This window comes from Leucobacter sp. L43, from assembly GCF_016597785.1.
Taxonomy (GTDB): Bacteria; Actinomycetota; Actinomycetes; order Actinomycetales; family Microbacteriaceae; genus Leucobacter; species Leucobacter alluvii.
The window spans coordinates 567,121-610,080 of the sequence record NZ_JAENJG010000002.1; the positions used below are offsets into that span (position 1 = coordinate 567,121).

At 69.0% G+C, this 42,960-nt stretch carries 40 protein-coding genes, 1 tRNA gene, 1 pseudogene and 1 riboswitch (1 of these 43 only partly in view); of the genes and pseudogenes, 32 read left to right on the forward strand and 10 right to left on the reverse strand.

Annotated elements, in window-relative coordinates:
- The 7 genes from JE033_RS11820 to JE033_RS11850 form a co-directional block, all read left to right on the forward strand.
- Positions 1-243: the end of an amino acid deaminase gene (locus JE033_RS11820; RefSeq protein WP_200331799.1), read on the forward strand. The gene continues 414 nt to the left of window position 1, outside the view; 243 of the gene's 657 nt are visible here — the last part of the coding sequence; its start codon lies beyond the left edge, outside the window; the stop codon is at positions 241-243.
- An 83-nt stretch (positions 244-326) separates the two neighbouring features.
- Complete coding sequence (locus JE033_RS11825) at positions 327-1,034, forward strand: HAD family hydrolase (RefSeq protein ID WP_200331801.1); 708 nt, start codon at positions 327-329, stop codon at positions 1,032-1,034.
- Positions 1,035-1,042: 8 nt separating this feature from the next.
- Entirely contained in the window at positions 1,043-2,056 is a 1,014-nt protein-coding gene (gene phnD / locus JE033_RS11830; protein ID WP_200331803.1) for a phosphate/phosphite/phosphonate ABC transporter substrate-binding protein, read from the forward strand.
- Positions 2,057-2,070: 14 nt separating this feature from the next.
- On the forward strand, positions 2,071-2,907 hold the full coding sequence (phnC, locus tag JE033_RS11835; protein ID WP_200331806.1) for a phosphonate ABC transporter ATP-binding protein: 837 nt from the start codon (positions 2,071-2,073) through the stop codon (positions 2,905-2,907).
- On the forward strand, positions 2,904-3,713 hold the full coding sequence (gene phnE, locus JE033_RS11840) for a phosphonate ABC transporter, permease protein PhnE (RefSeq protein ID WP_200331808.1): 810 nt from the start codon (positions 2,904-2,906) through the stop codon (positions 3,711-3,713). The genes phnC and phnE (JE033_RS11840) overlap by 4 nt, the downstream gene beginning before the upstream one ends.
- Positions 3,710-4,555, forward strand: a complete 846-nt coding sequence (gene phnE, locus JE033_RS11845; protein WP_200331810.1) for a phosphonate ABC transporter, permease protein PhnE — start codon at positions 3,710-3,712, stop codon at positions 4,553-4,555. Before phnE (JE033_RS11840) ends, phnE (JE033_RS11845) begins: the two co-directional genes overlap by 4 nt.
- Positions 4,552-5,511 (forward strand): MurR/RpiR family transcriptional regulator, encoded by a 960-nt coding sequence (locus JE033_RS11850; protein WP_200331812.1) that lies wholly within the window; start codon positions 4,552-4,554, stop codon positions 5,509-5,511. The genes phnE (JE033_RS11845) and JE033_RS11850 overlap by 4 nt, the downstream gene beginning before the upstream one ends.
- A 41-nt stretch (positions 5,512-5,552) precedes the next feature.
- Here JE033_RS11850 and JE033_RS11855 read toward each other — a convergent pair whose 3' ends face one another.
- Together JE033_RS11855 and JE033_RS14955 are read right to left on the reverse strand one after the other, a co-directional pair.
- Entirely contained in the window at positions 5,553-6,860 is a 1,308-nt protein-coding gene (locus JE033_RS11855) for an NtaA/DmoA family FMN-dependent monooxygenase (RefSeq protein ID WP_234037445.1), read from the reverse strand.
- Positions 6,857-7,558, reverse strand: coding sequence for a YkoF family thiamine/hydroxymethylpyrimidine-binding protein (locus tag JE033_RS14955; protein WP_200331814.1), 702 nt, complete (start codon positions 7,556-7,558; stop codon positions 6,857-6,859). The genes JE033_RS11855 and JE033_RS14955 overlap by 4 nt, the downstream gene beginning before the upstream one ends.
- Positions 7,559-7,618: 60 nt before the next feature.
- A riboswitch (TPP riboswitch) is annotated at positions 7,619-7,728 on the forward strand.
- Between the two features lie 30 nt (positions 7,729-7,758).
- Between JE033_RS14955 and JE033_RS11865 the strand changes: the two genes are divergently transcribed.
- Genes JE033_RS11865 through JE033_RS11875 form a run of 3 tightly spaced genes read left to right on the forward strand, consistent with a single transcriptional unit; the run spans position 7,759 to position 10,405 of the window.
- Positions 7,759-8,817, forward strand: coding sequence for an ABC transporter substrate-binding protein (locus JE033_RS11865; RefSeq protein WP_200331816.1), 1,059 nt, complete (start codon positions 7,759-7,761; stop codon positions 8,815-8,817).
- An 8-nt stretch (positions 8,818-8,825) separates the two neighbouring features.
- Positions 8,826-9,662, forward strand: a complete 837-nt coding sequence (locus tag JE033_RS11870) for an ABC transporter permease (protein ID WP_200331818.1) — start codon at positions 8,826-8,828, stop codon at positions 9,660-9,662.
- Complete coding sequence (locus JE033_RS11875) at positions 9,659-10,405, forward strand: ABC transporter ATP-binding protein (RefSeq protein WP_200331821.1); 747 nt, start codon at positions 9,659-9,661, stop codon at positions 10,403-10,405. The genes JE033_RS11870 and JE033_RS11875 overlap by 4 nt, the downstream gene beginning before the upstream one ends.
- Here the strand turns inward: JE033_RS11875 and JE033_RS11880 are convergent.
- Genes JE033_RS11880 through JE033_RS11890 form a run of 3 tightly spaced genes read right to left on the reverse strand, consistent with a single transcriptional unit; the run spans position 10,402 to position 13,647 of the window.
- The gene (locus JE033_RS11880; protein ID WP_200331823.1) at positions 10,402-11,628 is read right to left on the reverse strand and encodes an NAD(P)/FAD-dependent oxidoreductase; all 1,227 of its coding nucleotides are present in this window, start codon (positions 11,626-11,628) and stop codon (positions 10,402-10,404) included. The two genes, JE033_RS11875 and JE033_RS11880, sit on opposite strands and share 4 nt — an antisense overlap.
- Positions 11,625-12,398: a methyltransferase domain-containing protein gene (locus tag JE033_RS11885; protein ID WP_370567955.1), complete on the reverse strand. Its 774-nt coding sequence runs from the start codon at positions 12,396-12,398 to the stop codon at positions 11,625-11,627. The genes JE033_RS11880 and JE033_RS11885 overlap by 4 nt, the downstream gene beginning before the upstream one ends.
- Before the next feature lie 7 nt (positions 12,399-12,405).
- Positions 12,406-13,647 (reverse strand): type III polyketide synthase, encoded by a 1,242-nt coding sequence (locus tag JE033_RS11890; RefSeq protein ID WP_200331825.1) that lies wholly within the window; start codon positions 13,645-13,647, stop codon positions 12,406-12,408.
- A gap of 231 nt (positions 13,648-13,878) precedes the next feature.
- On the opposite strand from JE033_RS11890, the gene JE033_RS11895 reads away from it, so the two are divergent.
- From JE033_RS11895 to JE033_RS11910, 4 genes are all read left to right on the forward strand, one after another.
- The gene (locus JE033_RS11895; protein WP_090149936.1) at positions 13,879-14,295 is read left to right on the forward strand and encodes a DUF4383 domain-containing protein; all 417 of its coding nucleotides are present in this window, start codon (positions 13,879-13,881) and stop codon (positions 14,293-14,295) included.
- 15 nt (positions 14,296-14,310) lie between these two features.
- The gene (locus JE033_RS11900; protein ID WP_200331827.1) at positions 14,311-14,814 is read left to right on the forward strand and encodes a hypothetical protein; all 504 of its coding nucleotides are present in this window, start codon (positions 14,311-14,313) and stop codon (positions 14,812-14,814) included.
- Positions 14,815-14,907: 93 nt separating this feature from the next.
- Positions 14,908-15,117, forward strand: coding sequence for a hypothetical protein (locus JE033_RS11905; protein WP_200331829.1), 210 nt, complete (start codon positions 14,908-14,910; stop codon positions 15,115-15,117).
- Positions 15,118-15,191: 74 nt separating this feature from the next.
- The gene (locus JE033_RS11910) at positions 15,192-15,704 is read left to right on the forward strand and encodes a DinB family protein (RefSeq protein WP_090149926.1); all 513 of its coding nucleotides are present in this window, start codon (positions 15,192-15,194) and stop codon (positions 15,702-15,704) included.
- On the opposite strand, the gene JE033_RS11915 is transcribed toward JE033_RS11910, so the two are convergent.
- Complete coding sequence (locus JE033_RS11915) at positions 15,668-16,807, reverse strand: DNA alkylation repair protein (protein ID WP_200331831.1); 1,140 nt, start codon at positions 16,805-16,807, stop codon at positions 15,668-15,670. The two genes, JE033_RS11910 and JE033_RS11915, sit on opposite strands and share 37 nt — an antisense overlap.
- 162 nt (positions 16,808-16,969) lie before the next feature.
- On the opposite strand from JE033_RS11915, the gene JE033_RS11920 reads away from it, so the two are divergent.
- Both JE033_RS11920 and JE033_RS11925 read left to right on the forward strand, forming a co-directional pair.
- Positions 16,970-18,079, forward strand: coding sequence for a YihY/virulence factor BrkB family protein (locus JE033_RS11920; protein WP_090149923.1), 1,110 nt, complete (start codon positions 16,970-16,972; stop codon positions 18,077-18,079).
- Between the two features lie 92 nt (positions 18,080-18,171).
- Positions 18,172-19,578 carry a dipeptidase gene (locus JE033_RS11925; RefSeq protein WP_346057381.1) on the forward strand — a complete coding sequence of 469 codons (1,407 nt, stop codon included), beginning with the start codon at positions 18,172-18,174 and terminating at the stop codon, positions 19,576-19,578.
- A gap of 46 nt (positions 19,579-19,624) precedes the next feature.
- Here JE033_RS11925 and mscL read toward each other — a convergent pair whose 3' ends face one another.
- Both mscL and JE033_RS11935 read right to left on the reverse strand, forming a co-directional pair.
- A complete protein-coding gene (gene mscL / locus JE033_RS11930) occupies positions 19,625-20,113 on the reverse strand; it encodes a large conductance mechanosensitive channel protein MscL (RefSeq protein ID WP_234037446.1) in 489 nt (162 codons plus the stop codon).
- A gap of 107 nt (positions 20,114-20,220) precedes the next feature.
- Positions 20,221-21,213, reverse strand: coding sequence for a DUF4190 domain-containing protein (locus JE033_RS11935; protein ID WP_200331833.1), 993 nt, complete (start codon positions 21,211-21,213; stop codon positions 20,221-20,223).
- A gap of 198 nt (positions 21,214-21,411) precedes the next feature.
- Here JE033_RS11935 and JE033_RS11940 point away from each other — a divergent pair, with 198 nt between their 5' ends.
- The 12 genes and pseudogenes from JE033_RS11940 to rlmN all read left to right on the forward strand — a co-directional run bounded on the left by JE033_RS11940 (position 21,412) and on the right by rlmN (position 35,188).
- A complete protein-coding gene (locus JE033_RS11940; RefSeq protein WP_200331835.1) occupies positions 21,412-22,932 on the forward strand; it encodes a GuaB1 family IMP dehydrogenase-related protein in 1,521 nt (506 codons plus the stop codon).
- A gap of 109 nt (positions 22,933-23,041) precedes the next feature.
- Entirely contained in the window at positions 23,042-24,472 is a 1,431-nt protein-coding gene (gene thrC, locus JE033_RS11945) for a threonine synthase (protein WP_200331837.1), read from the forward strand.
- Between the two features lie 70 nt (positions 24,473-24,542).
- A complete protein-coding gene (locus tag JE033_RS11950) occupies positions 24,543-25,709 on the forward strand; it encodes an AI-2E family transporter (RefSeq protein WP_200331935.1) in 1,167 nt (388 codons plus the stop codon).
- Between the two features lie 165 nt (positions 25,710-25,874).
- A tRNA-Glu gene (locus JE033_RS11955) sits at positions 25,875-25,947 on the forward strand.
- Between the two features lie 126 nt (positions 25,948-26,073).
- A complete protein-coding gene (locus JE033_RS11960; protein ID WP_200331839.1) occupies positions 26,074-27,138 on the forward strand; it encodes a 3-isopropylmalate dehydrogenase in 1,065 nt (354 codons plus the stop codon).
- 32 nt (positions 27,139-27,170) lie between these two features.
- On the forward strand, positions 27,171-28,280 hold the full coding sequence (locus tag JE033_RS11965) for a branched-chain amino acid aminotransferase (RefSeq protein WP_090150155.1): 1,110 nt from the start codon (positions 27,171-27,173) through the stop codon (positions 28,278-28,280).
- On the forward strand, positions 28,277-29,071 hold the full coding sequence (locus tag JE033_RS11970; RefSeq protein WP_090149904.1) for a fumarylacetoacetate hydrolase family protein: 795 nt from the start codon (positions 28,277-28,279) through the stop codon (positions 29,069-29,071). The genes JE033_RS11965 and JE033_RS11970 overlap by 4 nt, the downstream gene beginning before the upstream one ends.
- 57 nt (positions 29,072-29,128) lie before the next feature.
- Positions 29,129-30,229: a YbdK family carboxylate-amine ligase gene (locus tag JE033_RS11975; protein WP_200331842.1), complete on the forward strand. Its 1,101-nt coding sequence runs from the start codon at positions 29,129-29,131 to the stop codon at positions 30,227-30,229.
- An 85-nt stretch (positions 30,230-30,314) separates the two neighbouring features.
- The gene (locus tag JE033_RS11980) at positions 30,315-31,709 is read left to right on the forward strand and encodes a transcriptional regulator (RefSeq protein ID WP_200331844.1); all 1,395 of its coding nucleotides are present in this window, start codon (positions 30,315-30,317) and stop codon (positions 31,707-31,709) included.
- A 135-nt stretch (positions 31,710-31,844) separates the two neighbouring features.
- Positions 31,845-33,368 (forward strand): annotated as a pseudogene (locus JE033_RS11985) (aldehyde dehydrogenase family protein).
- 26 nt (positions 33,369-33,394) lie between these two features.
- A complete protein-coding gene (locus JE033_RS11990; RefSeq protein WP_200331846.1) occupies positions 33,395-33,832 on the forward strand; it encodes a DUF779 domain-containing protein in 438 nt (145 codons plus the stop codon).
- A 48-nt stretch (positions 33,833-33,880) separates the two neighbouring features.
- Entirely contained in the window at positions 33,881-35,188 is a 1,308-nt protein-coding gene (gene rlmN, locus JE033_RS11995; protein ID WP_200331848.1) for a 23S rRNA (adenine(2503)-C(2))-methyltransferase RlmN, read from the forward strand.
- Between the two features lie 33 nt (positions 35,189-35,221).
- On the opposite strand, the gene JE033_RS12000 is transcribed toward rlmN, so the two are convergent.
- Complete coding sequence (locus JE033_RS12000) at positions 35,222-36,274, reverse strand: aminotransferase class V-fold PLP-dependent enzyme (RefSeq protein WP_200331850.1); 1,053 nt, start codon at positions 36,272-36,274, stop codon at positions 35,222-35,224.
- A gap of 93 nt (positions 36,275-36,367) precedes the next feature.
- Here JE033_RS12000 and JE033_RS12005 point away from each other — a divergent pair, with 93 nt between their 5' ends.
- From JE033_RS12005 to JE033_RS12020, 4 genes are read left to right on the forward strand one after another with little or no spacing between them, the layout of a single operon-like run.
- Positions 36,368-37,327 (forward strand): LysR substrate-binding domain-containing protein, encoded by a 960-nt coding sequence (locus JE033_RS12005; RefSeq protein WP_090150148.1) that lies wholly within the window; start codon positions 36,368-36,370, stop codon positions 37,325-37,327.
- An 8-nt stretch (positions 37,328-37,335) separates the two neighbouring features.
- Positions 37,336-38,637: an MFS transporter gene (locus tag JE033_RS12010; RefSeq protein ID WP_200331852.1), complete on the forward strand. Its 1,302-nt coding sequence runs from the start codon at positions 37,336-37,338 to the stop codon at positions 38,635-38,637.
- A gap of 10 nt (positions 38,638-38,647) precedes the next feature.
- Entirely contained in the window at positions 38,648-40,168 is a 1,521-nt protein-coding gene (gltX, locus tag JE033_RS12015; protein ID WP_200331854.1) for a glutamate--tRNA ligase, read from the forward strand.
- 19 nt (positions 40,169-40,187) lie between these two features.
- On the forward strand, positions 40,188-41,174 hold the full coding sequence (locus JE033_RS12020) for an NAD(P)/FAD-dependent oxidoreductase (RefSeq protein ID WP_200331856.1): 987 nt from the start codon (positions 40,188-40,190) through the stop codon (positions 41,172-41,174).
- Positions 41,175-41,213: 39 nt separating this feature from the next.
- Here JE033_RS12020 and tgt read toward each other — a convergent pair whose 3' ends face one another.
- Positions 41,214-42,548, reverse strand: a complete 1,335-nt coding sequence (gene tgt / locus JE033_RS12025) for a tRNA guanosine(34) transglycosylase Tgt (RefSeq protein ID WP_200331858.1) — start codon at positions 42,546-42,548, stop codon at positions 41,214-41,216.
- Positions 42,549-42,960: the final 412 nt, after the last annotated feature.

A 42,960-nucleotide genomic window follows, 5' to 3' on the forward strand; every position in this document is an offset into this window, starting at 1 on the left:
GCGGGGTCTCCTGTCGGCGAGGCGCTGATCGGCGAGCGTCTGAGCCGTGTCGTGCTCGTGGAGCGTGCGGGGGCGGACGGTCCGGCGGCTCTCGTCTACGGGATCGCGGCGGCGTCGGTCACCCACGTCGACGAGCCCCTTCGGCTCATCACCGCGTTCCCCTACGAAGGCGACCGGCAGGAGCTCATCGCGGAATTCGAGGCGTATCCCGCACCGCGTTGGAATGCGGTCGCCGACTCGTAACCCGGTGTTCATCCCGCGATAGACATTTCGTCCATTTCGCACTCTAACTTTGGATGCATCGTCCAAGTCGTAAGGGAGTGCGCATGGCACCGAGCATCGTCTTCGACTTCGATGGCACCCTGGCCATCGGTCACGGGCCCGTCCGCGCGTACGCGGCGTGCGTGGCCGATGGCGCCGCAGTCGAGCCGGGCTTCATCGAGCGCGTCGACGCCGAGCTCGCGCGTTATGACGCGGGCGCGAGCTCGTATCGGGATGGATACGACATCGTCGGATCTCTCGCCGAGGCAGCGGGCGTGAGCGACGGCGATCGCGCCGCGGCCTACGAGCGCAGCCGCACACGTCTCGGCAGCGACCTCGCCGTCGTCGACACGATCGCCGACCTCGACTCGGCGCTCGAGCGGCTGGGCCGAACCGCCCGTCTCGTGCTCGCGACGAACGCGCCGGAGACCGGCGTCGCCGCCGTGCTCGACGCCTGGGGGGTGCGGGATCGCTTCGACGAACTGCACTACACCGTCGGCAAGCCGGTCGGCCTCGCGCGGCTCATCAAGCGGCTGATCGCCGAGGGACCGGTGCTCGCGATCGGCGACATCTTCGAGTTCGACCTCGCGCCGGCGGCCGCTCTCGGCGCCGACACGGCTCTCGTCGGTGCGACTGCAGCGACCGCTCCAGTTTCGGTGACGATGCGCGGGCGCTCGCTCGCCGACCTCGTCCCCGACCTTCACACCTGGGCCGCGTCTGCGGCATCCAGCACGTCCGCGCCGCTCGGCGCGGGATCCGGTATCGAAAGGTAACCCCACTCATGCGTTCATCCGTTCTCGCAGTAGGCGCTCTCACCGTCGCCGCGCTCGGTCTCGCCGGTTGCAGCGCCACCGACTCGGCGGCATCGTCAGCCGACGAAGCGCAGGCCTGGCCCGACTCCATCACGCTCTCATTGGTGCCGTCGGTCGAGGGCGAAGACCTCGCCGAGGCACTCGATCCACTGACGACGTATCTCTCCGACGGGTTGGGCATCGAGGTCGAGGGCGTCGTCGCGAGCGATTACGCCGCGACCGTCGAAGCGCTCGGCGCCGACCAGGCGCAGGTCGTCATCACCGATGCGGGATCCCTGTACAACGCCATCGAGCAGTACGACGCCGAGCTGGTGCTGCGCGACGTGCGCTTCGGCGCGACCTCGTACGCCGCGGTCGCGTACACGAACAATCCCGACAAGTACTGCGACGCCGAGCCGGTGATGGCGACCTACGCCGCGAGCGACATCGAGCTGTCGTACTGCAACGGCACCGAAGCGGCCGGCGCAGACGCGATGGGTGCCGGCCCGGCCGGCATCGACGCGCTCGAGAAGATCGACGAGGGCACCCGGGTCGCACTGCAGGCGGCGACCTCGCCCGCCGGTTACCAGTACCCGGTCGTCGCCATGCGCGACGCCGGCATCGACACCGACACCGACATCGAGCAGGTGCCGGTGGAGGGCAACAACAACGCCGTGCTCGCGGTCGCGAACGGCGACGCCGAGGTGAGCTTCGGCTACTGGGATGCTCGCACGACCGTGACGGCCGAGGCCCCCGATGTGGCGGAGAAGGTCACGGCGTTCGCCTACACCGAGATGATTCCGAACGGCGGCGTCGCGGTCGCCCCGTCGCTGCCCGCCGATCTCGTCGAGCAGCTCACCGAATTGATGGCCGAGTACGCCGACTCCTCTGAGGAAGCCGAGGCCGTGATGTTCGACCTCGTCGGACTCTCGGGATGGACCACCGAGACCGCCGAAGATGAGATCGCGCGCTACGGCGAGATCCTGGGCGAGTTCTCCAACTGACCAGAACCAGGTACATGTCACACTCACTCGATGAGCGCCGCGGGGCGAGCGGCCGGTGCACGCCGGACGCCGCCTCGTGGCGCATCGCCCTCGACCGCGTCTCGGTCACCTATCCCACCGGCACACGCGCTCTGCGCGATGTCTCGCTGAGCATCGACCCCGGCGAGATGGTGTCGATCGTCGGGCTCTCCGGATCCGGCAAGTCCACCCTCATCCGCACCATCAACGGTCTCGTCGGCGCCACCGAGGGAAGCGTCACGGTCGGCCCGCACCGCATCTCAGAGCTGCGGGGTCGCGGGCTCCGGGAGGCACGCGGGCACATCGGAATGATCTTCCAGGCCTTCAACCTCGCGGAGCGGGCGAGCGTCTACCGCAACACTCTGGTCGGCCGCTTCGCGCACTCCCCGGCGTACCGCACGCTGCTCGGCATTCCAAGCGCTGAGGATCGCGAGCTCGCGCTGCGCGCGCTCGACTCCGTCGGCATCCTCGACAAGGTGTGGCACCGCGCCGGTGCGCTCTCCGGCGGCCAGAAACAACGCGTCGCGATCGCCCGCGCACTGTCGCAGGAGCCGAGTGTGATGCTCGCCGACGAGCCGGTCGCGAGCCTCGACCCGCCCACGGCGCACGCGGTGATGGCCGACCTGGAGCGCATCAACGCGGAGCGCGGTCTCACCGTGCTCGTGAACATCCACCTCATGGACCTCGCGCGGCAGTACACGAACCGCATGATCGGTTTGCGCGACGGCCGGGTCGTGTACGACGGATCAGCCGCCGCTGCGACCGACGCCGACTTCGAGCAGATCTACGGGCGTCCGATCCAGCCGCGCGATCGCCTCGGAGAACGGGCGTGACCGCGATTCTGCGCGAACTCGAGGTGCCGCCGAAACCGCGGCACACCCTGCGCACGGTGCTGATCGTCTCCGCCATCGCGGCGTTCACGATCGCCACCTGCCTGCCGGCGATCGGCGGCATCGAGCTCGATCTCGCGGTGATCGCGAAGCACTGGCGCAACGGCGTGACGAAGCTCGTGCAGCTCGCGCAACCGAACTTCGCCTTCGTGCCGCGCACCCTGGCGCCGCTGCTCGAGACGCTGCAGATGGCGCTCGTCGGCGCGGCCGCCGCGGCGCTGTGCTCGATCCCGCTCACGCTGTGGGCAGCGGCTCCGACGAACCCGAACCGCGTCGCTCGGGGCGTCGTGCGCACGCTCAACAATGTGAACCGCGCCGTGCCCGACCTGGTGTTCGCCACCGTGCTCGTGGCGATGGTGGGCGTCGGCGCACTGCCGGGCGTCATCACGCTCTTCCTCTTCAACATCGGCATCGTGGTGAAGCTGGTCTCCGAGGCGATCGATGCCGCCGATCACCGCTACATGGAGGCGGGACGTGCGGCTGGAGGCACGCAGTTCCAGATCAACCGGGCGACGGCGCTGCCGCAGGCCTGGCCGCTGTTCGCGAATCAATGGCTCTACGCGCTCGAACTCAACGTGCGCGTATCGGCGATTCTCGGCATCGTTGGCGCGGGCGGCATCGGGCGTCTGCTCGATGAGCGGCGGGGGTTCTACGCCTACTCCGATGTCTCCGTCATCATCCTCGAGATCCTCGTCGTGGTCATCGCCATCGAGGTCCTCTCCAATCTGCTGCGCCGGAGGCTCGTATGACCGTGATGCTGAACGCCCCGGTGCCAGGCGCACCCACTGCGCCCCGCCCGGGCTCGCGCGACCTTCCGCCGCGGCCTTCGCGCGTCGCGGCGACGGCGTGGGCGATCGCGGCGGCGCTCGTCGTGCTTGCGGCGGCAGGCACGCTGCAGATCTCGTGGAACGACCTTCCGTCGGTTCCCGGCCAGGTCGCCCACTATCTCCGGCTGATGTTCGAGGCTCCGAACTGGGAGAAGCTGCCGCGCGCGCTGTTCGAGACGTGGCGGTCGATCTCGATGGCGTGGATCGGCGCCATGCTCTGCGTCGCCGTGTCGATTCCGCTCGGGATGCTCGCCGCGAACGGCGTCGGGCCCCTCTGGGTGCGAGCGCTGCTGCGCGGCATCTTCGCGGTGCTGCGCGCCGTTCCCGAGGTGATCATCGCGCTCGTGCTGCTCACCGTCACCGGGTTGACGCCGCTGACGGGAGCGCTCGCACTCGCGATCGCGGGGATCGGCACCCAGGGCAAATGGGTGTACGAGACCGTCGAGTCAGCGCAGGACGGTGCGGTCGAGGCCGTGCGCGCAGCGGGCGGCACCACCGCGGACGTGACCAGGTGGGCGATCTGGCCGGCCGTCGCCCCCGCGCTCCTCTCGTTCGCGCTGTATCGATTCGAGATCAACATCCGCACCTCCGCGGTACTCGGACTCGTGGGCGCCGGCGGTATCGGAAGTATGCTGTCGAACTACACGAACTACCGGCAGTGGGACACCGTCGGCATGCTGCTCATCGTCGTCATCGCGGCGACGATGCTCATGGACGCCGTCTCGGGAGCCATTCGTCGCCGCATCATGAACGGAAGCAGATGACCACCACGTGGCAGGGTTCACCCGACGCCCGTCCGAGTGCGCGCATCGCCTCGCTCGCTCCCGCGCTGCAGCGCACCGAGCGCCGCGTCGTCGAAGCCATCGCGGCCGACCGGGAGCGCGCGGTCGAGTGCACGGCGCAGGCGCTCGCCGAGCGGGTCGGGGTGGGGCGCACCACGGTGATTCGCGCGGCCCAGTCCCTCGGCTACGACGGGTACCCGCAGCTGCGCGTCGCCCTCGTGCAGGAGCTCGCCCTCGAGGGCGCTGCGGTCGCCGGCACTGCGGCGGGCCGGGGCACGACGGGCGCGGCAGGCGCGGCAGGCTCGGGTGGCGCCGCAGGAAGAGCGGGAAGCGGCGCTCGTGGCGATGCGATCGACCCCACGATCCTCGGCGCACTGCGGGGGAGGATCGCGCAGCTCGCCGCCCGTCTCGATGACTCGATGGCGGCGCTCACGCCGGAAGCGGTGGACGCATTCGTGCAGGCGCTCGACTCGGCCGACCGGCTGCTCGTCGTCGCCAACGGCCTCTCGAGCCCGATCGGCCTCGACTTCGCCATGCGGCTCAACTCGGCCGGGCGCTCTGTGGAGCAGTTCGCAGATCCGATGGCGCAGCAGATCGCCGCTCGGCAGCTCGGGGCCGGGTCGGTGTGCGCGGTGTTCTCCGGCTCGGGAGCGAACCGGGCGACCCTTGACGTGATGGGAGCTGCGCGCTTGAGCGGCGCGCGAGTCATCGCGATCACATCATTCGCGCGATCAGCTGTCGAGAAGCTGTCGGATGTCACGCTGGTGGTGCCGCCCGTGGGCGGGAGCTTCCACGACGAGCTCATCCACACCTCGCGTGCGGCGCTGATGCTGCTGACCGAGCATCTCGTCGACGCATTCGTCGAGATGCGCGGCGACCGCGGCCGCGACGCGCGCTCCGCAGTGCTCACCGTGCTCGCCGACGCGCTGGAGGAGTAGGCGAAGCGCCCGACCGGCGGGCGAGGGCGGCCGCGCAGCTCTCAGCCGACGAGATGCTCGCGCAGCGTCGAGCCCGTGTAGGCGCTGCGGAAGACGCCGCGTCGCTGCAGCTCGGGCACGACGCCGTTCACGAAATCCTCGAACGACGAATGGTAGAGGGCGGGCATGATGATGAAGCCGTCGGCGGCCTCGCTCTCGAAGAGGTGCTGCAGCTCGTCGGCGATCGTCGCGGGCGACCCCACCAGCTGCGGGTGCAGCTGGTTGAGGGCCTGCTCGATCGCGAGCTCGGCGACCGTCAAGCGACGCCGCTCGCTCACCGCTGCCAGCATGTCTTCGAACCCGGCGCTGCCGGTGGCGCCGCGGTGCGCGGCGAGTATCCCGGTCGCGGGAGCCGCGGGGTCGAGGGACTCGGCGTGCAGCAGCCGCTCGAGCTTCGCGAGCGCGCTCGGCAGGTCGATCTGCGCGACCAGCGCGGCGAGCTTCGCGTCAGCCTCCGCGTCGGTCCACCCCACGATCGGTTGCACGCCCTGCAGTACGCGAATGGCATCGGGATCACGACCGTGATCTACGCGGGCCCGGTCGCGGATCTCGGTGCGCAGCTCCCGCATGGCCTCGGGGGAGTCGCCGATCGCGAAGACGACCTCGGCCCAGCGCGCCGCGAAGGCCCTGCCGCGGGTCGAGGAGCCGGCCTGCATGAGCACCGGGTGGCCCTGCTGGCTCTGCGGCAGGGTGAGCGGACCCCGCGAGAGCCCTCCGCCGACCCGATGCACGCGCGACGGGTCGGCGAAGAGGCCTGCCGTCTGGTCGTGCACGAGCGCATCGGGCTCCCACGAGTGCCACAGCTCGACGACGGTCTGCACGACTTCGTCGGCGTGGTCGTAGCGCTGGCCGGGCGCCGCGATGCCAGCATGACCGAGATTGCGCGCCTCGGCATCGGTCGTCGACGTCACGATATTCCATGCGGCTCGTCCGCCCGACAGGTGGTCGACGGAGAGCAGCTGACGGGCGATGGAGTACGCGGGCACGAAGCTCGTCGACACGGTCGCGCCGATGCCGATGCGCGACGTCACCCCGGCGACGAGCGCCGCCTTGGCGATCGGGTCGAGGTAGATCGCCCCCTTCCCGGCGGTGCGGAGGGTCGTGGCGTAGTCGCCGGCGCCGTCCTCGGGCACCGCGAGCGCGTCCGCGAAGAAGATCATGTCGAAGCAGCCGCGCTCGAGTGTGCGTCCGAGATCCGCCGTGAACGACCCGCTCAACCAGTCGGCGCGGCTGAGCGGATTGCGCCAGTTCTCGGCGTACTGGCTCGTGGGCGGATTCACCATGCCGACGAGGTGCATGCCCCGCTTCATGAGGCGTGCGACTCGGGCTCGGTCGCCGGAGGCGCGTCGGTGCCGACCACCGACGGGCTGTTGATGGAGACGGTGAGGTGCGTCACCACGTGCTGCACCTGCGCGCCGACTCCGATCCAGGCGTTCGCGGCCGTCTCGAGCACCGCGGAGAGGCCTCCGTCGAGCCGGGTCGCGTAGTGATCGGAGCCCGAGTAGACCCCCGACGCCTTCGCCCGATCGATCGCGGCGTAGATCGGCGTCATGTGGTCGACGGGGGCGGCGGGCGCTGCGGCACTCGCGACCACCGCAGGCGATGCGGATCCTGCGTCGAGCAGCGGATACAGCGACCAGTGCGCCCGAGCGCGAACGCCGCTCTCGGGGAGCGCGATCGGAGCGGCGGCGAGCGCGTGCACGCCGGGCGGAAGCGCGCACTGCAGTTCTCCCGGGCAGCCGCGGGAGAGCAGGATCGCGGCGGACAGATGCGCGCCGCTTCGCGCGGCCGCGGCGACGACGCTCTGCACGTAGGCGAGCACGCGCTGCTCGCCGCCGGTCACGAACGTGGAGATGTCATTCGTCTCGATGGTGAGGCCGGTGGCGTCGGCCGAGCCGAGTGCCCCCAGGATGATGCGCACGTAGTCCGAGTCGTAGACCGAGAGCGTGAAGCGCGCTCCAACGCCGTACTGCTCGGGAGTGGGCGTCGGATGCGTCGCTGAAGTCACGCCCCAACCCTAGGCGACGATCGCGTGCGTCGTGGAGCGGGTGGCGGGATGTTGCTAGGGTGAACCTCACACGGGAGTCCGGTAGGCCGGGCTGAGAGGAAAGTCCACAGCTTTCGACCGTCGAACCTGATCTGGATCATGCCAGCGCAGGGAGACACTCTACGAACCCGTGCCCGAACGAAACGGAAGGGCACGCATTCATGCGCCATCACACCCATACCCGCACCCTGACCCGCGCGGCCGCGCTGCTGTCGACGGCTGCGATCGCACTCGTCGGCTGCGCGAGCACCGCGGCGGCGCCGAACGGCGCGAGCGCCGGGGAGAACGCCGGCAGCACCCGGGTCACCTTCGCCCTCGACTGGGCGCCGAACACGAACCACATCGGCGTGTACGTCGCCGACGAGCTCGGGTACTTCGACGAGGCGGGACTCGACGTCGAGATACTGCCGTACGGCTCGACCCCGGCGACCCAGCTGGTCTCCGCAGGCGAAGCCGATTTCGGGATCGGCGGCCAGTCGACCGTTCAGGTGGCGCGCACCGCCGGGCTCGACCTCGTGTCGGTGTATCGCGTCACGCAGCGGGACTCGGGACGTCTAGTCACTCTGGCGGATCGTGCTGACGTCGACCGCCCCGCCGATCTCGACGGCATGACGTTCGGCGGCTTCGGCTCACCGCTCTACAGCGCCCTCGCGCGCGCCACGATCGAGGGCGACGGCGGCGAGGGGTCGTTCGAGGAGGTGGTGCTCGACACGGGCGCCTACGAGGCGCTCTCGCAGGGGCGCATCGACTTCACGCTGTCGGTCGCGACGTGGGAGAATCTGCAGGCAGAGCTCGACGGCCACCCGTACCGCGAATTCGGGTATCAGGACTTCGGGGTGCCGGAGCAGCAGTCCACCGGCATCGTGTCGAGCGAGGCATATCTCGAAGCGCACCCGGAGGAGTCCCGCGCGTTCGTGCAGGCGGTCGCCCGCGGGTACGCGTACGCGGCCGAACAGCCCGAAGCTGCGGCCGAACTGCTCATCGCGGCGAACCCCGACACCCTCGGGGCGGCCGACGAGCTCGTCCATGCCAGCGCCCGGCTGCTCGCCGAGGACTACCTCGCCTCTCCCGAACGCGAGATCGGCGCGATCGACCCCGAGGCGTGGGACGCGTTCGGCGCGTTTCTCTTCGACGGCGGATTCCTGACCGACGCGGAGGGGCGGCCGCTCACGGAGCAACCCGACTGGAGCGAGTACGCCACCGACGCGTACCTGGGGTGAACAGCCGCATGATGCGCAGTGTCCGACGGGGGTTCTTCGCGACCGGCGGTTCGTGGTCAGAACGACTCGCCCTCATCGCGGCGCCGACGATCGCGTTCCTGCTGCTGCTCGCCGCGTGGCAGGGGGTGGCCGCTGCGGGCCTCGTGCCCGCGGAGATGCTGCCAGCTCCGACGCGCGTGGTGAGCGCCGGTGCCGCCGAGCGCACCGCGCTCCTGCGGCACGCGATCCCGACGCTGATCGCGACCGTCGCGGGATTCGCCCTGTCGGTATCGGTCGCCTGGGTGACGGCGACCGTGCTCGACTTCTCGCGGATCCTGCGCAGCGCTCTGCTCCCACTGCTCGTCGTGAGCCAGACTCTGCCGCTCATCGCGCTCGCACCGCTCGTGGTGCTCTGGTTCGGCTTCGGCCTGCTCCCGAAGCTCCTGCTCGTCGCTTTCGTCACGTTCTTCCCGATGGTGGTCGGGCTGCTGCGCGGGTTCGCGGAGGCGGACCCGGAGGCCGAACGCCTGCTCGCATCGATGGGTGCGTCGCGGGCGACGGTGTTCCGCCTGGTCAGGCTCCCGGCGTCGACGGCTTCGTTCTTCTCGGCGTTGCGCATCTCGATCACCTATGCGGTGGTCGGCGCGATCTTCGCCGAGTACGCGGGAGCCGTCGCCGGCCTCGGCGTCTACATGCAGTCGGCGAAGAACGTCTTCCGCACCGACCTGGTGCTCGCCGCAGTCGGCGTCAGCACGCTGCTCACCCTGTGCCTGTTCGGCATCGTCGTACTCGCCGAGCGCGTGGCGGCGCCGTGGCTGCGCATCGAACAGGGACGGGATCGCACGCACCGGGGGACGCGATCGTGACGCTGCTCGAGGTCCGCGGCGTCGGCAAGCGCTTCGCCGATCAGGTCGTGCTCGAAGACGTCTCCTTCGACGTCGACGACGGCGAGATCGTCGCGATCATCGGCGCGAGCGGGAGCGGGAAGTCGACGCTGCTGTCGCTCCTCACCGGCGCGTTGCATCCCGACTCCGGGGAGATCCGCTTCGCGGGTGCGCCGCTGCCGCAGCGGCGTCGGCCATTCGCCTACATGCCGCAGCGCGATGCGCTGCTGCCGTGGCGGAGAGTCGTCGAGAACGCGGCCATCGGGCTCGAAGTGCAGGGCGTGAGCAGACGGGAAGCGCGGCGTCGCGCACGTGAGCTCCTCGAGCCGTTCGGTCTCGCGGGTACCGAGTTCCGATACCCGCGGCAGCTCTCCGGCGGGATGCGCCAGCGCGTTTCGTTCCTCCGAGCCGTCGTGCAGGAGCAACCGATCCTGCTGCTCGACGAGCCGTTCGGCGCACTCGACGCCATCACCCGCGACGATCTGCAACGCTGGCTGCTCGAGATGTGGCGAGACTCCGGGTGGACGATCGTGTGCATCACGCACGATATTCGCGAAGCCGTGCGCCTGGCCGATCGCGTGCTCGTGCTTCCCAGAACCCCCGGTGCCCTGGCCGGGGAGGTGGCGGTCTCCCGAGAGATTCCGCGCGGCACCGGAATGCTGACCGATCCGAGAGTGCCGCCGCTCGAAGCGGAGCTGCACGCACTGCTGCGGTCGGCGGGCTAGGGCAGCCGGTCAGCCGCGCCGCGGGCCGCACGATCGAACCCCATCGCGTACGCTCGCTCGGGCAGTCCGGCGAGCGGAGTGCGCAGCGCTGCATCGAGTGCGGCGGCGGAGACCGATGCGAGTCGCCTCGGCCACGGTCGGCCCAATGACGTGTTGAACGCGGCGAGCCGGGCCGCAGTTCGCGCGGAGGCGAGTCTGCTGCGCTCCCACCGCGCGAGCGCGGCGCGGTGCGAACCGTCACCATCCGGCGCCGTGCGCCGTTGCCGGCAGCGGCGAGCCTGTGCGAGCACCGGAGCGAGCGTCGCGGCGTCGAGGAGCCCCAGGTTCATGCCCTGGCCGCCGATCGGGCTCACCTCATGCGCGGCATCACCGATCGCGATGACGGAACCGGCGAACACCATGCGATCGAGCAGGACGCGGCGGATGCTGAAACGACTCGCCTCGACCACGTGCGCTGCGAGAGCGGGGGCCAGCATGCGCGTCGCGATCGCCTCGGCGAGTCGTTCGCCGTCGCCGGCCGCGCGCTCGGCGTTCGGATGCTCCGGATCCGACGCGATCCTCGCCACCAGGCGGCGTCGGCCGCCGGGCAGAGGAAACGACTCCGCGACGCCGCACGCGCCGAGGGTGATCACCGCCGTGCCCTCCGGCTGCCCGGGAGCAGCGCTCAGATCGGTCATGAGATACCTGTCGGGATAGGCCCGCGAACGCCCGGTGAACAACCCGCTCAGCAGACGCCGCCCGGATGCACCAGCAGCCACGATCAGGGTGCGGGCGAACCAGGTGCGCGATGCTCCGTCAGCGTCCAACGCGTGCACGTGCACCCCCTCCGGCGTGGGGTGCACGCCCACGACGCGCACGCCACGCACAGGAATCGGCCCGTACGCGGCCACCGCAGCCTCGGTGACCGCCTGGGGGACGGAGGCGACGAACGGGAAGCGCGATGGGCGGCGGTCGAAGCGCACCTCGCCGACCGTGCGACCGGCGGCGACGGCGATACCGCGGGGAATCCGCACAGCCTCTGCGAGAATGCGCTCCGTCGCACCGCCCGCCTCCAGCGCGGCGAGCACCGGAGGATGCACGCCGATCGCGCGAGAACCGGGCGACGCATCGGCGCGCTGCTCGAGCACGACGACCTCGACCCCCAGACGATGCAGCTCGGAGGCGACGAGCGAACCACTCGGCCCGGCACCGACCACCAGGACATCGCAGGCGGTGACGCTCACCGCTCGCCCCGCAGCTCGACGCCCTCCTGATCGGGGCGGTGCACCGCGAGGAGCCGGAACCGGTTGACCTGCTCCGCCCGCCACCGCGGCGGCAGCACGTGCGACAGCTCGCTCCTGGTGTAGCTGCGACGGATACTCCGAAGCCCGTCGACGCGCAGGAGGGTGCCGGCGCTCACCGGCACCGCGCCCACGGCGAATGCAGCGTAGGCGAGTCGACCGCGAGCGATATCGGAATGCACGGCGAGCCTTGAAGCGAGAGCCTCGGAATCGGCGAGCAGCCCGCAGAACTCGGGTTCGGACAGGTGATGGAGGAGATGGTTCGAGACCACGACGTCGAATCCCTCACCCGCGGCCACCAGTTCCGAAGAGAAGCACTCGCGGTATTCGACCCCGGGAATACGCCGCGCGTTTCTCGCCACCGCGATGGCGCGCGGATCGGGGTCGATCCCGACCCCCTGCACTGCGTACCCGTCGCGGGCGGCCATCCGAACGATCCGCCGCAGCACATCTCCGCCGCCGCATCCCACGTCCAGTATCCGCAGATGAGGCGCGGATCCGCTCGTCGAGCGCGACGCAGCCTCGAGCGCGGGACGAATGTGGGTGCGGTAGACCCGGCCCCATGATGAGACAGCGCGATTGACCGCGTCGAATCCCTGCAGCGTGCGGCGCAGCCGGCCCGCGTCGCACGAGGGATCGTCCATGATCTCCGTCAGCCGGGTGTCTCGCTCGGCGAGCGAGACGAACGTCCTGCGCTCCATCGTGACAGCCACGGCCGGATCAGACCGCGTTGCGCGATGCCGTATTGGTCGCCGGGGCGCTCGCCGCAGCGCCGACGGGGATCCCCGTGGCACCCGTCACATCGGCTTCGGGGATGGTCTGGGCCTGCTCAGTGCGCGCGGCGACGCGGGTGAACCGCGCCGTTTCCACGGTCAAGCCCGGGCCGAAGCACAGCCCCGCCACGGTCGCACCGTCGGCGAGCGAATCGTCGGCGAGGATGCGCTGCAGAATGAACAGGATCGTCGCGCTCGACATATTGCCGTACTCCCGGAGCACCTCGCGGGACGGGAGCATCGCGTCGTCCGGGAGATCGAGGCCGCTCTGCACCCGGTCGAGCACGCTCCGCCCTCCGGGATGCACGGCCCACGCGTCGATGCCGGAGACGGCTCCCGTGGCGTCGCGACCGAGCATCGGTCCCACCACAGACGCAATCTCCCGCCCGATGATACGCGGGACGTTGGCGGTCAATCGCATTTCGAATCCGTGGTCTCCGATCGTCCAGTCCATGTCCTCCTCGCCCTCAGAGGTGAGCGCGGTCGAGAATGCCCCGACGTCGAGCACGGGCGTCGAGCGTCGTGCCGCCATCGGATCGGAGGCCACGATCGCCGCCCCCGATCCATCGCCGAACACCGCGGAGGCGACGATCTGCTCGGGATCGTTGGAGGAGCGGATGTGGAGCGAGCAGAGTTCGGTGCAGACGACGAGGACCACGGATCCCGGCTGCGCGTCGGCGATCCGCGTGGCGGCGCGCAGCGCGGGGAACGCTGCGGCGCATCCCATGAATCCGATGTTGGTGCGCTCGGCGCTCGTCGGGATGCCGAGCTCTCGCACGAGCAGGTAATCGGGGCCCGGCGCGAAGAATCCGGTGCACGACGCGGTGACGACGTGCGTCACGTCGGCCGCCGAGAGACCGGCTCGTTCGAGGGCGTCGCGGGCCGCGGCTGCGGAGAGGGGCGGCGCTTCTCGCCGGTACACCAGATTCCGTTCGCCGGTCGAGGGGGAGCGGAGAAGCTCGTGGTCCTCCATGAACACGTCCGAGTTCGCAGACGGGCCGTTGTCGGAGTCGAGACTGCCGATGACGGAATATCGGGTGTCGATCGCCGATTGATCGAACGCCGCTCCGATGAGTCTGGCGGTGAGCCGGTCGACTCCGGGCTGGGCGGCGAAGAAATCTCGGGTGCGCGCCTGTGCCAAGCGCGCGGACGGGATTGCGGTACCGATGGCGAGGATCTGCGTGACCATGAGGCAAACCTAGTGGTGCTGCCGGCGCGGCACTCGGGGCTTGACAGGGATCGCGGCATTCCGAGACCGCGTGGTCGCACGCCCCGACTCCGAAAGCTGGGAACTTACTGCATATCGTCTCCCAGGCGCAACCACCTAGTGGGAGGGCTCCGAAGCACTCACACTAAGACAACCCGGTGACATGCGCTGTGCCGACATCGTCACCTCCAATGAATATAGAAGGAGAACGTCGTGAAGAACTCACCTAATCGCATTCTCGGAGTGATCTTCGGCGCGGTCTACGTCCTGGTCGGCCTGCTCGGCTTCGCCGTCACCGGTGGAGTGGGCTTTGTCGCGACCGAGGGCGGTCTGCTCCTCGGTATTTTCGAGGTGAACCCGCTGCACAACATCGCCCACCTCTTGATCGGTGCGGCCCTGCTGCTCGCCGGCCTCGCGAACGTTCGCGCTGCGAAGGGCGTCAACGGCACCGTGGGTGCCGTGTACCTCCTGCTCGGCATCGTCGGCTTCTTCATCGCCGATACCGCTGCGAACATCCTGGCGCTGAACACCGCCGACCACATCCTCCACCTCGGCAGCGCGCTCGTGCTGCTCGTCGTCGCCATCGCGGCCGACAAGCACGTCGAGCCCGCGACGCGTCCGGCGATCTAACATGCGCGCGTTCTGATGATGATCAGAGCAATGTGGCCGGCCCTGGCTTCGCTCGGGGCCGGCCTCGTGCTGTTCGCGACGGCCGCCGGGGCGTCTCCGGGCGTCGCCGTTCCCGTCGGTATCATCGGGGCCCTCGAACTCGCATGGTCGTTCGCCGTTCTGCGAGCGGGGCGGCTCGTGCTGCCTCGCACCGCGGTGGCGGGCGGCGCGATCGGCATCGTGGGGTCGGGATTCCTGCTGCTGACGGGACCGCTCGCGTTGATTCCGTTTCTCGCGCTGTTCGTGTTCCACTGGTCGATCGCCATTGCCGCCGTGATCGAGTTGCGCGGCCAGCGCGCTCGGCGCGGAGCTGCTGCGGGGGAGCCGGCGCCGGAGTCTCGGCAGCGTCGGGCGGGGGTCTTCGCACTCGTGCTGGTGGTCGAGGCGATGCTCGTCGCTGCGATCGCGACGCCCGCGCTCGCTGCGAGCGAGGCCGGCGAATTCGCCGTCCCGCACGGCACATCCCACGCCGGCCACTGAACGGGCGCCGCTCGGATCGCCCCGAGCGATCGCTGCACGTCGTAGGGTGGAAGCGGAGAGCCTCGTGCTCCACGAGGTCGGAAGGAGAGTCTGATGCTGCTCAACCTGGATGCACTCGCGAACACCGGCGGGCAGAGCGTGCTCCCGTGGGTGATCGGAGCCGCGATCGTCATCGTCATCGCGGCCGCGCTCATGATCTTCGCGGCGGTGCGCAAGCGCCGCGCCGCGGCGAACCCGGACCCGAACGCGAACCCGAGTGCCGCGCCCGAGCCGGGCGACCCCGGCGACCCGACGCGCCTCTGACTGGCTGACCCGACGCCTCAGAGGCCGCGCCCATCCCTGCCGGACTGCGGAAGAACGATCACGGAGGATTCACCATGCGCGCAACGGAAGCTCTCGTCGACCTGGCTCGGCGCCCGCTGGACGCCGCCGAGGCGCTGCGTCCACAGCTCGTACCAGAACTGCTGAACGCGCACCCGCACCACGACAACTCCGTTGCGTGGTTGCTGTGGCATGCGGCGCGCGAGATCGACGAGCAAGTCGCGAGCCTCTCCGGCGAGGAGCCGATCTGGACGGCTCAGGGGTTCGACCGGCGATTCGACCTGGGCCCAGCTGCGTCGAGCATCGGATACGGCCACAGCGCGGAGGAGGCGAGGAGCATCGTCTCCGGAGACGCGGCGCTGCTGCTCGAGCACCTGCGCGCCGCGGTGGAGGCGCAGGTGGCCTATCTGATGTCGCTCGATGACCCCGCGCTCGACGACGTCATCGATGAAGCCTGGGATCCGCCGGTGACCCGTGCTTCACGACTCGTGAGCATCTCGGCAGACGCCCTGGAACACGTGGGGCAGGCGTCCTACGTCGTCGGTCTCGGGAGCGGCGCGTTCGAGTGAGGCGCCGGCTCGCCCAGCGCGAACTCGGTGCGACGGTGCACGACGCCGTTGATCTGCAGGGCGAGGGAGGCGGGTCCCGGGTAGTATCTGCGCGTCGAGATCGGGCGGAAGGACTGCGCGGCTGACACGCGCGCCGCCTCGCCGGGCGCCAGTTCGCGGCGGGCGAGCTTGAACACCTTCGTGCGCTCGCGTCCGCGGGCATCGGGAAACTCGAGCACATAGTCGATCATGATGCGCGCGGCGTCGGAGCCGCGGTTGGTGATCGTCGCCGAGAACTGCACCTCGTCGCCGATCATCACGCGCGGGCGGGAGAGCGCGAGCGGGGTGACGTCGAGCCGCGCGAGCCCGTATCCGAGCAGTGCGAGCGCATCCGCGTCACCTCGCTTCACGAGCGTTCGGAGCGCGTGTCGCGAGGTGCGGTCGACATGTGCACCGCCGGCGGCCCGCCACCCGGCGACGCACTCCACGACGAATCCGGGATGGTGCCGACTGTGGTCATTCACGTGGTTCGCCACCGATCGGCGCACCGCTTCCTCTGGGTCGTCGGAGAGCGCATCGAGGATGCCTCGTGTGGGAAGGGGATCGGCGATGAGTGCCGGGATGCGCTCTGCCCAGGGCAGGAGCGGTCGGCTGCCCTCGGAGGCGAGACGGCGGACGTGCCAGTCGCGGTCGCCGGTCCATCCCTGCATCTGCGCGAGCGCCCGGGGGAGATCGTGCCGGAGCAGCGGGCGAATCGCGAACTCCGACGTCATGCGGGGTGTCAGCTCACGCAGCAGGGCGAGGGCGTCGTCGAACGCCTCAGGCGCCCCCGCCTCGAGTGCGCTCCAGGCGACGGCGAGGCCGACTGGCCAGAGCATCCAGCCCGAGAACTCGGGATCCTGCTGCGCCGCGCGGACGATCGCGTTCAGTCGAGCCGGAGCGGTGCCGTGGTCCTCGCGCACGGCGCCGGCGAGCAGACGCGCTCGCTCGCTGAGGCCGCGGCCGGCGAGCGAGGCTGCTGCGCCCCGCAGTGCGTCGCCGTCGGCAGCCGGGTTCGCATTGAGCAGCAGTCTGGCGAGCGCTTCCGCGCGGTCCCGACCGAGCAGCTCATCGGTCATCGACATCGAGGCGCTCCGCTCGTCCAGGCTGCAGGGGCGCGCAGAAGGAATCGCGCTCCGCATGGAGTGTACGGCACCCCGCAGGACCGGAGTAAGCCAGTTGCCGTGGCGCCCGTCAGCCCATTAGCGTCGAGATGTTGCCTCGAGCGGGGCGCCGAGAGGAGCACCATGAGCGCGCACGACCGAGACCCGTCCCAGAGCGCTGCGGTCGCAGCGCCGGCGGCCGACCGAGGGTTGGTGCCCCGATTGATCGCCGGGGCCCTGCGCATGAGACTGGTTCGCGCATTCCTGAGGTACGGCGAGCATCGCGGCTCCATGCTCGCCGACAGCCTCACATACCGGGCGCTGTTCAGCGTCTTCGCCGGCATTTCGCTCGGGTTCTCCGTGGCAGCGCTCTGGTTGAGCTCCAACCCGGAGGCGATGGCGACGCTCACCGAGACACTCGATCGAGTGATCCCCGGCATCGGCGATATCGTCGATCCGAGCACGTTCGCCGCTCCCGGATTCTCCATCGTCGGAGTGATCTCCCTGCTCGGCCTGCTCGGTGCGGCGATCAGCGCGATCGGGAGTCTTCGCATCGCGTTGCGGACGCTCGCAGACGAAGTGCACGACGACGTGTTCGTGCTGTGGGTGATCCTGCGCAACCTGCTGGTAGCCGTGCTGTTCGGAGGGCTGCTCGCGGCGGCCGCCGTCGTGAGCGTGGTGGGCTCCTTCGGCATCTCGTCACTGCTCACATGGCTGGGAATGGGGAACGGGTCGTTCACGGAGTGGGCGACCCGCGTCTTCGGCATCCTCGTCGTCTTCGTGATCGATACCGTCGCTATCGCACTGGTGTTCCGCGTGCTCTCCGGCGTGCGAGCGCCGGCGAAGGCGCTGTGGGGCGGAGCCGTCGTCGGCGGCGTCGGGCTCGTCGTGCTGCAGGAGCTCTCGGGCCTCTTCGTGCGGGGAGCCACCGCGAACCCGTTGCTCGCGTCGTTCGCGACGCTGATCGCGCTGCTGCTCTGGATCAACCTCTCGTCCCAGGTGATTCTCATCGCCTGCAGCGTCATCATCACTGCAACAGCGGAATCCAAAGACCGACTGCGCGAGAAGTTCGGCGCCGAAACGCTGGTGCAGCGCCGGCGACTTCGGGCCGAGGAACTCGTCCACGCTGCGACGCGCGAGTTGCGCGCCGCGCAGGAGGCTGAGCGGAGCGAACGCGCGAAAGGGGTTGTCGATGCGACGGGGGAGCCGCACGCAGGAGCAACGGCGGAGCGAGCGTCGCGGCCGGGGCAGTAGCAGGTCGCCGTCCGCGGCTCGAGAGATAGGGTGAAGTGATCGCCCGCACCGACGGGCGCATGAGGCTTCGCGATGACGGAAGGCAGGCGCACGTGACCGACCAGCAGCACCACTTCGAGGAGGCCGTTCGCGCCTCGGCACGGACGGGGCACGAGCGCACGCTCGACGACCTGCAACGGCTCGTGCGCATTCCGTCGGTGTCGTGGCCCGCCTTCGACCCGGCGCACGTCGCCGCGAGCGCCGAGGAGATCGCGGAACTGCTCCGCGAGACCGGCGTCTTCGATGTCGTCGATGTGCGTCGCGCCCCCGTCGAGGGCGGGACCGATCTGGGGCAGCCCGCCGTGGTGGCTCGTCGTGCGGCACGCAACGGGCGACCGACGGTGCTGCTGTACGCCCACCACGACGTGCAGCCTCCCGGGAAGGACGAAGACTGGCTGTCGCCGCCCTTCGAGCCGACGTTGCGCGACGGGCGGCTGTACGGACGCGGGGCCGCCGACGACAAGGCGGGCGTCATGGCGCACATCGGAGCCATTCGTGCGCTGGCCGCGGCGGCCGAATCGGAGAAGCGCGATCTCGACCTGGGCATCGCGCTCTTCATCGAGGGTGAGGAGGAGTGGGCGTCGCAGTCCTTCGGCAACTTCCTCCGGGAGAACCGCGACATGCTCGCGGCGGACGCCATCATCGTCGCCGACTCGAGCAATTGGGATGAGGAGACGCCGGCGTTGACGGTGGCGCTGCGCGGCGCTGTGGCGTTCAACGTGCGCATCCAGACGCTCGACCGCGCCTCCCACTCCGGCATGTTCGGAGGGGCGGTGCCCGACGCCATGCTCGCGGCCGTGCGCCTGCTGGACACGCTGTGGGACGCGGACGGCGCCGTCGCCGTCGACGGGCTCGGGGCGGCGGACCTCGACGTGCCCGACTACGATGAGGCGCGGCTGCGTTCCGAGACGGGACTGCTCGACGGGGTGAGTCCGGTGGGTCGCGGCGCGATCCTCTCGCGGCTCTGGGCTCAGCCCTCGATCTCGATCACGGGCCTCGACGCTCCCGACGTCGCGAACGCTTCAAACACGCTCATACCCAGCGTTCGTGTGCGCATCAGCGCGCGCATCGCTCCGGGGCAGGACCCGAATGCCGCGTATGCGGCCCTCGTGCAGCACTTGCAGGATCGCGCGCCGTTCGGCGCGCATCTGACCTTCGAAGACCCTGGCCTGGGGCAGGCGTTCCAGGTCGACACGAGCGGCTGGGCCGTTTCCGAGGTGCGTCGTGCAATGGCCGACGCCTGGGAGCGCGACCCGGTGGATATCGGCGTCGGCGGATCGATCCCGTTCATCGCGGAGCTCGTGGACGAGTTTCCGGAAGCGCAGATCCTGGTCACGGGCGTCGAGGACCCCGACGGGCGCGCGCACAGTCCGAACGAGTCGCTGCACCTCGAATCGTTCCGCAAATCGCTGTTGTCGGAGGCGCTGTTCCTCGCTCGTCTCGATCAGCGCATCGCCTGACCCATCGGCGTCGCGCGATGGGCGTCAGCCGTCGCGCGACGCCGCGTCAATGCTTGTGCGCGGGGCCGTTCGCATCGTCGGCCGCGGTGATATCCGCCGCACGAGAGACCGGCTGAGCCGCTGGTCCCTCCGGAGCGGTCTGCGATGAGCCGGGCTCCTGTGCTGCTTGAGCTTTGAGGAGATCGCGGATCTCGCCGAGCAGGTCGACGTCGCTCGGTCCGGTCGGGGCCTCGGCGACCTTCGGGCGGAGCTTGTTCATGGGCAGGACGAACACGAAGTAGACGACCGCGGCGACGATCACGAAGTTAATGATCGCTCCGATGACGGCGCCGAACGCGATCTCTCCGCCCCGCGGCAACCCGACGATCAATGCGCCGTCGAGCGAGTCGGCATCGAACGCCTGCCCGATGATCGGGTTGATCAGCGAATCGACGACTCGCTGCACGACGGTGTTGAACGCGGCGCCGATGACGACGGCGACCGCGAGCTCGATCACGTTTCCTCGCAGAATGAACGCTTTGAATCCACTCAACATGTGTTCCCCTCCCTAGTCACGACTGCGGTTCCACGTTAGCGGTTCCCGCACACGAGTCGGGGCCCGGTGCGAAACAATCCGCACCGGGCCCCGAAGGTCGAGACGTGTCAGACGCAGGCCATCGCGTCGTCGGTGACGGCGTCGAAGTAGTCGCTGATCAGGGTGCTGCTGTCGTCCACGCTCGTCGGGTCCTTGGCGTACTCGTAGAAGCGCTCGTAGACCGACTGATTCGGGCTCGAGATGTCGGCGAGCGGCTTCAGGGAGTCGAGCACCTCCGGCGTCAGCTCTCCGGAGGCGCCGAGCGTCGAGAACGCGGTCAGCGCATCGCAGAACTCTGCGGAGCGTTCACCGACATCCTCACCGGTGCCGCTCGAGCTATCAGCCGCTGCATCGGCGGCGCCCTCGGCGGCACCTTCCGCTGCGTCGTCGAGCTCGCTCTCGCTCGGAGCGGGAGAAGCGGTCTCGAGCTCTTCCGTCATCTGCTCGTAGTCGTCGACGGCCGCACCGGTGGCGTTCATCACGGAACCGAGGATGAACAGGGAGAAGATCAGTGCCCCGATGCCCGCGAGGACGGCGACGCCGCCGGTGATGACGCCCGTGAGCGACATGCCCTTCGACTGGCGCTTCCTCAGCGCGAGAATACCGAGGATCACGGCGGCGATGCCGCCGAGGATTCCGATGAACCACGCCCAGAAGAAGACGAGGCTGGCGATACCGATGATGAGCGACGCGATGGCGAGGCCCTTCGGCGCCGCCGGAGGGTAGCCGCCTGAGCCGTACCCGCCCTGGGGCGACTGCGGGCCCTGCGGTGGGACGCCGCCGTAGGGCGCCTGGCCCGGCTGCGAAGCGCCGGGCTGCGAAGCGCCGGGCTGCTGCGGTGCTGGCGGCGTCACGCCGGGAGGCGGAGGCGTCGCACCCGGCGGGGGAGGCACCGATGCGCCCGCGGGAAGCGGCGTCGTCGCAGGCGGAGGCACCGCGGGCCCTGGCTGGAAATCGGAGGGGAGCTGAGAGGTGAGCTCCGGCTCGGACACGGACGGCGGCTGCAGCGGCGTGGTGGGCTGCTTCGGCTGCTCGCCGTTCGGAAGATTCGGGTCGGACATGAGCGGTCTGGCTCCTTCAGCTGGATCGGCTTCCCCGGGCCGATTCGCGTCGCCCGACGACGAGCGCGACCCCGGTGGTGCGACACGGGTCCCCGTCGCACCATGCCATCCTATGCGCGAACCGCGTACGCCGTCCGATTTCGCTCGGTGTCTGCAATCACCAGCGTCCAGGAGGCTGGATGGCTTAGCGTTAGACGCATGGAGTTCCTCGGCGCGACCCCCACAGTCGATCTCACGTATTCAGATGTCTTCCTGGTGCCGCGGCATTCGGAGGTGCGCAGCCGGCTCGACGTGGCTCTTGCGCCCGACGATGGCACGCCGGCGACGATCCCGCTCGTCGCGGCGAACATGAACTCGGTGACCGGCCCGCGGTTGGCGGCAGTGCTCGCGCGCCGCGGGGGATTGGCGGTGCTCCCGCAGGACCTGTCGCCGGAGGCGACCTCAGAGGCCATTCGGCGCGTGAAGCACGAACCCGTTGCGGTTGACGGCGCGATCGTGCTTCCACCCGATGCCACGGCCGCCGACGCGCTCCGCTGGATTCCGAACGCCGACGGTCAACTCGTGGTGGTGGCCGATGATGACCGGTCGAGTTCGCGCGCGACGGCGACGAACTCCGATGCGCCCGCTTCGCTGGTGCCGATCACCGCGGTGCGCGGAACGCTCGGGGCGCATCGGCTCTCATCGGTCCCGTCAGATGCGCGGCTCGGCGATCTCCTCCACGCGCAGACCGTCGTGATCGAGGAATCCGATCTCGGAGATGCTCGCGCCGCGTTCGACGCGGTCGACGCCGCGCTGCGAGCGAACCCCGGCGGCTCGGCCGACGCCGTGTGCGTGGTCCGCGACGGCATGCTGCTCGGGACGCTCTCGCGGCGCTCCGCGCTTCGCGCGTCGATCTACCGGCCGGCGCTCGACGCGCAGGGACGGCTCGCCGTGGCGGCAGCCGTCGGCATCAACGGGGACGTCGCCGCGAAGGCGCGCGCCCTCGCCGAGTCGGGTGCCGATGTGCTCGTGGTCGATACCGCGCACGGCCATCAGGGCGGGATGCTCCGCGCGCTCGAGTCGGTGGCCCGGCTCGATCTCGGAGTGCCGATCGTCGCGGGAAACGTCGTGACGGCGGAGGGGGTGCAGGATCTCGTCTCGGCGGGCGCCTCGATCCTAAAGGTGGGCGTCGGGCCCGGGGCGATGTGCACGACCCGCATGATGACCGCAGTGGGGCGCCCGCAGTTCTCGGCGGTGCTCGAAACCGCGCATGCGGCGCGCGAACTCGGCGCACATGTCTGGGCAGACGGCGGCGTGCGGTATCCGCGGGACGTCGCCCTCGCGCTCGCGGCGGGAGCGTCGTCGGTGATGATCGGCTCCTGGTTCGCGGGCACCGCGGAGTCGCCGGGAGAACTCCTGGCGGATGCCGATGGGCGGCAGTACAAGGAGTCGTGGGGCATGGCCTCCGCGAAAGCCGTGCAGGGTCGGTTCGGGGGGCTCGACGCGTTCGATCTCGCTCGCAAGCAGCTCTTCGCCGAGGGCATCTCGTCGTCGAAGATCTATCTCGACCCGCAGCGACCGGGTGTCGAGGATCTGATCGACATGATCACGTCGGGGGTGCGGTCGTCGTTCACCTACGCGGGAGCGGAGAGCGTTGCCGCCTTCCACGACCGGGCGCGCGTCGGACTGCAGTCGGCCGCGGGATACGAGGAGGGCAAGGCGCTGCCCGTCTCCTGGTAGCCGAGCGCGTTCGAGCGGCAGTCGATTTCATCCTCGATTCCGTCCATCGGCCGCTTCGCGAGAGGGTGCTCCCCATAGACTGGTGCATCTACGACCGTAAGGAGCATCGGTGAAGTACATCTCGACCCGTGGCGGCATGGAGCCGGCCCCCTACAGCGCGATCCTGCTCGAAGGGCTCGCGACCGACGGCGGACTCGTGGTGCCGGAGACGCTGCCCCGGGTGACGGCCGATGAGATCGAGTCGTGGCGGTCGTTCAGCTATCCCGAGCTCGCCGCGGAGGTGCTGAGCCGGTTCGCCACGGATATTCCCCGTGACGACCTGGATCGCATGTGCCGGGACGCGTACAGTTCGGAACTCTTCGTCACGGAGGAGATCGTTCCGCTCACCCCGATCGACGATGAGATCACGCTCGTCGGGCTGTCGGAGGGGCCGACCCTCGCCTTCAAAGACATGGCCATGCAGTTCCTCGGGCAGGCGCTCGAGTACGTGCTCGCCCGCAGCGATCGCGCGCTCAACATTCTCGGAGCGACCTCGGGAGACACGGGTTCTGCGGCCGAATACGCGTTGCGCGGCAAAGACGGCATCGCGGTGTTCATGCTCTCCCCGCAGGGTCGGATGAGCGCGTTCCAGCGCGCGCAGATGTACTCACTCGAAGACGAGAACATCCACAACATCGCGGTCGCAGGCGTCTTCGACGACTGCCAGAACCTCGTGAAGTCCCTCTCGAGCGATCTCGAGTTCAAACGCGCCCATCACCTCGGCACCGTGAATTCGATCAACCTGGGCCGCATCAGCGCTCAGATCGTCTACTACTTCTGGGCGTGGCTCCGCGCGAGCGACGGCGTGCCAGCGGACGAGCGCGCCGGCTACGAGGTGTCGGTGACCGTTCCGTCGGGCAACTTCGGCAACATTCTCTCCGGACATCTCGCGAAGACGATGGGGCTGCCGCTGCGCAAACTGGTGCTGGCCGCGAACGAGAACAATGTGCTCGATCATTTCTTCCGCACCGGCGTCTACGCGCCGCGCACTGCGGCCGAGACGCATGCGACCTCCAGCCCGTCCATGGACATCTCGAAGGCGTCCAACCTCGAGCGGTTCGTCTACGACCTCGTCGGATGCGACTCCGAGCGACTCGGCGAGGCCTGGCGCGAGCTCGATGAGACCGGGCGCATCGATCTCACCGCCGAACTGGTGCGCTTCGAAGCGGAGTACGGTCTGCGCAGCGGCTCGAGCACGCACGCGGATCGCGTGGCGACCATCCGTTCCGTGCACGAGCGCAGCGGCATCCTGATCGACCCGCACACCGCGGATGGCGTGAAGGTCGCCCGCGAGTACGTGGAGCCCGGAGTGCCGATGCTCGTGCTGGAGACCGCGAAGCCCGAGAAGTTCCCGGACATCGTGTTCGAAGCGACAGGCGTGCAGCTCGGGATTCCCGAGCAGCTCGCCGGCCTGCTGGAGCGCGCGCAGCGCGTCACCGAGATGGCTGACGACGCCGATGAGCTGCGAGCGTTCATCTCGGCTCACGCCGTGCATCGGTAGGCAGCAGAAGCAGAAGCAGCCGCCGCCGCGGCGGCCCGAAGAGTGGTGATCGAACGATAGGGGAGTGCGAATGTTCGGATGGGGCGCCAAGCGCGAGATCGATGAGCGACTCACGCGGATCGAGCTCGGCATCGATGGAAGATCGGAGCGGCCGAGAAGCATGCGCTCAGCGTGGAGCGACGGCTTCGGGCTGACCGCCACGCGGTCGCTCCAGGTGATCATCGTCCTGATCCTGACCGCCGCGATCATCTGGGGCATGCGCTCCCTCACCACCGTCGTGATCCCGATCCTGCTGGCGCTGATCTTCGCGAGCACGTTCTCTCCCGTCACGAGTTGGCTGCGTCGCCGCAATGTGCCGGCCGCGCTCTCTGCAGTCATCGTGCTCCTCGGCATCGTCGTGATCCTCTCCGGAATCGGTTGGTTGATCGTCTGGGCCGTGCGGGACCAGTGGGATGATCTCTCGTCCCAGGCGCAGGACGGGTTCGAGCAGGTGGTCGAGTGGTCTCGCACCCTGCCGTTCCTGGCCGATGACTCGCAGCTGCACGAGTGGGGCGATCAGATCCTCGACTTCATCACGAGCGCGCAGTTCGGGTCGGGGGCGCTCGCCGGTGTCGGTGCGCTGACGAGCTTCATCACGGGGCTCGTGCTCATGGTCGTCGTGCTCTTCTTCTTCCTCAAGGACGGCCCGACCATCTGGCGCTTCCTGCTGCGTCCGTTCCAGGGCGAGTCGCTCCGCCGGGCGGAGCGCGCCGGAGCGAAGACCGTGGCGACGCTCGGCTCGTACGTTCGCGGCACCGCTGGCGTCGCAGCGGTGGACGCCATCGGCATCGGTCTCGGCCTCGTGATCCTGCAGGTGCCGCTCGCCCTGCCCCTCGCCGTGCTCGTGTTCGTGCTCGCGTTCATCCCGATCGTCGGCGCGACGGTAGCCGGCATTCTCGCCGCGCTCGTCGCGCTCGTGTCCAACGGACTCGTCAACGCGCTCATCGTCGTCGGCGTGGTGATCCTCGTCAACCAACTCGAGGGCAACTTCTTGCAGCCGGTGCTCATGGGGCGCGCGCTCAAGCTGCACTCGCTCGTGATCCTGCTCGCATTGACGATCGGTACCGTTCTGAGCGGCATCCTCGGCGCGGTGCTCGCTGTGCCGATCGCCGCTGTGGCCTGGGGAGTCATCCAGGTATGGGACGGCGCGAACACTCCTGCGAAGTGGGCGCGGCCCCACCGAACCGCGGACTTCTGAGTCGCCCGCCCGGGAGGGTCCCGCGCGATGGCTGCCCAGGAGCGCAGAATCACGCGGGACACACCCGGGCTGCGCGGCCCGATTTGGCTTGCGGTGCGCTGATGTGTTTATATATATGAGTTGCCAGCGCAGCCGGGGAAGCCCGGGAAGCGGGTAACGCCATTCGGCCCCATCGTATAGCGGCCTAGTACGCTGCCCTCTCACGGCGGTAACGCGGGTTCGAATCCCGCTGGGGTCACCGAATGCAGAAGCCTCACCTTCGGGTGGGGCTTCTGGCGTTTTCGGGCCCGCTCCCGACCAGCGACGAGGCGCGTATCGGCCGCAGTATGCTGGAAGGGTTGTCCAGCATACGAAGGAGCGTCACGTGACCCGTATCATCAAGCTCGCCGTCATTCCGGGCGACGGGATCGGACCCGAGGTCATCGAGCAGGCGAATCGTGTGCTCGACGCCGTGCTGGAGGGCGGCGATGTGGTGCTCGACCGCACCGAGTTCGCCCTCGGCGCGCAGCGTTTCCTCGAGACGGGCGAGACGTTTCCCGAGTCCGAGCAGGCGGCGATCGCCGGGCACGACGCGATTCTCTTCGGCGCCGTAGGCGGAGTGCCCGGCGACCCGCGACTGCAGCACGCGAACATCGAGCGAGGTCTCCTGCTGAAGCTCCGCTTCGACTTCGAGCACTACGCCAACGTGCGCCCGTGCACCCTGTTTCCCGGGGTCGTCTCCTCGCTCGCCGAGCCGGGCGACGTCGACTTCGTCGTGGTGCGCGAGGGCACCGAGGGGCCGTACGCGGGCAACGGCGGGCGCCTCCGGCCCGGCACGCACGCCGAGGTCGCCACCGAGGTGTCGGTGAACACGGCGTTCGGCATCGAACGCGTGGTCCGCTACGCCTTCGAGACCGCACTCACGCGTCAACGCAAGAAGCTCACCTGGGTGCACAAGACGAATGTGCTCGTGCACGCGGGCGCGACCTGGCAGCGCATCGTGCAGACGGTCGCCGCGGAGTACCCGGAGATCGCCGTCGACTACATGCACGTCGACGCCGCCACCATCTTCATGGTGCAGGATCCGTCGCGCTTCGATGTGATCGTCACCGACAATCTGTTCGGAGACATCCTCACCGACCTGGCCGGCGCGATCGGAGGCGGCATCGGGCTCGCGGCCTCCGGCAACATCAATCCCGACGGCACGTTCCCGAGCATGTTCGAACCCGTGCACGGCTCCGCTCCCGACATCGCGGGGAAGCAGCTGGCCGATCCGACCGCGGCGATCCTCTCCGCCGGTCTCATGCTCGATCACCTGGGACTCGTCTCCGACGGCGAACGCCTGCGTTCCGCTGTCCGAGCCGACCTCGCCTCGCGCGGCGCCGCGACGAGGAGCACGGGTGCGATCGGCGACGCCGTGATCGCCCAGCTGATGCCGCGCGGAGCCTGACCGCGCACTCCACCACGCGAGAGAGAATGTTGATGACCGACTTGCAGTTCACCCACACCGAGGCAGAGCGCCTCTCCGACACCGAGCGCGACGCGATCCTCCGCGATCCCGGCTTCGGCAACCACTTCACCGATCACATGATCTCCATCGTGTGGACGAAGGAAGCCGGCTGGCACGACGCGGAGGTCGTGCCGTACGGGCCGATCCCGATGGACCCGGCGTCTTCGGTACTCCACTACGGGCAGGAGATCTTCGAGGGCCTGAAGGCGTACCGCCGCCCCGACGGCTCGATCGTCACGTTCCGTCCGGACGCGAACGCGCGCCGGCTCAATGAATCCGCACGCCGCCTCGCGCTGCCCGAGATCCCCGAGGACCTGTTCGTCGCCGCGATTCAGGAGCTCGTCGCCGCCGACGCCGACTGGGTGCCGAGTGGCGATGATCAGAGCCTGTACTTGCGACCGTTCCTGATCGCCGACGAGAGCTTCCTGGGGGTGCGCGCCGCCGAGCGCGCGCGCTTCCTGATCATCGCGAGCCCCGCTGGCCCCTATTTCACCGGAGGCGTCAAGCCGGTGTCCATCTGGCTCTCCGAGGAGCACTCGCGAGCCGGTCGGGGCGGCACGGGTGCTGCGAAGTGCGGCGGCAATTACGCGGCTTCGCTCCTGCCGCAGCAGGTGGCAGCCGAGAACGGCTGCCAGCAGGTGCTCTTCACCGATTCTTCGACGGACGACACGATCGACGAGCTCGGCGGCATGAACCTCTTCCTGGTGCGCTCCGACGGCACGCTCGTGACGCCGCAACTGAACGGCAACATTCTCGACGGCATCACCCGGCGGAGCCTGATCCAGCTGGCGAGGGATCGGGGGCACGCGGTCGAGGAGCGCGAGGTGACCGTGTCCGAGTGGCGCGAAGGCGTCTCGCAGGGCACGATCACGGAGGCGTTCGCGTGCGGCACCGCCGCTGTCATCACGCCGATCCAGCGCCTCAAGGGAACCGATCTCGAGATCGACTTCGGCAGCAGCGCGCCCGGCCCGCTGACCATGTCGTTGCGGGAGGAGCTCACCGGCATCCAGTTCGGCGCGGGCGAGGATCGGCACGGCTGGTTGCACGTGATGGTTCCGGCGGGTTCGGAGGTGGCTCGATGAAGGTCGCGCGTTTCCAGGTCGACGGCGAGATCGCCTTCGGCGTGCTCGATCAGGCGGAGGCGGGGGCGGACATCGAGCTCGTCGAGCTCACCGGCGACCCGATGGTGGCGGGCTACGCGACGACCGGGCGACGCTTCGCGTTCGCAGACGTGCAGCTGCTCGCCCCCGTCATTCCGCGTTCGAAGATCGTCTGCGTCGGCAAGAACTACGCCGATCACGTCGCAGAGATGCAGGGCGTGACGGGCATCGACGGCGGCGCGCCAGCGGAGCCCCTGCTGTTCTTGAAGCCCAACACCTCGATCATCGGCCCCGGCGACGCGATCGTGCGGCCCGCGGTCTCCGACCGCGTCGAGCACGAGGGAGAGCTCGCGGTCGTGATCGGTGCGATGGCGAAGAACGTGCCGGAGGACGAGGCGTTGCAGTACGTCTTCGGATTCACCTGCGCGAACGATGTCACGGCGCGCGATATCCAGATCAAGGACGGGCAATGGGCACGAGGGAAGGGCTTCGACACCTTCTGCCCGCTGGGACCGGTGATCGAGACCGATCCTGATCTCGCCGACGCGCGCGTCATGACCCGGGTGAACGGCGAAGTGCGGCAGGACGGCAGTACGGCTCAGCTCATCCATTCGCTCGCCCGCATCGTCTCCTACGCATCGGAGGCGTTCACGCTGCTGCCCGGAGACGTGATCCTCACCGGCACGCCGGCCGGGGTCGGTCGACTCGAAGCCGGCGATGTCGTCGAGGTCGAGATCGAGGGCATCGGGATCCTGCGCAACCGGGTCGTGTGAGTCCCGGCTGAGGGCTGTGACACACTGGTGTTTCCCGACGAAGGAGCAGGTGCTGATATGCCCGATTCCCTCCCCGCCTCGCCGCGCTTCGGCATCGAGGAAGAGTACCTGCTGCTCGACTCGGCGACCGGCCTGCCCTCCGACCGCGTGGACGAGATCATCGCGGCGATCCCGGGGCACCTGGCGGAGCACGAGTACTTCCACAGTCAGCTGGAGACGGCGACTCCCATCTGCGTGCGCGCCGATGAGGCGTATGAGGCTCTCAGCGCATTCCGGTCCGCCGCGGCCGGAGCAGGGGACCAACTGGGAGTGGTGCTCGCCGGGACCGGGTTGCCGCCGCTCGGCGGCGATCGCCTGGGCAGCCGGGTTGCGAAGCAGCGCTACGCCGACATCGAGGAGGCCATGCGAGGCATGGTCACGCGCTACTACTCCACGGGAACCCACGTGCACGTCGAGGTGCCGTCGCGAGAGGCGGGCGTCGCAGCCATCGCCAGCATCGCGCCGTGGTCCCCGCTGCTCGTCGCTCTGACGGCGAACTCCCCGCTGTGGGTGGGTGAGGAAACAGGTTACGCCGACTGGCGGTACATGTCGATGCAGCAGTGGGCGACAGCCGGGTACCCGCCGCGGTTCGAGAATGCCGCAGAGTACGACGGCGTCGTGGCCGACCTGGTGCGTTCGGGCGCCCTGCTCGACGGCGGACTCGTGAACTGGTCGATCCGACTCTCCGAGAAGTATCCGACCATCGAAGCGCGTCTCGCCGACGCGCAGCTCGACCCGCGCGATGCGGTCGCCTACGGCGTGCTCTTCCGCGCACTTGTCGCTCGGGCGCTGCGCGACTCCGCCATGGGGGTCGAGTCGCCGCGGTGGCAGCGGGATGTCGTGCGGGGCGCGCATTGGCTCGCGGCCCGGAACGGCCTGAGGAGCGAACTCGTGGATCCCGTGACGGGGAATCCGACGCCTGCCTTCGACGCCATCGATCGACTCCTGGAATACGTGTCGGATGAGCTGACTCACGCGGGAGACCTCGATACTGTGCGAGCGTTCCTCGACCGCCGGAGAGCCGATGGCGGGCCGGCCCAGGTGCAGGTGGATCGCTGGCGGGCTGCTGGCATGCCCGGTCTGCTCGAGCTCTACCGGGCCGGACACCGGGAACGGTAGCGCACCGGGGCAGCGCACGGCCGTGCGGCCTCCGACGTCGGTCGGGTACGCTCAAGGCATCCGAGACCGCGAGGAAGGGGTCGGGATGACGAACGGATGGCATGCGCTCCGACGGGGCGAATCCGTGCTCGAGCGACGAAAGCTGCTGGAGCGGGCGCACGAGCGATTCGTGGACGACCGCTCGCCGCAGCTCGCCGGTGATCCGGAGCTCCGTGATCGCTTCGCCCAAGCGTCTGCCGTGCGCACGGTCGTGCTCGAATCCTGGCTGCGATCCCGCCGGTTGACCATCGACCCCGACGGTATCCCGCAACGTCCGTCCCTGTCTGAGGCGCAGCTGACGGAGATGCGTGCGACCCATCCGATCGGGAGTGTGCTCCCCGTGGTGAGCCGGTTGCTGCTCGATGAGGCGAGCGAATCGGGCTTCATCGTCGCCGTGGGGGATGCGTCCGGGCGCCTGCTGTGGGTCGACGGTGATCGGACCTTGCGCAGCCAGGCGGAGGAGATGGGGTTCCGTGCCGGAATGGACTGGTCGGAGCAGGCCGTGGGCACGAGCGCTCCCGGCAGCGCGCTCGCGCTGGACCACGCGATACAGGTGCTCGGCGCCGAGCACTACTCTCGAGCAGTGCATCCGTGGAGCTGCACGGCAGCGCCGGTGCACGACCCGGGAAGCGGCGCCATCATCGGTGTGATCGACGTCACCGGCGGCGATGGCGCCGCGTCGCCGCATCTCATGCCACTCATGGAAGCGACACTCGCCGCGGTCGAAGCAGAATTGCAGCTCGTGGCGCTCCGCCGGCGAATCGAGCTGGATCGCGGTGCTCGGAATCGCTCGTCAGCGGCGCCTTCCCGCTCACGTGCGGCAACGGGCGCGACGCACGGCGCACCGCAGTCCCTGCCACGTCTCATCGTGCTCGGTCGTGAGCCCGCGTTGCTCGAGCATCTCGGAGGCGCGGAGCCCGTGAGCGGGAGGCACGCCGAGATCCTCCTCGCCCTCGCCGCGGCCCCGCAGGGGCTCTCGGCGCGGGCGCTGGCGGAGGCGGTCTACGGAGCTCAGGGGTCTGAGCGGACGCTGCGCCCCGAGATGGTGCGGCTGCGCAGGTGGTTGGAACGGCACTGCGTGGAGCTCGACCTCAGCTCGAAGCCGTATCGGCTCGTACCCGGGATCCGGATCGACGCGCACGAGACGCTCGAGGCAATTGGGCGGGGCGCCCACCGCCTCGCGCTCGCGGCGTACGAGGGGCCGGTGCTGCCGACCTCCAGAGCGCCGATCGCCGAGCAGCTCCGGGCGTCCGTCGACGCGACGCTGCGCGAGGCGATGCTCCAGTGGGCGGGCCCGGACCCGCTGTTCGCCTACGCGCAGAGCTGGGCGAGCGACGACGTGCAGGTCTGGGAGACGCTGCTGCAAGTGCTGCCGGCGCTGTCTCCGAAGCGGGCACGCGTGGTGGCGAGACTGGAGCATCTCGCCCGCGACACGAGTTGACCGGGGCACCAGCATCCGCGGCGCGCACCCGCGACGCGGGAGGTGCAACCTCCGTGCAACCTCGACCGTTCTACCGTCGAGCATCCGCACTGCACCAGCGGATCGACCCGGACAACGATGTCAGAGGAGATGCACATGACCGTCTATGCAGCACCCGGCCACCCCGACGCACTGGTGACCTTCGCACCGCGATACGAGCACTACATCGGCGGAGAATGGGTCGCCCCGGTGCGGGGGCAGTACTTCGAGAACGTCACACCGATCACGGGCCGAGCATTCTGCGAAGTCGCGCGCGGCACCGCGGAAGACATCGAGGCAGCGCTCGACGCCGCCCATGCCGCCGCACCCGCGTGGGGGCTGACCAGTCCGGCGGAACGCGCAGTGATCCTGAACAAGATCGCCGATCGAATCGAGGAGAATCTCGAGGCCATCGCCGTCGCCGAGACGTGGGACAACGGCAAAGCCGTGCGCGAGACGCTGAACGCCGATATTCCTCTGGCGATCGATCACTTCCGGTACTTCGCCGGCGCCATCCGTGCCCAGGAAGGCGGACTCTCCCAGATCGATGCAGACCTCGTCGCCTACCATTTCCACGAGCCGCTCGGCGTCGTCGGACAGATCATCCCCTGGAACTTCCCGATCCTGATGGCGACCTGGAAGCTCGCACCGGCGCTCGCAGCCGGCAACGCGGTCGTGCTGAAGCCCGCGGAGCAGACGCCGGCCTCCATTCTGTTCCTCTTCGAACTCATCGGAGACCTGCTCCCGCCCGGCGTCGTCAACATCGTCAACGGGTTCGGCGCGGAAGCGGGCAAGCCTCTCGCCTCCAATCCCCGGATCAGGAAGATCGCATTCACGGGCGAGACGACGACGGGCCGACTGATCATGCAGTACGCCTCCGAGAACATCATTCCCGTGACGCTGGAGCTCGGGGGGAAGAGCCCCAACATCTTCTTCGACGACGTCATGCGCGCGGACGACGGCTACTGGGACAAGGCGCAGGAGGGGTTCGCGATGTTCGCGCTCAACCAGGGAGAGGTATGCACCTGCCCGTCGCGCGCACTGATCCAGGAGTCCATCGCGGGGGACTTCCTCGACGCAGTCGTGGAGCGCACCGAGCGCATCACCCGCGGGAACCCGCTCGACACCGACACCATGGTCGGCGCGCAGGCGTCGAACGACCAGTTCGAGAAGATCAAGTCGTATCTCGACATCGGGCGGCAGGAGGGCGCGCAGGTGCTCACCGGCGGTGGCGTCGAAGACCTCGGGGGCGGGTTCGCGGACGGGTTCTACATTCAGCCCACCATCTTCCGGGGCGACAACTCCATGCGCATCTTCCAGGAGGAGATCTTCGGCCCGGTCGTCTCGGCCACGACCTTCACCGACTTCGACGACGCGATTCGCATCGCGAACGACACCCTCTACGGGTTGGGCGCGGGGGTGTGAAGTCGCGACGGCGCAACCGCGTACCGGGCTGGGCGGGCGATCGAAGCGGGCCGGGTATGGGTGAACAACTATCACGCGTACCCCGCGCACGCGGCGTTCGGCGGGTACAAGTCGAGCGGCATCGGGCGGGAGAATCACCTGATGATGCTCGACCACTACCAGCAGACGAAGAACCTGCTCGTGAGCTACCGCGAGAGCGCCGACGGATTCTTCTAACCCGACGAAGGTAAGGAGACAGGATCATGAGCGGGTCGGACGCAGCCGCGCCTCGGGCGGCGAGACCAGAGGTGGCCGGAGAGACCGAGAGCCGCCTGGCATTCACGCCGTCGGCGATCGAGCTCATCGAGCGATTGTGGGCGATGCACGGCCCGCTCATGTTCCATCAATCGGGTGGCTGCTGCGACGGCAGCGCGCCGATGTGCTATCCGCTGGGCGAGTTCCGCACCGGCGGACAAGACGTCCTGCTCGGCACCCTCGAGCTGCCGTCGCTCGGTGAGAGCGGCTCGGCGCCCGGCCCCGCGGGGGCGCCCAGGGAGATCGGCTTCTGGATGTCGCGGGAGCAGTTCGGGGTGTGGGCGCACACCCATCTCACGGTCGACGCGGTCGCCGGTCGCGGCAGCGGCTTCTCGCTCGAAGCTCCGGAGGGTCTGCGCTTTCTCATCCGGTCGCGGTTGCTCTGATCGGCACTCTCGGAGGGGGTCGCGCCTGCGACCTGCGACAATAGACGTGTGGATCCCAACAAGCTCAACCATGACCGCGCTCCCGAGAGCACGCCGCTGCGCAAAACCCGGCCTCGCTCGGCCGACGCTGCGGCTCGCCCGCAGGTGCGCCCGAAGGCCGAGGGCTGGAAGCAGATCGCGGATCCAGACGGTCGCCCGACGCTGCAGTTCGCGTCGCCGCGCGTGAAGCAGCCGGCCACCCACCTGGCTGACCTCACGCTCGAGGAGCGGGAGGCGAAGGTCGTCGAGCTGGGCGTGCCGAAGTTCCGCGCGAAGCAGCTCTCCAAGCACTACTTCGAGCACCGGACGACCGATCCGGAGCAGATGACGGATCTTCCGAAAGACCGCCGCGAGGAACTCGCCGCGGCGTTCTTCCCGCCGTTGCTCACCGAGGTGAAGCGCCTGGTGACCGACGACGGCGACACCATCAAGTTCTTGTGGCGACTGTTCGACGGCGCGCTCGTCGAGTCCGTGCTCATGCGATACCCCGGCCGAATCACGCTCTGCGTCTCGAGCCAATGCGGGTGCGGCATGAACTGCCCCTTCTGCGCCACGGGGCAGGCGGGGCTGACCCGGAACATGTCGACCGCCGAGATCCTCGACCAGATCGTGCAGGCCAATCGCGTCATCGCCGAAGGCGGCCTGGGGGGCGCTCGTCGCGTCGCTCAGGGCGCGGAGCCGGAGCGCGTGAACAACATCGTCTTCATGGGCATGGGCGAGCCCCTCGCGAACTACAAGCGCGTGATGAACGCGGTGCATCGCATGATCGCACCGTCGCCGGAGGGCCTCGGCATGTCGGCGCGAGGTATCACCGTCTCGACCGTGGGGCTCGCCCCGGCGATCCGCAAGCTGGCCGCCGAGAACATTCCGATCACCTTCGCGCTGTCGCTGCACGCGCCCGACGATCAGCTGCGCGACGAGCTCATCCCGGTCAACAGCCGGTGGAAGGTCGAAGAGGTGCTCGACGCGGCCTACCACTACTACGAGACGACGGGTCGCCGCGTCTCCATCGAGTACGCCCTCATCAAGGACATGAACGACCACGGCTGGCGCGCCGACCTGCTCGCCGACAAGCTCAACGAGCGCGGTCGCGGGTGGGTGCACGTGAACCCGATTCCACTGAACCCGACACCGGGCTCGATCTGGACCTCATCGACGCGGGAGGTGACCCGCGAATTCGTCGACCGCCTGAACGCAGCCGGCATCCCCACGACGCTCCGCGATACCCGTGGCAAAGAGATCGACGGGGCATGCGGGCAGCTGGTGGCCACCGAGCAAGACGTGGCCGAGGCCGAGGCCTTCGCCGCAGCGGGCTGACCCGCAGCGCGAGCGACGGTCCACCGGTCCGGTTCAGCGCCTGAGCGCCTCGATGAGGCCGACCACGTCGTCAGGGGTGTTCCACACGTGGAACGCGACGCGCGCGTTGCCCGCGCGTCCCGAGGCGACGATTCCGGCGCGCGTCAGCGACGCCAGGTCGACCCCCTCGATGTCGCTCCAGGTGACGATGGCCGAATCTCCCGGTTCGAGCCCGAGACCCGATCGGGCGGCGTTCGCAAGACCGAGCGCGTGCTCGTGCAGGGCACCCGTGTCGATGCTCGCGATGGTCTCGAGCGCGGCGACGGTACCGGGAATGACGGGCCAGGCGGGGGAGAGGTCGAAGCGCCCGGCACCCGCTGCGAGCGGAGTGTGCCCGGCGTAGCAGGAACTCCAGGGGTCATCGGCCGAATACCACCCGGCCGCGATCGGCACGAGGGCATCGTCGAGACCCGCGCGAACGGTCATGAACGCTGAGCCTCTGGGCGCGCTGAGCCACTTGTAGGCGTGGCAGATGGTGATGTCGAAGTCGCCAGCATCCACCGGGAGCCAGCCGACGGCCTGCGTCAGGTCGACGCAGGTGAGCGCCCCGGCAGCCTCCGCCGCGGCGAGGATCGCTCGATGATCCGATACTGCGCCCGATGCCGACTGCACGTGCGACCAGGCGACGAGGGACGTGCCAGGGCGAACCGCATCGGCGAGGTGCTCGAGCTCGACGTACCTCACGCGCACGTTGCGGCCGGCCTGTTCGAACGGGTGGGTCAGCGAGGAGAAATCGCCGGCCACGCAGAGCACCTCGCCCCCATCAGGAACCGCGGTCGCCACGACCGACGCGAACTGGGAGATCTGCGTGCCGACGGCGACGCGCTCGGGCGCGACGCCGACGAGCCCCGCGTAGAGGCTTCGGCACTGCTCGACCTGAGCGCTGATCCGATGCGCGTCCATGCGACCCGTCGACCACTCGTCGATGAAGGTCTGCAGCGCGGCGGTGGTGGTGGTCGCAGGCAGCCCCGCCGTGCAGGCCGAGAGATAGCCGGGCACCGAGGCGTACTGCCGCTGCAGCTCGAGAAGCGTGGTCTGTGCGTCCATGCTGCCAGCGTAGGAGCCCGTGAGTCATAATGAAACAGAATCATTCTTATGCTTTGCCTCGCGTCTGGTTATGTGTGGGTGTACACTGCCACCATGACTTCGATGCGCACCGCCGATCCGCTCGCCTCGATTGATTCGACCGAGCTCCGCATCCTGCACGCGCTCGCCACCACCGGTTCGCTCACTGCTGCTGCCGCGTCACTCGGGCTGAGCCAACCGGCCGTGAGTCAGCGCATCAAGCGAGTCGAGACCCGGCTAGCCGTTCCGCTCATCGAGCGCAGCGGGCGAGGCATCCGGCTGACGACGGCCGGGCAGATCCTCGCCGATCACGGGCGCACCGTCGTCAGCGAGATCGATGCCGCGCTGGCCGCGATCGATGACCTGCGCGGTGAGCGCGCCGGGACCCTGCGGCTCGTCGGCTTCCCGAGCGCCAGCGCCACGCTGGTCCCGATGCTGATGCGGCGGCTCGCGATGGAAGCGCCGGACGTCGCACTCCAGTACCGCGAGGCCGAGCCGCCCGCCGCAACGGCGATGCTGCGCGACGGGGAAGTCGACTGCGCGCTCATCTTCGATTACGAGGGCGCGGCCGAGCTGCCCGCCGGAAGCGCGTTCCTGCCGCTGTGGCGAGAAGAGGTGCACCTCGTCGTCTCGGACGAGCGGGCCGCAGGGGAGCGCACGGCGAAACTCGGCGACTTCTCGACCGAGCACTGGATCGCGGGATGTGAGAAATGCCGCGGACATCTGCTCGCGGCGGCTGGCGACGCCGGCTTCGAACCCGACATCATCCAGGAGACCGACAACGTGCCAGCCATGCTGGCGATGGCGGCGGCCGGCGGAGCCGTCGCACTTGTACCGGGACTCGCGCTCGCAGCTGCGCGGAGCCTCCCCGACGACGCCTGCGCACTGCCTCTCGACCCGCCCCGCTATCGCACCATCGGACTGGTATCGATGGCGACGGCGAACGAGAGCCCCCAGGTGCGACTCGCGAAGCGCCTCCTCGCCTCGGTCGACGGCAGTGCGTGGCACCTCGAGACCGTCCCGCACGCGGCGTAGGGATCGAGATGCCTCACGCACAGCCGGTGACCCCGGATTCGCGGACCGGAGACGGCGTGCGCGCTCTGCAGCGCCGTTCGGTCGCGGTGCTCGCGCTCGCCACGGTGCTCGGGGGCCTCGGCATCGGAGCGTCCTTGTCGGCCGGCGCCCTGCTCATCGCCGATGTCACCGGAAACCCCGCGCTGTCGGGATTCGGTTCGACGATGAACGCGGTGGGGGCCGCGGTCGCCGGGATTCCGCTCGCGCGGCTCGCCGCTCGTCGGGGACGACGAGTCGCTCTGACGACCGGCAATCTGCTCGCCGTCGGGGGAGCCCTCCTCGTCATCGGAGCAGCACTCGTCGAGATTCCTGTCCTGCTCTTCGTCGGTCTCGCCGCACTCGGCATCGCCGCCGCCGTGCAGCTGCAGGCCCGCTTCGCGGCGACCGACCTCGCGACTCCCGCGCATCGCGCGCGCGATCTCTCGCTCGTCGTGTGGTCGATCACCATCGGGGCGGTGATCGGACCGAATCTCATCGGACCGGGAGAGACCCTCGGCGACGCGCTCGGTCTCCACGCGCTCTCCGGCATCTTCGTGTTCACGATCGCGGCTCAGCTGTGCGCCGGCCTGGTCGTCTGGTTCGGCCTGCGGCCGGATCCGCTGCTGGAGGCGCGCGGGATCGCGAAGACCGCAGGCGACCACGCCACTGCGGCGCTCGGCGGCGAACCGGACGAGCCAGCCTCGGCATCGCCGGCCCCGACGACGGCGATGCGTGTCGGTCGCGCTCCGCAGTTCCTCGCGATCGCGCTCGTCGCCCTCGGCCACGCGGTCATGGTCGGCATCATGGCGATGACCCCGCTGCACCTCACGCACCACGGCGGCAGCATCGAGCTCGTCGGCATCACGATCAGCATCCACATCGCCGGCATGTACGCGCTCTCCCCGCTCGCGGGAATCGCGGCGGGCCGCTTCGGCCCGATCCCGGTGGTGCTCACGGGCTACGCGGCGCTCGCAGCGGCCGCCGCAGGGACGGCGTTCGGAGGCGGTTCGGTCGTGGTCGTGCAGACCTCGCTGGTGCTGCTCGGGCTCGGCTGGTGCATGGTCACGGTCGCCGGCGCGACACTGGTCACCGCGCTGACTCCCGAAGTGGAGCGCCCGGCGCGGCAGGGGCAGTCGGATACCGCGATGAACGCGGCGGGAGCCGTCTTCGGCGCGGCCTCAGGGGTGCTCTTCGCGGTCGGCGGATTTCCGGTGCTGTCGAGCGTTGCCGGAGTGCTCATCGTGCTCGGGATCGCCGTGAGCCTTCGACTTCGGGTGCTCGCTCGACGCTAGAATGACGGTGATGTCACACACCGAGAGCCCCCAGTTTTCCACCGCGACCGGAGCCGACGTTCGCGTTCGGTTCTGCCCGTCGCCCACCGGCACCCCCCACGTCGGAATGGTGCGCACCGCACTGTTCAACTGGGCGTACGCCCGGCACACCGGGGGCACGTTCGTCTTCCGCATCGAGGACACGGACGCGGCCCGCGACAGCGAGGAGAGCTACAGCCAGATCATCGATTCGCTGCGGTGGCTCGGGCTCGACTGGGACGAAGGCATCGATGTCGGCGGCCCGCACGGTCCGTACCGCCAGTCCGAGCGCGGCGAGATCTATCAGCGCGTCATCGCGCAGCTGATCGAGGGCGGGTACCTCTACGAGAGCTTCTCGACCGCTGAAGAGATCGATGCGCGCAACATCGCGGCCGGGCGGCCGAAGCAGCTGGGCTACGACAATTTCGATCGCGACCTCAGCGATGAGCAGCGCGCCGCGTTCCGGGCGGAGGGTCGCGAGCCGGCGCTGCGATTCCGAGTGCCCGACACCGACCTGTCGTTCACGGACCTCGTGCGCGGCGATATCACGTTCCCCGCCGGATCGACGATCGACTTCGTGGTGGTTCGGCCGAACGGCGCGCCGCTGTACACGCTCGTGAACCCCGTCGACGACGCGCTGATGGGGATCACGCACGTACTGCGAGGAGAAGACCTCCTGTCGTCCACGCCTCGCCAGATCGCGCTGTACCACGCGCTCGTCGAGCTCGGTATCGCGCAGGCGATCCCGCAGTTCGGTCATCTGCCGTACGTGCTGGGCGAGGGGAACAAGAAGCTGTCGAAGCGCGACCCCGAATCCAACCTGCTGCACCACCGGTCGCGCGGGTTCATTCCGGAGGGCCTGCTCAACTATCTGTCGCTCCTCGGATGGTCGCTTGCTCCGGATCGCGACGTGTTCTCGAGCGACGAGATGGTCGCGGCGTTCGACGTCGCGAACGTGAACCCGAACCCGGCCCGCTTCGATCAGAAGAAGGCCGACGCGATCAACGCCGATCACATCCGGCTGCTGTCGGAAGAGGATTTCGGGAAGCGGATCCTGCCGTACCTCATCGCGGGGGGAGCCCTGCAGATCGAACCAACGGAGGAGCAGCTCGCGGTGATCGCCCGCGCGGTGCCGCTGGTGCAGAGCCGCGTCACCGTGCTCTCCGAGGTCGTCGGCATGCTCGGCTTCCTCTTCACCACGTCTGAGCAGCTGCACTACGAAGACGACGCGCTCGCCTCGTTGAAGGACGACGCACCGCAGGTGCTCGCCGCGGGCATTGCGGCGCTCGATGCGCTCCCCGCCGACGCGTGGGAGACGGCAGGCATTCAGGAGGCGCTGCAATCCGCGCTCGTCGACGGGCTCGGGATCAAGCCCCGCCTCGCCTTCGGACCGCTCCGCGTGGCTGCCTCCGGCCGACGCGTGTCGCCTCCTCTCTTCGAGTCCTTCGAGCTGCTCGGCCGCGAGGAGTCGCTCGCGCGTCTGCGGCGCCTGGAACAGCACCTCGCGGGCTGACGTCGAGGGGTGGCAGCGCATGAGGAGCAGCGAGGCGCCGATCGGCGTTGCGATCATCGGCGGCGGACCGGCCGGATTGTCCGCCGGACTGCAGCTCGTGCGTGCGAACCGACGCATCGCGATCCTCGATAGCAACCGTCCGCGCCACTCCGCGACCCTGCAATCCCACGGGTTCCTGACGCGCGACGGAGTGTCTCCACTCGAGCTCCGGCGCCTCGGCCGCGAGGAGTTCGAACGCTACCCGTCAGCGATGTACGCCCAGGCGATCACTCGCGAGGTGACCCCGCTCGCTCCCGACGAGGCGCGCGCGGCGGGGTTTCCAGACGGCATCGGCTTCTCGGTGCGGGGGACCGGCATTCGCGGCGCGGCGGATGTCGAGTACACGGCTCGTCGCGTCCTCATCGCCGCCGGGTTGACCGAAGAGCTGCCGGCACTGCCGATGATCCGCGCGTACTACGGCACCGCGTTGCACAGCTGCGTCGAGTGCGACGGGTTCGAGAAGACCGATAAGCCGCTGGTGCTGATCGGCGAGACCAGCGACGTCTTCTCGCGGGCCCTGCTCATCAGCCGCTTCAGCTCGGATCTCATCGTCTTCACGAACGGCGCCGACACCGTGCGTCCCGAGCAGGAAGCGCAGCTCGAGCGCATCGGCATCCGTGTGGAACGGCGTCCGATCGACGACATCGTCGGCGAGCGTGCTGAGATGACCGGGGTGCGCCTCGCGGATGGAGAGGTGATCGCGCGAGTCGGCGGCTTCGTGCGGCCGCGCTGGCACGCGCCGGTGGAGTTCCTCGGCGATCTGCCCATCGCTCGTGATCACTGGGGTCTCGTGGAGGTCGATGAACGCGGTGAGACCTCGATCCGCGGCGTGTACGGCGTCGGCGACATCGTGCCGCCCGGGCCGCAGCAACTCGTCATCGCGGCGGGCAATGGCGCACGCGTCGCCGCAAAGCTGAATCTCGATATGATTCGCGGTGCTCTCGGAGTGGGGCTCGTCGACGACTAGCCCGGGCGGCGGTCTCAGGCTTGGGTGCAGCGGGTGATATCACCCCGCCGCAGCGACGCGGGCTGCGGCGTCGCGAGCGAACTCCATGCCGTACTGGCGGCCGAGCACTTCTTCGCGCAATTCCGCGAACGTGCCGTCGACGATGCTCCCACGAATGCGATCGACCAGGCGCACGATGTAACGCTCGTTGTGGATCGTCGCGAGCGTCGAACCGAGCATCTCCTTCGCCTTGAAGAGATGATGCAGGTACGCCGCCGTGTAGTTCTGGCAGGTGTAGCAGTCGCATTCCGCGTCGAGCGGCTCGAACCTGCGTCGCTGGCCTGCGGACTTGGCGTTGATGCGTCCCGTCGGCGAGTACATGGAACCGCCTCGCGCCTGCCGGGAGGGGGCGACGCAGTCGAAGGTGTCAGCGCCCGCAGCGATGGCGGCGAACAGGTCATCGGGTTCTGAGATGCCGAGCAGATGCCGCGGCTTGGAATCGGGAAGTTCATCGGAGACCCAGCCGACGATGGTGCCGAGATCCCGCTTCTCCAGAGCTCCGCCGATGCCGAATCCGTCGAACTCCTGCTCGGTGGCCTCCGACCCGCGAAGATGAGCTAACCCGTTCGCCGCGCGCCGTCGCAGGTCCTCGTACTGCGCCCCCTGCACGACTCCGAAGAGAGCCTGGTAGGGGCGGTGCGTTCGCGATGCGGTCTGGCGCGCGTGCTCGTCGAGGCACCGCACCGCCCACCGCTCCGTGCGCTCCACCGAGTCCTCCTGGTACTCGCGGGTGTTCAGCAGTGTGGTGCACTCGTCGAACGCGAACATGATGTCGGCGCCGAGTTCGTGTTGGATGCGCATCGAGACCTCCGGCGTGAAGCGATGCTTGTCGCCGTTCAAGAACGACTTGAAGGTGACACCGTCCTCGTCGACGTGCGCGAGACGCTCCTTGTTCTTCGCAATCACCTCGGCGCCGGAGTGGGCGGACTCCGCCATCGATATCACCTTCTTGAATCCGACGCCGAGCGACATCACCTGGAATCCTCCGGAGTCGGTGAAGGTCGGCCCGTCCCAGTTCATGAATCGGCCGAGGCCGCCCGCTTCGTCGACGAGGTCGCTTCCCGGCTGCAAGAAGAGGTGGTAGGCGTTCGCAAGAACGGCCTGGCCGCCGAGTTCGCTCACGGTCGCTGGCAGCAGCGACTTCACTGTGGCCTTGGTGCCGACGGGGATGAATGCGGGGGTCTGGATCTCCCCGTGCGGGGTGCGGATCGTCCCGCTCCGTCCGAGCGGTTCGCCTCCGGAACCGACCGCCCCGCCGGATTCGAGCTGCTGATCGACGGTGAAGCCGAAGTCTGCGGGAGAGGGGGGACTCGCTGGTGCGGTGGGTGCGTTCACCCACCCATCTAAGCACCTCCCGCGACGCGCCCGGGATCGTGGGGTGCGAGGCGAAAACGGGCGCGTTTCGGCCATCTCTGCCGTGGACCGACCCGGTGTCGGTTGGGGTGTCGGTGGGGTGTCGTGTGGGTGAATTGGCGGATTCATGCGGGGACACGCCCGGGATGCTGCGTGGTGTTGCTGGTCGGGGGTCGGGGGCCGTAATGTATTCCCTTGTCAGCGCGACGCAGCCGGACTGAAACGGTCCGGCTCATTTACATGCGCTTCTCGCCACGTTCTTGTGGTAAGTTAGACAGGTTGCTGTTCGGAGCTTCCCTTGGTTGGGTGTGACGGGTGGTGTCTGGTCTTTGAGAACTCAATAGTGTGCACTTAAATTGTCATATGCCAATTTAATTTATAATCCCCGACATCC

What these genes read in the sequence shown, in the direction of transcription:
- JE033_RS11825 (WP_200331801.1), top strand. Translation starts at nt 327, where the DNA reads ATGGCACCGAGCATCGTCTTCGACTTCGATGGCACCCTGGCCATCGGT.
- phnD (WP_200331803.1), top strand. Translation starts at nt 1,043, where the DNA reads ATGCGTTCATCCGTTCTCGCAGTAGGCGCTCTCACCGTCGCCGCGCTC.
- phnC (WP_200331806.1), top strand. Translation starts at nt 2,071, where the DNA reads ATGTCACACTCACTCGATGAGCGCCGCGGGGCGAGCGGCCGGTGCACG.
- phnE (WP_200331810.1), top strand. Translation starts at nt 3,710, where the DNA reads ATGACCGTGATGCTGAACGCCCCGGTGCCAGGCGCACCCACTGCGCCC.
- JE033_RS11850 (WP_200331812.1), top strand. Translation starts at nt 4,552, where the DNA reads ATGACCACCACGTGGCAGGGTTCACCCGACGCCCGTCCGAGTGCGCGC.
- JE033_RS11855 (WP_234037445.1), bottom strand. Translation starts at nt 6,860, where the DNA reads ATGAAGCGGGGCATGCACCTCGTCGGCATGGTGAATCCGCCCACGAGC.
- JE033_RS11865 (WP_200331816.1), top strand. Translation starts at nt 7,759, where the DNA reads ATGCGCCATCACACCCATACCCGCACCCTGACCCGCGCGGCCGCGCTG.
- JE033_RS11870 (WP_200331818.1), top strand. Translation starts at nt 8,826, where the DNA reads ATGATGCGCAGTGTCCGACGGGGGTTCTTCGCGACCGGCGGTTCGTGG.
- JE033_RS11890 (WP_200331825.1), bottom strand. Translation starts at nt 13,647, where the DNA reads ATGGTCACGCAGATCCTCGCCATCGGTACCGCAATCCCGTCCGCGCGC.
- JE033_RS11900 (WP_200331827.1), top strand. Translation starts at nt 14,311, where the DNA reads ATGATGATCAGAGCAATGTGGCCGGCCCTGGCTTCGCTCGGGGCCGGC.
- JE033_RS11905 (WP_200331829.1), top strand. Translation starts at nt 14,908, where the DNA reads ATGCTGCTCAACCTGGATGCACTCGCGAACACCGGCGGGCAGAGCGTG.
- JE033_RS11910 (WP_090149926.1), top strand. Translation starts at nt 15,192, where the DNA reads ATGCGCGCAACGGAAGCTCTCGTCGACCTGGCTCGGCGCCCGCTGGAC.
- JE033_RS11915 (WP_200331831.1), bottom strand. Translation starts at nt 16,807, where the DNA reads ATGTCGATGACCGATGAGCTGCTCGGTCGGGACCGCGCGGAAGCGCTC.
- JE033_RS11920 (WP_090149923.1), top strand. Translation starts at nt 16,970, where the DNA reads ATGAGCGCGCACGACCGAGACCCGTCCCAGAGCGCTGCGGTCGCAGCG.
- mscL (WP_234037446.1), bottom strand. Translation starts at nt 20,113, where the DNA reads ATGTTGAGTGGATTCAAAGCGTTCATTCTGCGAGGAAACGTGATCGAG.
- JE033_RS11935 (WP_200331833.1), bottom strand. Translation starts at nt 21,213, where the DNA reads ATGTCCGACCCGAATCTTCCGAACGGCGAGCAGCCGAAGCAGCCCACC.
- JE033_RS11940 (WP_200331835.1), top strand. Translation starts at nt 21,412, where the DNA reads ATGGAGTTCCTCGGCGCGACCCCCACAGTCGATCTCACGTATTCAGAT.
- JE033_RS11950 (WP_200331935.1), top strand. Translation starts at nt 24,543, where the DNA reads ATGTTCGGATGGGGCGCCAAGCGCGAGATCGATGAGCGACTCACGCGG.
- JE033_RS11965 (WP_090150155.1), top strand. Translation starts at nt 27,171, where the DNA reads ATGACCGACTTGCAGTTCACCCACACCGAGGCAGAGCGCCTCTCCGAC.
- JE033_RS11970 (WP_090149904.1), top strand. Translation starts at nt 28,277, where the DNA reads ATGAAGGTCGCGCGTTTCCAGGTCGACGGCGAGATCGCCTTCGGCGTG.
- JE033_RS11975 (WP_200331842.1), top strand. Translation starts at nt 29,129, where the DNA reads ATGCCCGATTCCCTCCCCGCCTCGCCGCGCTTCGGCATCGAGGAAGAG.
- JE033_RS11980 (WP_200331844.1), top strand. Translation starts at nt 30,315, where the DNA reads ATGACGAACGGATGGCATGCGCTCCGACGGGGCGAATCCGTGCTCGAG.
- JE033_RS11990 (WP_200331846.1), top strand. Translation starts at nt 33,395, where the DNA reads ATGAGCGGGTCGGACGCAGCCGCGCCTCGGGCGGCGAGACCAGAGGTG.
- JE033_RS12000 (WP_200331850.1), bottom strand. Translation starts at nt 36,274, where the DNA reads ATGGACGCACAGACCACGCTTCTCGAGCTGCAGCGGCAGTACGCCTCG.
- JE033_RS12005 (WP_090150148.1), top strand. Translation starts at nt 36,368, where the DNA reads ATGACTTCGATGCGCACCGCCGATCCGCTCGCCTCGATTGATTCGACC.
- JE033_RS12010 (WP_200331852.1), top strand. Translation starts at nt 37,336, where the DNA reads ATGCCTCACGCACAGCCGGTGACCCCGGATTCGCGGACCGGAGACGGC.
- gltX (WP_200331854.1), top strand. Translation starts at nt 38,648, where the DNA reads ATGTCACACACCGAGAGCCCCCAGTTTTCCACCGCGACCGGAGCCGAC.
- JE033_RS12020 (WP_200331856.1), top strand. Translation starts at nt 40,188, where the DNA reads ATGAGGAGCAGCGAGGCGCCGATCGGCGTTGCGATCATCGGCGGCGGA.